Below are 50010 nucleotides of genomic sequence, written 5' to 3'. Positions count from 1 at the left end.
GCCATGCGTCCCGGCGAGGACACCGACGACCTCCTCCGGGGCGCCCTCGCGGGCGTGATCGACGATCGCGTCGCGGTGCGATTCCGAGAGTTCGATCGCCATCTCTCAGACGCCCCGTCCGCGTGCGTCGAACGGCTGGGCCATCCACGACTCCGGCACATCGAACGCCTCCGGATGCAAAAGCGCCGCGAGCGTCTCCAGGCTCTCGACGAGTCGCGGCCCGGGGCGATTCATGAGATGGTTGCCGTCGATAGCATGGACGCGACCCGCCCGAACAGCCCGGAGATCCGACCAGCCCTCGCGGTCGAGCAGGCCGTCTTGGTTCTCGGCGGTCTGTTCGAGCCCGAACCCGCAGGGTGCGGCGACTACGACCTCGGGATCGTACTCACGGATCTCGTTCCACCCCTGCGGTGCCGAGGCCTCGCCGGGGTCGGCGAGGCCGCACTCACCGCCGGCGAGTTCGACCAATTCGGGCACCCAGTGGCCGGCGACCATCGGCGGCTCGAGCCAATCGAGGACAGCGACCGTCGGGCGCTCCGGGCGCTCCGCGGCCGCCGTTGCGACCCGGTCGACGCGTTCCCGAAGGTCCGCGAGAAGCTGTGTCGCCTGCGCCTCGCGATCGAGCGCCTCGCCGATGGCCTCAACGTCCGAGAAGACGTCCTCGACGGTGTGGGGATCGGTCGTCAGGAGTTCGCAGTCGAGTCCGATCTCCTCGATCGCCGACTCGACGACGACGGTGTCGACGGCGCACACGTCACAGATGCCCTGTGAGATGACGACGTCCGGATCGGCGGCCGCGAGCGTCTCGCGGTCGATTCGGTAGACACCGCCCTCGTCGGCCGACGCGCGGACCTGGCTGTCGATCTCGGCGCTGGACGCCTCGGCGTCGATGCGCGAGTCGACGACCGAGGGGGTGTCCGCGACCACCGGCGGGTAGTCACATTCGTGAGAGGTCGCCACGGGCTGGACGCCGAGGGCGGCCACGATCTCGGTTGCGGACGGCAACAGTGAGACGACGTGGGGGGGCACAGCTGTATATAATCCTCCAACTGTTAGTTCGGTCTCCGGAGGAATGAATCTGCTGGCGCGGATCCGAGTGGTGGTATCCGTACGTCTATGCACGTGGGCACGCCGCGGTGTGTCTCCACCGAGCGTACACTCTGGGGGCCCCGACCGTCTCGCAGACGGAGCACACGGAGGCCGGCGAAAACGAAAGCGAGAACGAACGTGCGGATCCGGCCGAACAGTCTCAGACTGTTTGCAGATAGAGGAGGACAACAACTATCCCGATAGCAGCGAGGACGAACGAGAGGACGCCGTACCGGACCGTGTGACGGACCCCGACCTCCGAGACTGTTCGCAACTCCTCGCCTACCGTACCGTCGGCGTCTCCGACTCGAACTGTCTCGTCGGACCCAATGAACTCGGCGACTTCGGGCGCGTACGTGAATTCCTCTCGCGGAAAGTACAGCGAACGCTGTATCTCGGTGACAATTTGCTGTTCGAACAGAAGTCTTGTTGGTTGGCCGGCGCGGTTGTGATTGTAGTCACGGATTTTGAGCAACGTGAAGACGATGCCGCCGCTCAGCCCGATGACGACGAGGTGCCCGAAGAACGAATCGCCAGCGTTCAATAACAACGTCACGACTGTCACCACCCCGAGCAGGGCGAGAATCACCATTTCTCCGCGTTTGACGCGTTCCTGACTCAGCATAAGCCATTCTCTCACATCGGACTCCACGTCGCGCAGTTCGGTCTCGGGGTCGACATCGGCGGTTGCGGTGAGGGTGGTAACGGTTTCTCTTGTCTTCGACAGTTCCTCATTTACCTCCCGTGTCAACGGCCCGATCGCCTCCGATCCCCGTGCATAGTTCAGGTCGATGATCGCAATCATCAACCCGTCGACCGCTCCGTACGCGCGTTCAATTTCGTCTTTGGTGAGGTCTCCCTCCTCAACACGTTCGATTAGCCGCCTGATCGTGGCGTTGATCTGATTGAGCTTTTCGTTCTCCTTGCGGTTGGTCCTCCAGACCCTGTTCAGCATGAATCCGGTGAGGATAGCGAAGATTGTCCCGATGAGGTTCGTGATCGATGCGGACAGGAACTCGTTCCCGAGTCTCGATGGATCGACGTACAAAAAGAGCGTGCTGAGAAAAATCGTTATAAGTGCTCCACCGAGTGATGTCAGGTGACGGAACGTATCATTGAGCAGAACCTGTGCGACGATGATGAGAACGGCGCCGAACGCGACGGTTTCGGTGAACGGTGCATCGACGAACACGTGTAAAAAAATAGTGCTCAGGATGGGTGTCAGGTACGCCAACGAGGAAATCAAGACGTCTTCCCCGAGGTTGATCGCTTGGCTCCACGTGAAGTGTCCGAGACCGAACGTCCCGAACCCATAGAGAAAGACGAGCGGGAGCGAAGAGCGGTCGAACCGCACGGGTGCTCCCGTTGCCAGTATCGCTATTGACTCTACTACGAGTGCGACCAAGACAGCTATAAAAAAAATGAGTGGCGTCGAGTCGATGAAGTCCTGTGCCATAGAGAGCAAGTTCATGTACACGCCCGCTGAGAGGGCGGCGACGAACGCCAGCAGATACGTGATCCGCGCGTCCGCAAAAGCCGTGCTCGGAGTTCCCCCTGCGATCAGCGCGGCGCCACAGAACGCGACCGACAGGACGCCCAACTCGAACCAGCCGAACTTCGAGTCAGAACGGCGGAACACGAGTCCGCCGAGGGCGGGAAATAATAACGGCCACAGATAGTTAATCACGTTCGCGGGAATACTCGGGCCGTTCTGAATCGAAAACAGGAACGTGACGTCGTATATCAGGAGAAACACACCGAACAGGAACACTATCGCACCAAAGCGATAGATCGATCCGTCGTCACCGCTTGCGAGGTCCGCGAAGTGAGTCCGGCAGCTGTCCCGATCGTACCATAACCACGCGCCGAACACGACTGCTCCGCAACCGAAACGTACCAGCGGCAATGCGAGGTAGTTCGCTTCCTGATTGACGAATTTAGCACCTGGGGCTGAGAGGCTCCAGAGGAACACCGTCATGAGTGCCAACATCACCGACCAGTAGTACGTGTTCTGCCGAGCGGTCATATTGAATCGACGACACATGGACTCAAGCCGGCGTCATCCGCTATCCCCACTGCCGTCTCTTTGTATATCTTATATTGGGCAAATGAATAAAAACTTGCCACAACCAGAACGTATCGGTTGCTTTGAGCCCGTTCGGTGCAAATAGTGCATCATGGCACCTGGCTGCGCAAGTCGTTGGAGCCCGTGAACCGCCTCGGGGTCAAGCCCCGAGGCACTCGCCTTGTTTTCTCTGTAGATGCCATCGAAGGGATCACACCTGCCACCGTCAGTCGCTCCGGCGTATCGACCGCCCTTGCCGTCACATCGAATCGGGTGCGTCGACCCCGAGGATGTCGAGGGCGTTGGCGACCGTGTGGCGGGCGGCGACGACGAGTGCGAGCCGCGCCGCACGGGTCGTCTCCTCGTCGGCCGTGACGACCGGACACTCCCGGTAGAAGCCGTTGAATCGGTCGGCGACCTCGCGGGTGTAGGTCGCGATCCGGTGTGGTTCGTGGGCCTCGGCGGCGCTCTCGACGACGCCGGGGAAGCGCGCGATGGTCGAGAGCAACTCGCGCTCGGCGTCGCTCGACAGCGCCGAGATGTCGAGTTCGGGCTCGATCCCCTCGGCCTCGGCCTCGATGCCGCGACAGCGCGCGTGGACGTACTGGACGTACGGGGCTGACTGCGCCTCGAAGTCAAGCGCGCGCTCCCACTCGAAGGTGATCGCCTTCGCGGGCTGTTTGGAGACGATATCGTAGCGGACAGCGCCGATACCGACCTGCTCGGCGATCCGCTCGACATCAGATTCGTCGAGGTCGTCGTCGCGAAGCCGGTCGTCGAGCCGCTCTTCGACCTCCTCGCGGGCGCGATCGATCGCCTCGTCGAGCAGGTCGTCGAGCTGGACGCCGGTGCCGGCCCGCGTCGACATCTTGCCCTCGGGAAGGTTGACGTACGAGTAGATCACCGTATCAAGGGGGTCGGTGTCGTTGCCGAGATCCTCTAGGGCCGCCCGCAGTTGGCGGGCCTGCAACTTGTGATCCTCGCCGAGTACCGTTACTGCGCGGTCGTAGGTGTCTAACTTCCACTCGTGGTGGGCCAGATCCCGCGTGGTGTACAGCGAGGTGCCGTCCGAGCGGAGGAAGACGAGGTTCTTGTCGATATCCGCGAACTCGAGTTGCCAGGCGTCGTCCTCGTAGACCGCCCGGTCGTGCTCCTTGAGACGGGTGATGACATCGTCGGTCGAGCCGTCCCGCATGAACCGCGTCTCCTTGACGAACTCGTCGAACCCGGCGGGGAGCCGTCCCAGACACCGCCGCATCCCGTCCAACACGGTGTCGACGACCTCGGTGACGCGCTCGTAGGTCGCCTCGTCGCCGGCCTCGAGGCCCTGCATGATGGCTTCGATCTCGGCCTCGGCGGCCTCGACCGCATCGGGATCAGCGTTCTCTAAAAAGTCGTTGCCCTTGCGGTAGTACCGGACCATCCGGTACTCGGCGCGGTCGCGGGCGGGCTCCGGTAGCTCGGACTCCTCGAACGTCTCGTAGGCCCACGTGAAGACGGCCATCTGCCGGCCGGCGTCGTTGACGTAGTAGTGTCGATCCACGTCGTACCCGGCGTACGAAAGCAGGTTCGCAACGGCGTCGCCGACGATCGGGTTGCGCGCCCGCCCGACGTGGACGGGGCCGGTCGGGTTCGCGGAGGTGTGTTCGACGACGACGGAGGTGTCACGGACGGGCAGGGAACCGTACGCTTCGTCTTGGCCGGCCTCCAGCGTCCCTTGGAAGTACGCCTCGCTCGGGAGGAAATTGAGGTACGGTCCCTCGGCGTCGACTCCGCCCACGTAGTCGTACCCGTCAGGGTCAAGCGCCGCGTGCAGTTCGGCGGCGACCTCCGGCGGCGGGGCGCCGGCCGCCGAGGCGAGTCGGAAGGCGACGCTGGAGGCGAAGACGGCGTCGCGCTCCTCGGGTGGCTCCTCGATACCGAGGTCGTCGGCCGGGTAGCCGCAGTCGGCGAGCGCGTCCGCGAGGGCCGCTTCGACCTCCTCGCGCAGAGCGATGAACATACCTCTCTTTGCCCGCCACCGAATAAAGGGGCTTTCGAAGAGCGCCCCGTCGTCGCCCGGATCGAAACGTCGATCACCCAGCGCGACGGACCATGGGCTTTAGGCCGCTGTGCGTCAAGGGGATCGTATGCCCAAGCAGGTCGACGATCCCGACTACCACAGCGAGAACCACACCGCCGCCCAGACCTGCGGGTGGACGGCCAACGCCCTCCGCGGCGAGGGCCGCTGTTACAAAAATCACTTTTACGGCATTCAATCGCACCGCTGCATCCAGATGACGCCCGTCGTCAAGTGCAACGAGCGCTGCGTGTTCTGCTGGCGCGACCACGCCGGCCACGCCTACGAACTCGGCGACGTGGAGTGGGACGACCCTGACGCCGTCGCCGACGCCTCGATCAAACTCCAGCGAAAACTCCTCAGCGGCTTTGGCGGTAACGACGCGGTCCCCGAGACGGCCTTCGAGGAGGCGATGGAGCCCCGTCACGTCGCCATCTCTCTCGACGGCGAGCCGACGCTGTACCCTCACCTGCCGGAGCTTCTGGAGGCGTTTCACGACCGAGGGATCACGACGTTTCTCGTCTCGAACGGGACCCGTCCGGAGGTCATCGAGCGGTGTGATCCGACGCAGTTGTACGTAAGCGTCGACGCCGCCGACCGGAAGACCTTCGACGAGGTCGTGAAAGCGGTCGAAGACGACGCCTGGGACCGGCTCATTGAGACGCTCGATGTGCTCGCTGCCAAGGACGAGACGCGCACGGTACTGCGGACGACGTTACTGTCGGGAGACAACACACATCACCCCGAGTGGTACGCGGCGATGTACGACCGCGCCGACGCCGACTTCGTCGAATTGAAGGCGTACATGCACGTCGGCAACTCGCGTGACCGATTGGACCGCGATGTGATGCCCGACCACGCCGAGGTGCTCGCGTTCGCCGAGTCAGTCCAAGAGTATCTGCCAACCCACCCGGTCGTCCGTGACGTCGAGGCGTCCCGGGTCGCCCTGCTGGCGCGGGATCCGGACACGATGGTGCCGGAATTAAAAGGCGGCAGCGACTTCTGGCAGGAGGATCCTTACGCAGAGTCTTGATGCCGCGAGTGGCCGCCTCCGACACCGTTTAGACTGTTGCTCACCTAGCCAGATTGAGCAGCCTCGCCGTACCTTCTCATTTTTGTTACGCATTCCAGTTTCGTTACGGTTAAGAACGCGGGGGCCGTACGTTCGGGTATGTCACAGACGACCGAGCACGTCGGCCACGACGAGTTGGCGACGTTGAAACTCGTCGCCCTCGAGGGCGCCCTCGGGGGCCGGACGACGGTCACCTGCTCGGAGTTGGCCGCCCGGCTCGACGCGTCGAACCAGACCGCCTCCCGACGGCTCCAGCGCCTGGAGGATGCCGAGTATCTGACCCGCGAGGTGACCGGCGACGGGCAGGTCGTCTCGATCACCGATGAGGGCGAGCGCGCCCTCCAGCGCGAGTACGCCGACTACCGGCGGCTCTTCGAGGGCGACGCCAACGTGACGCTCCGGGGGACCGTCACGAGCGGCATGGGCGAGGGGCGACACTACATCTCCCTACCCGGGTATATGCGGCAGTTCCGCGAGCGCCTCGGCTACGAGCCGTTCCCCGGGACGCTGAACGTCGAATTGAGCGACGACAGCGCCCGGATGCGCGCCCGGATGGACGCCCTCGACCCGGTCGATATCGACGGATGGGCCGACGACGAACGCACCTACGGCCCCGCGTTCTGTTGGCCCGCAACGGTCGAGACGGCCGGCAGCGAGCGTTACGAAGAAGCCCACGTCATCGCCCCCGAGCGCACCCACCACGACGCCGACCAACTCGAAGTGATCGCCCCGGAGAAGCTCCGCGAAACGCTTCCGATTGACGACGACGACACACTCGAGGTCCATGTCTCGGAGCAGTGAGACCGCGGCCGCCGATCACGGCGTCGACGCCGCCGTGTCGGCGTTTTCGGCCAAACAGCCCGTTTTGATTCACGATGCGACCGACCGCGAGGGCGAGGTCGACCTCATATACCCGGCCGCGGCGGTCACCCCTGACGATGTCGCCCGCCTCCGGACTGACGCCGGCGGATTGGTCTGTGTTGCGCTCCCCGAGTCGGTCTGTGCGACCTGGGAGTTGCCGTTCGCCCAAGAACTCGTAGACCACCCCGCCGGTGCGGACCACGAGTTGGGCTACGACGAGCGGTCGTCGTTCTCGATTACGGTGAACCACCGCGGGACGTTCACCGGGATCACCGACAAAGACCGTGCACTCACCATCTCCGAACTCGGGGCCGCCGCGGGGCAGATCGACAGAGAACAGCGGGTTGCGGGCGACGGCGCGGCCGGCGCTATCGCCACCGACGCCGAGCGCTTCGCCGAGTCGTTCCGCGCCCCCGGGCACGTTCACCTGCTTCGGGCCGCACCGGGTGGCCTCGCCGACCGGGAGGGCCACACCGAACTCGGGTTGGCCCTCGCCGAGGCGGCCGGTATCGAACCCGCCGTCGTCGTCTGCGAGATGCTCGACGACGAGACGGGGGGCGCGCTCTCGCCCGCCGCCGCCCGGGCGTACGCCGACCGCAACGACTTCCCCTACGTCGAGGGGAGCGAACTGATCGCCCGGTTCGAGTGAGTCGGGCCCGGGGCGATTACTCCTAATAAATACGAGAGCGCCGTGGTCGTTGCCACGGGTGTCGAATCAGCGATCGTCAACTCGTTCTTTTCGTGATAGAGAGACGAGCGTATACCCCCGTCTGTGTTGCATCGGGCAACGTGGACGCTGGTGGTCAGCGGTTTAAATTCCCAGCCAAGGATGTGGCTGTTGGACACCCCATCGCGAGTTATGGCCCCTCCGCTTCGATCTTGTTCGTTACCTCATATTGGAATAGGTGTGGTTCAGAGCGCATGTGTGGCTCAATAGATTCTTGAAACCGCTCAAGATGGCTACTTGACTCGTGTGACTCGACGGCCGACCAATCTTTGTACTGCTCAATTATCCGGGCTACTGTCGGCCTCTCGATGTCGAATGTTACTCTGTAATCGATAACGCCGGGCTCTTTTCTAGATTCGACCGCCATCCGTTCAAGTATATCGCTGGCCTTTGGCTTCGAATCTGATCGTATGGGAACCTCCGAATGGATCACGATCATGATTGTGCTGCGACTCGAAGCTCACACAACAGATCAACTACGCTAAGATGGCTGTGACATCCGTCAGGCCCGGGTAGGGTCGTGCGAGTTTCGGACAGTATATTTGTGATTTTTGCTTTCACTCGCTTATAATCAAATGCTTCGTATATTAAATCTGCGTTCACTATAGAAATCTCTTAGCTAATACGGATATTAGCTTAGTCTCCGAAACAAACGTGATCAAGTACGCATCATCAACTCAGTTGTTTAAACAGTACGTACATGTACCAACAATCACTAACCGGTGGGATAGTGCTGAACAAGCCGTGTTATACAGACTATTTTAATAATATATGCATATATCTCGAAAACTCTTAAATAATTAGGATAAGTCCTGTTTGAATATGGGGTCTGGTTCGAAAGCTTTCGACGCAAATATTGATGATTCGCTGCCGAGAGGATTACGCTCTATTGAAGCCTTACATGACCCGTTCGCGTGGTATCACAAAAACCGCCGTGCGTCGTCAGTACAGTACGACGACCATCGCGGTGTGTACGATGTATTCAGTTACAAACAGGTAAAAGAGGGCTTACAGAACAGCGAACAGCTCATCAGACCGCCGTTGGCGGGTGATCGGACGAACAACGCATTATCGTACTTCGATACCGCGATGGTTTGGTCCGATGGATCGGAGCACAAGGGGGTGAAAGGAGAGCTGTTCAGATACTTCAGCCCGAGAATGTTGAAAGGAATTGAGGAATCTATCGTCTCTATTACCGAGGCACAACTAGATACTGCGCTAGACGACGGCGGTGAATTCGACTTCGTGGACGAGTTTGCCGTTCCGGTTCCGCTCCGTGTTATCATGAGTATCGTCGGCATTCCACAGGAAGATCATCAACAGCTTCTGGAGTGGTTGGAGACGTTTCGGTCTGTCATGACGAGCGAAGATAGCGCGGAGGGAAGCGTCAAAGGAAAGCATATGACTGCGGCTGCCGAGTACTTTGAGACGCTGGTTGACGAACGCAGTTCAAGCCCGCAAAACGATCTCATCTCCGAGTTAGCCCAGGAGACGGATCTTACCAACGAGGAGATCGGATCGAATTGTTTCGACTTCGCGCTTGCCGGCCAAGGAACGATGTCGGAATTACTGGGCAACGCGATCTATATATTAGACGAACACGACCTCGTTGGAAACGTCGACGAGTACGATTTCGAGATTTTAGTCGAAGAGGTACTCCGGTATAGGAGCCCGCTCCAAGCCCGAGCACGGAAGACAACTGAAGCAGTTACGTTGGATGGAACGACTATTCCGGCGGACGAAACCGTGATCCTATGGATCGGAGCCGCAAACCGTGATCCGGCCCGTTTCGACGAACCGGACGCGTTCTGTCCGCACAGAGACCCCAAACACTTAGCTTTCGGCAGTGGGGCACACAGCTGTATCGGTGCACCGATAGCCCGGATGGAGGCGCCGATAATACTGCGGACGTTCTTTGATACTATTCGAGACCTCAGTCTCGAACAGGATGCACTTGTTCCGAAGCCGAAGGCCTCAAAACTCGGGTTCGATCGAATGCCGATCCAGGCAGAAGTATCAATAGAGTAACCCATCGATAGAGCACGCGGCCGGCAGCCCGTCCTAGCCCGTTGATACCGGCTCTCTACACGCGTTGATGCCGGCTCTCTGCATATGTACTATACTCGCACGATCGTACAGTAGTAGTTTCATAAAAGTGACCGGTGTCGATATGTCCTCTGCATGAGGACAATGTTTAAAAAATTTATACAGTATAATCAGTGCCGGGGAGACTGATACAGTACTGGTAGACAGTAACAACCCATGTCTGAACGCACTAATCTGTTTCTTATACCTATATCAGGAAAAGACCTTAATACCTCAAGTAAAATTGGAACATACGATACGTATGAATGAAATGAAACAGGGTAGCGAAAAAGACAGACATCAGGATTCAACCGAGTCGATACGCGAGGACACGGTGGGCGAAACGGACTCGTGGCGATCAAGGCGGCAAATACTCGCAACGACAGCCGCTGGAATCGGAACGGCTGCATTGGCGGGGTGTTCCGGGGCCGGCGGCGACAGTGGGCCGGGCTCTCTGACGGTATCGGTGTTTGGTGGCGCGTTCAAAGATATTCTCGACGAGACTCTCTTTGCACCGTTTGAGGAAGAAACTGAGATTACGGTACAGTCTGAGGCACAGGGAGGGGCTGCGGAGGTCATCCCCAATCTTGAGGGTGCCGTCCGCAACGGCAATGCGCCGGTCGACCTACTGATAATGACGGTTCCTGGGGTTCTGCGCGGTATTAATTCTGATCTGTGGCACCGCTGGGCTTCAGACGAGTTCGAGAATACGCAGTTCATCGAAGATGACCTGATGACCCACGACGACGGGGATCTCATCGGCGTCGGGTCGATGGGATGGTTTATTAATCTCGTTCACAACACCGAAGAGTTTGGCGGACCGTTAACGTCATGGAATTCGCTGTGGGATTCACAGTACGAAGAGCAACTCGCGATGATGTCGCCGGCAGTTACCGGGTTTCTGCCGGATATCACCGCGGAAGTTCGACTGAGCGGGCAGGACCTACTCGACACCGAGGACGGGATCAGGGAAGTGTTCGAGGAGCTAAGCGGTATCGTTCCCCAGTCGGCGCTGTGGTACACGAACGAAGCGAATTTTCAGTCACGTCTCGCCAGTGGTGAGATTCCGGCCGGTATGCTGTACCACGATATTACACGTGTGCTTCGGGTCTCACAGGACGCTCCCGTTCAGAGCACGTTTCCTGATGAGGGTTCCGTACTCGGGTCCGGCCGGTGGGTATCGCCCCGCACGACCGAAAACACGGAAGCAGCAAAGCAGCTGATCGAGTACGCCTCGCGTCCCGAGACGCAAGATCGGATCACAAGGGAGTTGTTCACCTTCCCAGCGATCGAAGAGCAACACAGTTCTCTCAACGATGAGGAGTACGCTCGCGCCGCTGGTCCGGGTATCGAGGAGGCTATCATTCCAAGCTTCGAGTTGTACGTCGAACAGGAGCAGTTAGTCAATCAACTGTGGAACGAACTCATCGTCCAAGGACAATAGCATGTCACGTGTTGTTCTTGAAGGTATCACGAAACGATACCCCGGAGACGTTGAAGCGGTCAGCGGCGTGTCGCTTGTCGTCGATGATGGCGAGTTCGTTACGCTTGTTGGACCGAGCGGTTGTGGCAAAACGACGACACTGCGCACTATTGCTGGATTCGAGCAGCCCACAGAGGGGTTCGTCGGTATAAATAACAACCGTGTGAACACCGTCCCACCCGACAAGCGTGACATCGGGATGGTGTTTCAGGACTTTGCCCTCTTTCCGCATAAAACTGTAGCCCAAAACATCGGCTACGGACTGCAAGTTCGTGGCTACGACAGCGACCGTATCGACGACCGGGTTAATGAGATGCTTGAGTTGGTTGAGCTGCCGAAGACGAGAGACCGCATGCCCGACCAACTCTCCGGAGGACAACAACAACGAATCGCACTTGCCCGCGCTGTAGCCCCAGAGCCGGACGTGTTGTTGCTCGACGAGCCGCTTGCGAGTCTGGACAAGAAACTTCGCGAGACCATGCAGGTCGAGTTGCGGCGCATTCAGCGAAAACTGGATATTACGACGATACTTGTCACACACAATCAAAAGGAGGCGCTGACGATGTCTGACCGAATCGTCGTAATGAACGACGGGGATTTCGAGCAAATCGGAGCTCCGGAAGACGTGTACTCGAATCCGGCTACCCCTTTCGTGGCCAACTTCGTTGGAACTGCCAACATTTTTTCCGGGACCGTCTCGGCTATCGAAGACGGTCTCGCGACCGTCGACTGCGGCCAGGCTGTGATGAAATCCGGAGACACCGAAGACGTTGCGCTCGGGGACTCAGTGTCCGCCGTGTTTCGCCCGGAACACCTGTCAGTGGATACCCGAAAGACGGCTGCAGATGGCTCTGGAGACGGGAGCACGGTGTTCGACGGAACAGTCGCTGTCAAACGATACACCGGCGATCAGATCGAATACCACGTGAATACGGGTACCGGCGACTCTGTGATCGCCGTCGAGCGAGTCGATGAGACAAATGCCGGAGAGGACGACGATATTCAACTCCGGCTGTCAGCCACCGATTGTCTGTTGTTAGCTCAATGAGTACCGAAGAACCAACGCTCGGTGAGAGTATCATCGAGAACGATATCTGGCCGCGGACGAAGTACCTGATCGTCTCGTATCCAGCGGCCGTGTTAGCGCTGTTCTTTGTGCTTCCTCTGCTGCTGTTGGTAGTGGTAAGTACGTTCGAAAATATCGAGGGGGGCTTCTTTCAACCGGCGTTCACCTTTGAGAACTATGTGCGGTTTTTCGGGAGTGACTTGTTCCAAGGGCGGATGATATACACCCTCCGAGTTGCGGGGTTGACAACCGCCTCCTGTTTGGTGATCGGCTACCCCCTCGCATACTACATTGCTAGTTTGGATAGCGAGCTGTGGCGCCGAGTGTACCTCTCGATAATAATCTCATCGCTGTTTTTGACCTTCATCATCCGGGCGTTTGCGTGGCAGGTCCTCCTATCGAGTGATAGCATCGTTCCGACAGTCGCATCATCGCTCGGCATTCTTGAGGAACCTGTCGCGCTTGTCCCGAGTTACATGGCGTTGGTCGTGGGCATGGTCTACGTGTTTTTGCCGTTCATGGTACTGACGCTCTATACAAGCATCCGTGAGGTTGATGATAGTCTTCAGGAGGCTTCGCGGAGCCTCGGCGCAAGGCCGCTTACAACCTTCCGGAACGTTACACTCCCGCTGACAAAGGGCGGGATCGTCAGTGGATCGATGTTGGTTTTCGTGCTTTCGTTGGGCGTGTACGTCCTTCCACGGATCCTCGGTAACCCACCGCAATGGACCCTCGCAGTGTTGATCGGCAATCAAGTCGGGGTTGAAGGGAACATACCCTACGGAGCCACGATCAGTATCGTGTTGTTACTCGTTGTCGGCGCCATCCTCGCAGTCGGTTGGTATCTGCTCGGTGGAGAGCGGAGGGCATCGATATGAGTATCGCTGACGGCGTTGACCCAAACGTTAGGGACCGACTCACGGCAGGCATCATGCGCGTGTTCGCATGGGTCGTCCTGCTGTTCGTGCTCATGCCGCTGGTGGTTATTTGTGCGATGGCTTTCACAAGCGGCGAATTCCTCGTGTTTCCGCCGGAGGGGGTTTCGCTGCGGTGGTTCGGGGAGCTCACCAGTTGGCTAGATGCCATTCGAAACAGTGTTGTCGTTGCCATTCCGGCAGCCCTCATCGCAACTACTGTCGGAGGAACCGCGGCGTACAGTCTTGACCGTCACGATTACAGGTTCGGCCGAGCCCTGGCCGCTGCTGCAACAGTTCCGATCATGCTCCCACCGGTGATCGTCGGAGTGATGTTTATGACCTTCTTTATCGCCATCGGCATCTCCGGGAACATATGGAATCTGATCATCGCTCACTCGATCTTTTTGACGCCGTTCCCGTTTATTCTGATCAGTCAGGGGCTGGCGGACTTAGATCAAAGCTACGAGGAAGCCGCCCGGAATTTGGGGGCCTCACAGCTACGTACGGTTCGAACGATCACGTTCCCGCTCGTTAGGGCGAACGTCATCGCCGGGTTCCTGTTCGCGTTCATCTTGTCCCTGAACGAATACATTATCGCTTGGCTACTGTCGGGGTTCAGCATACAGACAGTGCCGATACAGATCTTCACGAGTCTCAGATATAGCTACTCGCCGGTGATCGCAGTGATCAGTCTGCTGTTTATTATAGTCACCTTCGTCGGCCTGACGATCGCAGACTACCTCGCCGGAGGCCTATGGGAATGAGTCGGATATCAGCCCAATTGAATACGAGACGGAAGCACCCATGACAGACACGAATCAAAACGACGTCCCGGAGTTATCGTTTGCAAACACTGGAACATTTCTCAAAGCTCCTGCAGCGGACCCATCGGAGCTCACCGCTGACACCGATGTGGCCGTATTCGGCGCTCCGTTTGACGGGGCCGTCTCTCGGCGACCGGGAACACGGTACGGGCCGCAGGAGCTCCGACAGGCGAGTGCTTGGTATGACCATTTCGCCGGAGGCGCTGACGGGGCCTACAACGCCGACACGGATCGGCACGTCGCCCACGAGGCGGTAACGCTGTGCGATTGTGGAGATGCACCGACCGTCCCCAACGACGTCGAACGGACCAGAAAACAGGTCAAGCGATACGCCGAGACGATCGCTGAGACGGCTTTCCCGATCATGCTCGGTGGCGATCATTACCTGACGTATCCAGCGTTCGATGGGTTCGCTGAGACGGTTGACGGTGACGTCGGACTCATCCACCTGGATGCGCACAGCGACACGATCGATGGCAACGAGCTGTATGGCGATCACTGGCACGGCTCGCCGATGGCTCGCATCAACGACCTGCCCGCCGGGAGCTATCGGAATCACGCTATGATCGGGATCCGTGGGTACGAGCGAGAGGGGTTCAGAGACCGCGTTGATTCGGAGGGGCTGCTCGTCAAGTACGCCCGAGACGTTCGCAAGGACGGTATCGATGCGGTGATTGCGGAGGCTATCGATCACGCGAGTCAGGATACCGAGGCGGTATATTTGACTGTCGACATCGATGCCCTTGACCCGGCGTATGCGCCAGGAACCGGGACGCCCGAGCCAGGGGGGCTGACAAGTGTCCAGTTCTTACGAGCGATGGATCTACTCGGGGCGTGCGATGACGTTGCGGCGATGGATTTAGTCGAGGTTTCACCGCCAGTAGACGATGCTAGCGATACAACAGCTATGTTGGGAGCCAATGCCGTAACCAGGTTCTTCGAGGCCAAGTTTTGTTGATGAGCGAAGTACTTGTTTTGCCGTCAAGCCTGCACACACACCCGGAGAACGACCGGATACACAGATGACAATCCCGGACACCACGGACCAGATCACAGAGGTCGTGGACGGCGTGTTCGACCTGACACTGACGAACGAACCGGCGCGTTATCGTTCGTTTCTGTTTGACTGGGAGGTCCCAACGCTGGTCGACACTGGGCCCAGCGAAGCGACCGAAGCGCTACTGAGTCGGCTACGGTCGATCGAAACCACGCCCGAACGGGTGATACTGACACACGCTCATCACGATCACGTCGGCGGATTCGACGCGGTCGTCGAAGAGTACGACGTAGAAACATGTGTCCCCGAGCAGTCGGAGCTCCAAACGGAACATCGGCCGGACGAGCGTTTCTCACACGAGGCGTCCGTCGGACCGTTCACCGCGGTCCATATCCCCGGCCACTGCGAGGACAATTACGCGCTCGTCGCTGCCGACGAACCGGTGGCCGTCATGGGCGATGCGGTAATCGGTTCGGACTGGCGGGGGCTTCCGGAAGGGTATTTTATACCAGTAGAGGGCATCTACTCCGACGACTTGGTGCGCGCGGAGTACTATCTTGAGCGGCTACAGGAGTACGCGTTCGATGTTGGCCTCGTCTTTCACGGCTCTTCGGTGTTCGACGATGCGCGGACAAAGCTGGATAGGTTCCTCGACTTCCCGAATAAGGGCAGTTGGGACGACAGACTCTAAGCGGACGTACCGGAGACCACGTCATATGCCATTCGAGACACCAAACCTCATCGCAAACGATACGCCCGTTCCAGAACAGGTCGAAACTGAACGCTTCGTTATTCGACCGCTGCGAATTACAGATGCGGAGATGGACTGTGCGGCAGTGATGGCGAGTCGTGAGCGGATCCGAGGAACGTTCGGCCCGGACCATCGGTGGCCGTCATCGGATCTCACACTCGAACAGAACCGGATCGACGTCGCCTGGCATCAAAAAGAACACCAGCGCCGTGATTCGTTTACCTATTCGGTTTGCGATCCCGGTGAGAGCGTGGAGTTGGGATGCCTCTACGTGCAGCCCACGCGGAGGGATGAGTACGAGGTGGCAATCTATTTTTGGACAGCCGAGGCCGCCGTGGAGATGGGGCTCGCCGGTGCTATCGAGAGCCGCCTCCGGAAGTGGATTTCAGACGACTGGCCATTTATGAAGACGGCATACCCCGGCCGCGACATCCCGTGGTCTGAATGGGGGCCGTCTCACGAGTAGGCGTCCAGTTCCCCCGCCACCCGTGTTCGATCAGGAGTGACACGTAGTTATCGAAAAAACTGATTGATACTGTGGCCTACAGTATGTATAGACAACACAAGTATACTTAATACCGTTCAAAATAACAGTCTATTGTAAAATGATACCCACAACTGACGATCCGATCGGTGACAATCCGGCGTTGATAGTTATTGATCCGCAACAAACCACCTCTGAAAGTGAGGAAGCGATGAGTTCGGGTGCGGCATCGATTCCTGGGGGTAGAGATGCCGTGATGGAAAACATCAACACCGTCGTCGAGCACGCTCGAAGCGCTGATATCCCGATCATTTGGGGCAAAGAGCTACACCGACCCGACTTTGCTGATTACGGCGCAGAGATCGAATCGTGTGAGCCGGAACACGGAATCGTCGGAACGCGTGCCGAGCAGTTCGATCCGATCCTTTCGATAGACGAGGATGACATGGAACCCGCGGAGTACGTGATCGTCAAGCGTAGATACAATTTCTTCCACCGCACGGATATCGAGCACATCCTTCGGACGTACGACATCGATACCGTGATTCTAGTTGGATTTATGACGAATATATGCGTGCATTATACGGCCCACGGGGCCCACGAGCATGACTACGCATTCAGGGTTGCTGAACAGGCGACAGCCGCGCCGTCACAGGATCTCCACGAGACCGGGCTCAAGTGTATGCGGTATCTCCAGCCCCGAGGCGTACAGGATATAACTGATATTACCGCTCGTCTCGAGGAGTACGATGGAAATCAGCTCGTCAAAAGAGTCAAAGAGAGCGGACAGATCACACCCAAAACCGGCCCGGTGTAGTCTGACAGAAGTTCGGCACCCTCGACATCGAATTGTAACGTTTAGTGTACTCTATCGTATATATGGTCAAAGGAAATTTAAAACGAGTCCTCCAGCCCGATATAAACATGGGACGAAAGAGATGTATCAAATAGCCTATTTAATACTCGTGGAGCGTGTCACGGGATGACGATAGAACGCTACGTTGCGAGTTCTGCCGCCGCGTCGCGGAAGAGCCCGTCGAGAATCTCGGGCGTCGTCGGGTGGTACGCCCGGTCGGGGACGTCGCTGACCTGCATCTCCCCTTCGACGGCCAACTGCATCGTCTTGGCCATCGCGTCGGCGTGATAGTGGAGACCCTGATAGCCAAGAATCGTTCCGTTGACGCCGACAACGAGCCGCGCGAGCCCTTCGGGGACGTTTTTGGCCGTGAAGACGCCATCGCTCGCGGCCTCTCGCGTAATGACGTGGTGACTGAGGCCCGCCGCGTCGGCTGACGCCGCTGAGTGCCCCACCCGGGCGAACGGCAACACGCCCAGCCCTGAGAAGACGACGTGGTGATGGATATTCCTGTACTGGGCGGGCGAGTCGCCGTTGCGGTGCCGGCGGATGTTTTCGGCTGCCGTAGCACCCTGTTCTTTCGCGACGTGGAGAATCGGCTCTTTTCCGTTGGCATCGCCGACAACAAAGACGCGGTCGTCGTTGCGAGCACGCATCGAGTCGTCGACCCACCCGCGGCCCGGATCGAGGCTCGTTGCCTCCAGCCCCAGACTATCGATGTTCGGACGACGGCCGGTGAATGCGAACGCTTGGTCGGCCTCGATTGTCTTTTTAACGCCGTCGTGGTCGACGTGAAGCCTGACCCCGCCCGCCTCCGTCGTCTCAATGCGTTGCTCCTCGGCGTGCGCAAGAACGTCGATATCGAAGGCGTCACGATAGTACTCCAGTAGTGCATCGCCAAAGGCGGCATCCGCCTCATCAAGTGGGCGTGCGTCATGTTCGATTACCGTGAGATCCATTCCCGCAGCCTCGCTGAGATACGGCACCAGCTCCATGCCGACGTACCCGAACCCCATCACGACCCCCGTTTTACCGAACGCGGTCGTGTCCAGGACATCCGCGCTCGTCAGCACCTCGGTACCGCCGATGCCCGGCAACGACGGGATATTGGCCGTCGACCCGGTTGCAATCACGACGTAGTCCGGGTCGAGTATCCGATCGCCGACGGCGAGTCGCCGATCATCGACGAACCGTGCAGTGTCGTTGAGTAGCGTGACGCCGTCGCGCTGCTCAAGTCGCTCAACCGCGGTGCGACGGTGGGCGGCGAAGTTCGACGTGTGTTCGTCTTTCGTTCTAATGACGGCCTCAAGATCGATATCCGGGAGCGATCCGTTGAGTCGGTCGTCGTGACGCGCCGCAAAGCGGTGTTCGGCGGCTGACAGGACCTCTTTTGAGGGCATACACCCGCGGAGAATACAGAGCCCGCCACCCGGGTCGCCATCGTCGATCAGCGTCAACTCGATTTTCGGGGTGTCCGCGAGCTGCTCGGCGGCAGCAACGCCTGCACTCCCGTACGCACCGACAACTGCGACGTGCACAGACATGCACTAGTTGGTGGGGTGGAACACGTATCCGTCCTGCGGACGGGGACAGGCCCGACAGAAGTGTATCCACATCCTCTCGGATATAGCACCGATTGAGATGGGGCGGGAGATACTGCTCGGTACAGGCGCTCGCGGCGATGGGGGACGGACCGCGAAGGGGTGGAACCGGGCGCCGACTACGGCACCGCAACCTGATGTTGGATGTTGTATGGGTGGGTTCCGGAGACCCATTTGAACACGTGCTCGATCGCCCGCTGGTCGCGGCGGACGCCGTCGTGATCGGTCTCGAGTTCGACGTTCGTCGCCCCTTCGAGGACGGGGCTATCCGGACAGCGCCAAAAGAGGGTGTCGTCGGTGCCCCGAAGCGTGTAGTAGTCGATATCACCGGGCGTCTCGTCGGCATTGAGACTCGCGAGCGGGTGGCCCGGGATCTCGTTGTAGTCCGAGCGCAAGAACTCGCTGCTGCCGTAGGCACCGCCCTGAAACCCCGTCTCGGCACACCACGTGCTCAGGACGGTCCCGTGGTTCGCACCGGCGAGGCCGACGAAGGTGTCGATCCACCCGAAGCGTCCACGACTCGCTAGCCAGTACCGGAGACCGGTGACACCGAGGCTGTGGCCGACGATGTCGACGGCGTCGGTTTGGGTGTGGGATGTTACATTCCGGACGAAGTCGTCGAGCTGTTCGGCCATCGACTCGTGGGTCGAGGTTCCCTCCCGGAAGGTGATCGCCCAGAGGTCGTCACCGGTGTAGCCCCGCTGGAGAAAAAATGAGGCGTGGGGGGCCCAATCGCAGGCGTCGCGTTGGTTGCCGTGGACGAAGACAACGGGCCGGCGGTCGCTGTCGGCGTCAGTGCCGTGGTACGCCCCGCCGCCCCAACCGCCGTAGGCCCCGTCGCTCGACCACGGGAGCCGGCTATCGTCGGTTCGGGCGTGATCGCACCCGATCGCACAGCCGTCACGGCTCTGTGCGTTCCGGAGTTTCCGAACGCTCCGCAGGATACCCCACGGAACCGACAGCCCTTGTGTTGGTGTACCAACTGACACAATATCGCATTGAAATACTGCGTGGTACTTAAAACCTGTTTTTTCCGGAACGAAGTTCCCACATCTACCGCTCGAAGCTACCAGTGTATAGTTAGACTCGATTAATAGCTACCAGTATTGCACTCGTCGTGGTTCCCAAACAGCCCCGAACGCGAGCACGGGTATATAAGGGCGCAGTATCTGCACACCGAGGACACGAGGGTGTTCCCCACGGGTCAGGGAATAAAAATGATGGTTCAAAGCGGCGCAGAACACAGACGGGGTCGGCTACTCGAAGACCAGCACCGTCGCCTCACCGGCTTCAAGAACGGTGACCGTCTCGCCGCCCTCGGCGCGTTGCTCTTTGACGACATCGAACATCTCCGGTTCGACGACGACGGACTCGCCGTCGACCTCGAACTCGACGTGGCCCGCGGTGTCGAGTTCGGTCTGTAACTCGACCGGGTCGGCCGATTCCAGGCGGCCGACGACCGCGCCGGCCTGATCGCGGAAGACGGGCCCGAGTTCGCTGTGGTCGATATCGACCGCCACCGGAACCAACTCGACGTTCGGCGACCCCGCCTCGATGTACACCGGGCCGTTGACCGTGTCGGCCAGATCGTACGTGTCGAGTGGGCGTTTCTCGTCGAGATACACCTCGACGCGGTCGAGATCGGCGTTTAGGGGCTTGCCCTCGTCGGACTTCCATCCGCGGATCGTCGCGGCGATCTCCGCGATCGATTCGCCGCGGGCCTCGGCGTCACGGTCCCGTTCGCCGATCTCGGGCCAGGAGGCCCCGTGGACGCTTCCTTCCGTGGGAAGATGCTCCCAGGCTTCCTCGGTGATAAACGGCGCAAAGGGCGACAACATCCGCAACGACGCGCTCAACGCGGTGTAAAGAGTGTACTCGGCGGCCCGCCGTTCGCCGGGGCGGCCCTCGTAGAGCCGACCCTTTATTAGTTCGAGATAATCGTCGGCCAAGTCGTGCCAGACGAAGTCCCGGACCCGGCGGAGCGCGCTGTCGAAGCGGTACTCGTCCATGTCCGCGGCAACCTCCTCGGCGACCCGATCGCACTTCGATCGGATCCACGCGTCGGCGTCCCGGTACGCCGGGTTTTTGATCTCCGGCGTCGATTCGTCGATGTGTTCGGCGGCGAACTTCGTGATGTTCCACAGTTTCGTCTGGAACCGGGTCGCCGAGGTCACCTCCTTCCACTGGAACTGAATGTCGCTTCCGGGCTGGCCGCCGAGCGCCATCGCCTGTCGGAAGGCGTCCGCGGAGTGTTCCTCGACGACCTCCTCGGGCTGGACGAAGTTCCCACGGGATTTTGACATCTTGTTGCCGTCGTCGCCGAACACCATCCCGTTTATGAGTGCGTCCTCCCAGGGAATCTCGCCCGTGACCGCCGTCGTCCGGAGGATAGTATAAAAAGCCCACGTCCGAATGATGTCGTGGCCCTGCTCGCGCAACTGCACGGGCTCGAAGCTCTCCTCGGGCCAGTCGGCGACGTACATCGGCGAGATCGACGAGTCCATCCAAGTGTCCATCACGTCCGTTTCGCCGGTCCACTCGTCGCTACCACACTTGGGGCACTCGCCGACGCCCGGCTCCTCGGTCGTCGGATCGACGGGGACCGCCTCGCCCGTGGCGATCTCGACGTGGCCGCACTCGGTACACTCCCAGGCGGGGATCGGCGTCGCGAAGACGCGCTGTCTGGAGATCACCCAGTCCCATTCCATCCCCTCGGTCCACTCCTCTAGGCGGGTGTACATGTGCTCCGGGAACCACTCGACCGCTTTGGCGGATTCGAGGATCTCCTCGCGGTTCACCTCGACGAACCACTGTTCCTTTGAGAGGATCTCGATCGGCGTGTCACAGCGCCAACACTGCCCGACCGACTGTTCGGTCGGCTCCGTGTCGTTGCGGTGGCCCGACTCTTCGAGCGCCGCGGCGATCTCGGTCTTGGCCTCGTCGATCGGGAGTCCCTCGAACTCGCCGGCCAGTTCGTTGAGCCGGCCGTCCTCAGTGAAGACGGCGCGGAGGTCGAGATCGTGCTCGATCCACCAGTCGACGTCCTGTTTGTCGCCGAACGTACAGATCATCACCGCGCCGGTCCCGAAGTCGCCATCGACATCGTCGTCGGCGATCAACTCGACCTCTTGGCCGAACAGCGGCACCTCGAACGTATCGCCGACCCGGTCCGCGTAGCGCTCGTCGTCGGGGTCGACGGCCATCGAGACGCAGGCCGCGAGCAGTTCCGGACGGGTCGTTGCGATCTCGATACCGTCGTTGCCGACCCCCTCAAACGTGACGTAGTACAGCGTGCCCTCGCGGTCCTCGTTTTCGACCTCCGCGTCGGCGATGGCGGTCTCACAGCGCGGACACCAGTTGACGGGGTGTTCGTCTTGATAGACGTAGCCCGAATCGGCCATCTCGACGAACGACCGCTGGGTCTCCCCCCAGTAGTCGTCGTTCATCGTTCGGAACTCGTGGTCCCAGTCCTGTGAGAACCCGAGCGTCAACATCGTCTCCTTCATCGCGCCGATCTGGGATTCGGTGTGCTCGACACACCACTCGCGGAACTGCTCGCGGGAAACATCAGTCCGATGGATGTCTCGGTTCTCCTCGACTTTCACCTCCGTCGGGAGGCCGTGGCAGTCCCACCCCTGCGGAAAGAGCACGTCGTCCCCCCGGAGCCGGTGGTACCGGGCCGCATAATCCATGTAACACCACCCCAGCGCGTTGCCGATGTGGAGGTTACCGGTCGGGTACGGCGGCGGGGTGTCGATGATGTAGTCGGGACGTTCGGGGTCGTCGTCGTACCCGTAGACGTCCGAATCGAGCCACTCGTCGCGCCATTTCCGCTCCGCCTCCTCGGGGTCGTAGCTGTCTGGAACCTCGCTCATGGTTTGTCTCGCGGAGACCGGCCGGTAGTCACGGGACACGTGCGCGCTATAAATAGGGCGCGCTCGGGGTCAACGTACTACGAACCGGGTCGCGCTCATATCTCATCGGTCGTTCGTTCCAGATAAAAAGCTTCGCTTACGCGGTGTGAGAATCCAGACGTACAGCGCCCGCTCGCCGCGTTCCCGCTGGCTCCCAACCCGTCGACCGGATGGGATCGTGCCAGGTACGCTATGACATCCTCCTCGCCGTGAACAGTAGTTGCCGAACCTCGGGTTGAGTGTCGATGACTGCCAACAGATCGTGTGGGCTCCGGTAGATGTCAGAGAGGCTGGTGGAATTCATTTATATACGTATTCATATGGGGGTCGACATCGGCGTTTATTTTAATCTATGTGTCCAGAATTAATCGCAGAGAGAATTGATTCGGCAACTACTGGTTAGGGCGAGATTCTCTCTGCTTGAATCAGGTAGTGACACACCGCACGATCCGGGTCAGCGTCGTGTCAGAATGAGAAAATCGGTACCGCGAGGGAGGTCCGCAACGCCGCCTCCAGTCGTTACCGAAACAGCTCGAGGAGTTTGTCGACCGGTCGGTTCGCCTTCTGCAGGTCAGTTCGTCGCGGGCTGTTCTTCAGTCGCAGCAGTTCGACGTCGTCGGCTTGCTTCTGTGACATCAAATGTATGTATGGGCTGGACCCGTATTAATATGTCGAATAATCTATGTTTCTTCCTGGCGAACGGCTGCTGGACCGGTACATGGGCGTCTAATATCGGTATATGCGGGTTATATGGCCGCTCCCCCGCTTATTTCGGGAGTATGAAACAACGCGGTTGGAACGCGGGGCCGCTGGCCGTTTCGCAGACGTGAACGCACCCCCAAACCGGGGATCGAACAACGCTTATCAGCGGAGCTATCGAAGTGGCAGTATGGACGACGACCGCGTCCGGGCGACCGAGACCTCGATCCGGATGCTCGAGGGGCTCATCGAACTCGGCGGGGAGGCGGGCATCACCGAGCTCGCGACGCACCTCTCGGTCGCCAAGAGCACCGTTTATAAACACCTCAATACGCTCGATTCCAACGGCCTCGTCGTCAAACACGACGACAAATACCGGATCGGACTTCGGGCCCTGGAGTTTGGCGGCTACGCACAGCGTTACGACGGCGTCTACGACACCGCCCGTCCGCAGCTGCGGACGATGGCGGACGAGACGGGCGAACTCGCGAACCTCATGTTCGAGGAGGACGGCTGGGGCGTCTACATCCACACGTCTCGGGGCGAGGACGCCGTCGACATCGACACCCAGACCGGCCGCCGCGCCAACCTCCATGCGACGGGACTCGGCAAGGCGATCCTCGCGACGCTGTCCGAGGAGCGAGTCGAGACCATCGTCGAGTCCCGTGGCCTCCCCCGCGTGACCGAGCACACGATCACCGAGCAGACGGAGCTATTCGAGGAACTCGACGAGATCCGCGCCGAGGGGATCGCCTACGACCGCGAGGAGTGCGTCGAGGGGATGGCCTGCATCGCCCGCCCGCTGTCGACGCCGAACGAGCGGCCGGCCGCGATCAGCATTACCGGCCCCGTGAGTCGGGTTTCCGGCGGCGAGACGGAGGCCGCGATCCGGACTGTCCTCGAGCAGGCGGGCAACGTCATCGAACTCGAACTGACGGGGTGACGGAGAGACGCCCGGCGCATTCCGGCGGCGTCCGCCCTCCGTTCGGAATGAGGAAACGGGCCGGTCGAACCGGTCACGCTGGGGCAACGGGAGGGCCGCTGCCGGGGAACGTCCCGAGGTGAGGGGCGCGGTCCGTATTTAACAGGCGATCGGACCCCGGAGTCTGGACCGCACCGGACAGCGTGTTTTAGGATAACCAAAAATATATTTGCTTCTTAGAAACTCTTTTTGCCACCGAACGTGAAGTCGGAGTACACGTGGAGAACATCGCCTTCGTCTTCGTCGCCGGACTGATGACGGCGCTCGCCACCGGCCTCGGCGCGATCCCGTTCTTTTTCGTCGAGGACTTTAGCGACCGGTGGAACGTCGCGCTGTGGGGTATCGCCTCGGGGATCATGGTCTCGGCGTCGCTCTTTGGCCTCATCAACGAGGGGCTGACCTACTCGTCGGCGGGGATCCCAACGCTCCTGATCGGCGGCCTCCTCGTGGGTGTTCTCCTCGTCGAGGTTGCCGACCGGGTGCTCGACTCGGTCGACGTCGGCGGGACCGACGACCCGACCCTCGGCGAGGAGGACGCCCCCCTCGAGGCTGCGGCGTTCGCCGAGGCCGACCTGAAGAAACTCGTCCTCATCCTCGGCATCCTCACGGTCCACAGTTTCCCCGAGGGCGTCGCGGTCGGGGTCTCCTTCGCCGAACTCGGCCTGGAGAGTGGCCTCCCGATTCTCGGGATCTCGGTGCCGCTGCTCGCGGTGTTTATGACCATCGCCATCTCGATTCACAACATCCCCGAGGGAACGGCCATCGCCATCCCGATGCGAGCGATGGGGCTCTCGAAGTGGCGGATGGTCGGGGCGGCCGTCTTCTCGAGTCTCCCACAGCCGATCGGCGCCGTCATCGCGTTCGTGTTCGTCACGTGGGCCCGGGAGTTCCTGCCCTTCGGGTTCGGCTTCGCCGCGGGTGCGATGGTGTATCTGGTTGTGACCGAGTTCATTCCCGAGGCGCTCGACACCGGCGCCGACCTGCCGGGCGGGGGTCGCCGCGAGTTGCTCGTCGGCGTCCTCTCCGGCGTCGCGGCGATGGTCCCACTTCTGTACGTGTAACTATTTTACGTAGAGTCAAAAGTACACGTACCGGTACATATACCTATATATGGCTCATATAACGGTCTAAATAACTGACGCCGGTTCATTCGATATCCGCCACACGGCGCACACGTTACTCATGGTACCCGAACTGACGCTCGATACGGACGTTGATGCGAGCCACCGGACACTCGACGGCGACGACTGGGACAACATCTACGTCGTCGGCGACGTTCACGGCTGCCGGGCGACGCTCGAACGGCTCCTCGACTCGCTGGCCCCCGATCAGGACGACCTCGTGGTTTTCGTCGGCGACCTGGTCCGGAAAGGCCCCGATAGCAAGGGTGTCCTCGATATCGTCAAATCGCGTTCGAACCTTCTCGCCGTCCGGGGCAACAACGAACAGAAACTCCTTGATGGTCGAAAATCGATCGACTCGCTGGCCGATGACGACCTCGCGTACCTCGACTCGCTGCCGGTCGTGATCTCGTGGGACGACGCCGTGGTCGTCCACGGCGGGATCGACCACCGAAAGCCGGTCGCCGAGCATACGCTCACCGAACTCCTGAACACCCGCTCGCTCGCCCCGGAGGGCGGGTACGAGCGCCCATTCTGGTTCGAGACGCGCCGGGAGTCGCCACGGGTCTTCTTCGGCCACACCGTTCTCGCGGACCCCTTCGAGAGTGATTATGCCGTCGGCCTCGATACGGGCTGTGTCTACGGGGGCCGGTTGACCGCCTACGACTACCGCAATTCGGAGTTCATCAGCGTCGGCCCGCCCGAGACGTACCGCCCCCGCTCGAGTGACAGCATCGTCGAACCGCGGCTCGCAACGCCCGACAGACCGTCATGAGCGATTGCCACGACATTGCACCGTACGAGCCCGACGACGTCGACCCGACCGATCCGGAGCTGTATCTAAACCGCGAATTGAGCGAACTCGCGTTCCAGCGGCGGGTCCTCCGAGAAGTTCTCGACGACCGGACCCCGCTGCTCGAACGGATCCGGTTTCTCTCCATCGTCACCCGAAACCTCGACGAGTTCGTCATGAAGCGCGTCGGCGGGCTCAAACAACAGATCGAGGCTGGGGTCACGGAGACGACCGTCGACGGCCGAACCCCCCTCGAGCAGTGGGAGGAGATCCACGGACAGCTCAAACCGATGTTGCGCGAACAGGCCGACTGTTACGAGACGGAACTCCGCCCGGCGTTGGCCCGGGCGGGCATCGAGGTCGTGGCCTACGACGACCTCGACGCGGATGCGCGCTCGGCGCTGCGCGGGCATTTCGAGCGGTCGATCAAGCCGACGCTGACGCCGCTGTCGTTCGATCCGGCCCACCCGTTCCCGTTCATTTCGAACCGATCGCTGTCGCTTGCGGTGCTCACCTGCCCGCACGGTAGCGAGGACCCGACCTTCACCCGGATCAAGATCCCGCCGAATCGGCCCCGCCTGATCGAGGCAGGCGAGGGCGCACGGTACGTCCTCGTCGAGGAACTGATCCGACACAATCTCGATCTCCTCCTGCCGAACGTCGAGATACTCGACACGGCGCTGTTCCGCCTGACGCGAAACGCCGAAGTGCGCCGGAACGAGGAGGTCGCCGAGGACCTCATCGAGATGATCGAGGACGTGCTCGAGCAACGCCGCTTCGCTAGCGCGGTCCGAATGGAGATCGAATCGGATGCCGACCCCGCCATCCGGGAGACGCTCAAGGAACAGTTAGATCTTGACGAGCGCGAAATATACGACCTCGACGGGCCGATCGACTACCGGGACTTCGCCTCGCTGACGGATCTCGACCGTCCCGACCTGAAACTCGATCCCTGGTCGCCACAGTCCCACCCGCGGCTTCGCGAGGACGGGCGCTCGGCGTTCGAAACCGACAACGAGGACGAGGAGTCCCGGAGTATCTTCTCGCACATCGACGAAGACGATATTCTGCTGCACCACCCCTATCACGACTTCGACGAGACGGTCCAGCGCTTTCTCACCGAGGCGGCCAACGATCCCGACGTGCTGGCGGTGAAGGCGGCGATCTACCGGACCGCGAGCGACTCTCAGGTCATTCAATCGCTCATTGAGGCGGCCGAAAACGGCAAGCAGGTCGCGGTGATGGTCGAACTGAAGGCCCGCTTCGACGAGCAGAACAACCTCGAGTGGGTCCGCCGCCTGGAGGAAAACGGCATCCACGTCGCCTACGGCACCATCGGGTTGAAGACCCACACGAAGACCGCCCTCGTCGTCCGTGAGGATGACGACGACGTTACCCTCTACTCGCACGTCGGCACCGGCAACTACCACTCCGAGACCGCCAAAGGCTACGTCGACCTCGGGCTGTTGACCGCCGACCGCGACATCGGCCAGGACCTCGTCACGCTTTTTAACTCCTTTACCGGGCCGGGACTGGACGAACAGTTCCGGAAACTGCTCGTCGCGCCGGTGACGATGCGCGAGGAGTTCACCTACTGTATTCGCCGCGAGGCGCGACACGCTCGAGCCGGCCGTCCAGCCCGCATCGTAGCGAAGGTCAACGGCCTCGAGGACCCCGAGATCGTGGAGGAACTGTACCGGGCGTCGATGGCGGGCGTCGACATCGACCTCATCGTCCGGGACATCTGCCGGCTCCGCCCCGGGGTGGAGGGGATCAGCGAGACCGTCTCTGTCCACTCGGTCGTGGGCCGGTTCCTCGAACACTCCCGGATCTTCTACTTCGAGAACGGCGCACGGACGGCCGACACAGACGACGGGGCGGCTTCCGACCCGTCGGCGGCCGACATCGACGGGGGACATCCGGAGTACTACATCGGGAGCGCCGACTGGATGACCCGGAACCTCGACAGCCGCGTCGAGGCGGTCACCCCGGTCGAGGACCCCGACATCCGCCGGCAGCTAAAGTTCAACCTCGAGTTGATCCTCGCGGACAACCGGCGGCGCTGGACGATGAACCCCGACGGGAGCTACGATCAACAGCGGCCCGAAGACGGCGAACGCGTCATCGACACACAAGCGATCCTGATGGAGAAGACCCGAGCGGCCGTGGCGAACGAGGAGTGCGACACCGGCCTCGACGCGGCGCCGTTCCCCGGAAGAGACATTCTCGTTGGGACGGCCGACGGGGGAGCGGAACGGTCGAGCCGGAGCGACCACGGACGGTCGCTCAGCGACTCCGAGGTAACCGCTCCGTCGAGACCGACGGACCCGACCGGGGGGACATCCAACGGAGGAGCCCCCTCCAACGGGCCGCTGGCGCGCCACCAGAAGCGGTGGTACCGCCCCGACAGCGAGACGTACCGGTTCGCGGTTCGGACGCCGGACGGCGATCGCCGGTATCTGAAGACCCGGTCGGGTGCCGAGGCGGCGCTTCGGCGGCTCTACGACGCGGATGGTGCCGACGACGTGGACGGCACTGGAGACGCGGAAGACACGGACGGCGCGGGTGCTGCGAACAGGGACGACACCGACGCCGGAGACTAACGTTCGTCCGATCCGGAGTCACCCCTCGTCGGGGGACGCCTCCGGCGGCAAATAGAAGTAGACGTCGTTGCCCTTCTCGGAGCGTTCGAACCTGACCTCGCCGCCGAGCGACTCCACGCACCACTTCATGACGAACAGGCCGATTCCGGTGCCGTGGGACGTGCTCGTCGTTATGTCCGGATCGAACAGCGCGTCGAGTTCGCCCTCGGGTATCGGCGAGTTTCCGTCGCTGATCCGGATCTCGACGCGCCCGGTGTTCGGCGAGGGGCCGACGCCGACCTGGACGGTCGGCTCCACCGACTCGGAGTGAACGACGGCGTTTTCAAGGGCGTGTGAGAGCGCATCGGCGAACGCGTCGTCGACGCAGATCCACATCCCTTCGCGTTCGGTGACGACGACCTCTGCGCCGGGGTAGTCGGCCGAGACTTCGTTTGCGACGGTTCGCACAGCGACGGTCGCGTGCTTTCGGACCCGCTGTGTGTCCGCCCCGGCGACCGCCCGCTGGATCTCCTCGACGGAGTCGGCCATCTTCCCGAGTTTCTCGGCCCGCAACCGGATCGTCTCGCCGGCCTTCCGTAACCGCTCGGCGTCGGCGCGCTCCGCGATGGGGGTCGCGTTGCCCGAGATGACCGTCGCCTCGTTCCGCAGATTGTGTCTGAGGACCCGCCAGAACAGTTCCGCGCGGTGGTACGTGTCGTAGTACTCGGTTATGTCCTGCAACTCGGCGTACACGCACTCTTGTCCGTCCAGGCGCCGACGCGAGGAGCGGACCTGCACCCAGACGAGTTCACCGTCTGCCCGCTTTGCCCGCCAGGTGAACCGCTGTGGACGCCCTCCGGTACTCGCCCGGAGTCGGGTCTTCAGATCGTCACCCGACCGCGGGTAGGTGTTCGCGGTGTACGCCTCGACCGGGAGTCCGCGCAACTCCGAGACAGTGTAGCCGAGTATCGTCTCCACCCAGTCGTTCGCGTCCAAAACGGCTCCCAAATCCGGGTCAAACAGCGCGATGCCGACGTGGAGATCAGCGTACGCCGGCGGCAACGTGACTTGCTTTTCGGTGGCCATGCGATGATCGCTTATCAACATGGCGACACCTGTGGGTTGGTAATAGTGATATATATGCCTCCGGTCGGGTATTGAGATTCACCCCGCTAGCCGGATATCGGGTGCCGCCGAGGTCCCGACTGGACGCCCGGGAGCCGGTTCAGTAATCGTTTGCCGTGGCCCGTGTTGCCGTAGTCTTGAACGACGCGACGACCTCCATGCCCGGTTCGATCCCCAGACGACGGCGGCTTTCCTGGGTTACTAACGCTACGAGGGGCGCATCAGCGCCCACCTCGACGCCAACGCGGACGATCGACTCACCCGCCTCGACGTAGGCGACGGTTCCAGAGAGGCGGTTCCGGGCGCTCGTCTCGCCATCGCTGGGTGCGTCGGGGGGGCGATACAGCGTGACTGCGTCGGCCTGGACGCTCACCTGTACTTGCGCGCCGACGTCGAGTTGCGCCGATCTGTCCTCGGGCATCCCCTCACGATCGCCACCCTCGCCGCCGTTCGCGAGCACCCGATCGACGAGTAGCGCCCGAACCACCCCCGCGTCGGTCTTCACCGATCCAAACTCGCCTTCGCGGTCGAGTATCTTCCCGGAGAGGACCGATTCGGAGACCGCCGCCGTCTCCGAGAGCGTCGCTCGCAGGCGGTCGAACCGGGCGAGAAGCGTCTCGGCGTCCGCGGTGAGTCGGCTGCCGCCGCCGTCAGCGCCGCCGCGCTGTCGCTCGACCAGCGGCCCGAAACCCTCCTCCAACGCCGCGATGCGGTTTAGTGCTCGCGCTCGCGAGCGCCCGAGCACCTCGGCTGCGCCCCGGACCGACTCGCGCGCCTCGACCGAGCGAAGCAACTCGGCGTCGGCCGCCCCGAACGTCACGTCGTCGGCCCGCAAGTGTGCTTCGACACCGACATCCATATACTGTCTCGACCAACGGGGGATAAAAGCTGTTCTGTTCGTTGTGGCGGTCGCCGAGGGCGATCGGCCCGACATCTTGAGGACGCGATGGCGTCGGTTCGGCTCCCCGGATCAATACACCAACTCGCCGGAGATGAACTTCCGCGTCCGGTCGTCAGCCGGGTCCTCGAACACTCTCTCCGTAGGACCGATCTCGGTGAAGCCGTCGCCGAGGAGCACCCCCACCCGGTCCGCGACCCGCTCGGCCTGGTGCATATCGTGGGTCGCGACCGCGACGCCGATGCCGCGCTCGCGAGCCTCGCCGATCGCCGCCTCGATCAGCCCCGTATTCCGGGGGTCGAGATCAGACGTCGGCTCGTCGAGCATGAGATACTTTGGCTCGTACGCCAGCGCCCGCGCGAACGAGACCCGCTGTGCTTCCCCTCCGGAGAGCGAGCCGGCCTCCTGTTCGAGTCTGTCGTCGAGACCGACGATTTCGAGGGCCTCCCTGACTGCCTCGGACGTCCCGTTCGACCCGAGCACCGACCACAACTGGCTCCAGAGCCGATCGGGCCACGACTCCCGGACCCGCAGGCCGTACTCAACGTTCCGGGCGACGGAGGCGTCGAAGAGGCTCGCCTCCTGAAACACCATGCCGATGCGGCGGCGAAGCGCCAGTCGCTCGCTCTCGCCGACCGACCACACCGCTTGCCCGTCCAACTCGGTCGTTCCCGAACTCGGCTGGATGAACAGCGCGAGGATCCGCAACAGCGTCGTCTTCCCGACGCCCGAGGGGCCGATGATCGCGACCACCTCCCCGGGGTCGACGGACATCGAGAGGTCATTGAGCACGGGGTCGTCCCCGTAGGCGTGCGACACGTTCGAGAGGCGTATCATCGGCCCACCCCACCAGTATCGCCGAGCCGAACGACGACGGCGTTGACGAGCAGCACGATCGCGACCAGCACCGCCCCGAGCACCATTGCGGTCTCGTATCGTCCCTGGCGTGCCTCGAGTTGGACCGCGGTCGTCAGGGTACGCGTCTTCGATATCCCGTCCGAGCTGGTGATGTTTCCGCCGACGATGAGCACGGAGCCGACCTCGCTGATCGCGCGCCCGAACCCCGCAAGCACTGCCGTTGCGATCCCGTACCGTGCCTCCTTGATGACGACCAACGCCGCGTCAAGGCGGGTGCCACCGAGAACCCGGGCCGCATCGCGAACGTTTCCCTCCACGCCGGTGACGGCCGCGAGGCTGATCGCCGTGATCGGTGGCGTCGCGAGCACGAACTGCGACATGATCATCGCCTTCTTGGTGAAGATCAACTCGAGAGAGCCGAGCGGGCCCTGATTCGAGACGGCGAACAGGACGAGCAGGCCGACGACCACGCTCGGAAACCCCATCCCGGTGTTGATCACCGACTTCACGAACTGCTTTCCGCGGAAGTCGACGAACCCCATCACGATGGCGACCGGAACGCTGACCAGCGTGCTCAACGAGACCGCGATGATGCTTACGTACAGCGAGACATAGATAATGCTCGTGACATACCCTTCCCTGAACGGGAACTCGAGCAGTGCGGGCAGCAGTTCGACGGCTGGCTCGAGCGGCACGTCGTTTTATTCGCCGCTGCTCCAGCCGTCCGGAACGTACTGCTGGAAGTCGGGGTTCTCCGAGACCGCCTCGGGGAAGAACAACTGCTCCCCGTTGGATTCGTAATCCGAGATCATCTCTTGGACTCCCGGGCTGGTGATCCAGCCGATGTAGGCCATCGCGAGGTCGTAGTTGGCGTTGTCGTGGACGCCCGGGTTGACGGCCATGACGCCGTAGGGGTTTGCGAGGATCTCCGGCCCGTCCCCGATCGGGCCCTGCACCAGGATGGTGAGATCGATCTCCGAGCGCTGGGAGATGAACGTCCCGCGGTCCGAGAGCGTGTACGCGCCCTGCTGGTTGGCGATGTTTAGTGCCTCGCCCATCCCCGAGCCGGTCTCTTGATACCAGTCACCGCCCGGATCGGTGCCGGCGGCATCCCACAGATTGAGCTCTTTGGTGTGCGTCCCGGAGTTGTCCCCCCGCGAGACGAACGCCGCCTCTGCGTCCGCGATTGCGGTGAGCGCCTCGGTTGCCGACCCCATCCCCTCGATGCCCGCCGGATCGTCAGTCGGGCCGACGATGACAAAGTCGTTGAACATCAGGTCGCGGCGGTTGATACCGTAGCCGTTGCGCATGAACTCGTCCTCGAGGCCGCGGGCGTGGACCATCACGATATCCGAGTCCCCGTTGCGGGCCGTTTCGAGGGCCGCACCGGTTCCCTGTGCGACCGCGTCGACCGAGACGCCGTACATCTCTTCGAAGTCGGGATGGATCGCGTCGAGCAGCCCCGTATCGTAGGTACTCGTCGTCGTGGTGAGCGTCAGCGTCTCGCCGGCGACGCCGGGTCCGTCGTCGCTACCGCCGTTGCTTGACGAGTCCGATCCGTCCATCTCACCGGAGTCGTCTGAGCCGTCGGATTCGTCGCCGCCGCCGGACTGCTGTGAGCACCCGGCCACGCCAGCAAGTGCTCCCGTCCCGATTGCCGCAATGAACCGTCGTCGTTGTATCGTCATGGACACACCATCGACTCGACATCTTTTATACCTTTTGTTGCGCGAGTAACCGGTATCGCTAACCACCCAGGCGGGTCGCGATCCGCATTACCGAACGCTTGTGCCCGTCGTTTCGTTTCGAGTGTAGTCGTAGGCCGCGTACGTCGGCGCGTCTCGGGAGCCTCGTATCCGGGATGTGCAGTTCTGTGTTAATTAAAACCGTCTAGCCCGGTCGCGCCCGATCGCGCTGTCGTATCGCCGATCGTGCTCCACATCGAATGACTAACACCACACCGGCCACATCGATCCCATATGAGTCGACGACAGGACGGTGACCGAACGGAGCTCGATGGACTATCGCTGGAGGCAGCTGTCGACGAGATTGACGACTCGGCTGACCGCGAAACGATCCGCGAGACGCTCGCCATCGTCTCCGACGAGGGAACCGTTCGCCGGGCGGCTGTCGACGACGCGCTCTCGAACGCGTCAAAGGTGGTGACGACCGCCGAAACACGGGCCGAATTGGCGGCCGGGAGACTGAACGATGCCCGGGAGACGGCTGCTCCCGTCTCCGATTTGGACCACGTCGCGGCCCGGCTGGATCGCTTCGGAGCCCGGCTCGAATCCATCCAAGAACGAACGACCACTCTCGGCGAGCACCTCCAAGGGATCGTCGACGACAGAGACGAGAGCGGTCTCTACGAACTCGCCGTGGAGATCCGACGGCTTACGGCCACAGCGAAGGAGGTCCAACGCGACGCAGACGATCTTCAGTTCGAGCTGGACCCCGTAGAAGCGTGGCTCGAAACCTCCGACCGTCGCGTCGAAGCGCTCACCGAAGACATCGACGCGATCGAGGAGTCGCTCGGGAGAATCGAAGCCACCGTCGAGACGCTATCGACGGACGGCACCGGCGCGGGGGCCGACCCGGCGGTCGCGTGGGCCGCGGCGTCGATCCAACATCGCGTCGCCGCGCTGCTGGTCGCGGATCTGCGAACGGAACTGGCGGCACTTCGAGAGTGGGCCGATCGGGAGGGCACCGAGCAGCCGCCGAACGTCGAACCGAAACTCGACGAGTTGGCAACGCGCCGTGACCGCGTCGGCCAGCGACTCGCCGAGGTCGCCGACCCCGCGTGGCGGGAGCGGTTCGGGGATCGGATCGGGTCGTTCGAGGACGAACTCGAAGGCGTAGAGCCGCCCATCGAGTGGGCCGAACTCGAGGAAACGATACAGCGGTATCAGCCGGATCCCAACGGAGAATAAGCGTTCGACGACAGCCGGGAACCGACGACCGGCATCCCGTGATTTGACACCGGCACGACGCGGGAGACCGGTGCGGAGACGACTCCTCGCGGTGATCTTTACCCGAACTTGCCGCTGATGTAGTCCGCGACCCGCTGGCTCTCGGGGTTCTCAAAGATCCGCTCCGTGTCGTCGTATTCGACGAGCTCACCGCCGGTGAGGAAGACTGCGGTCTGATCGGAGACGCGGGCGGCCTGTTGCATGCTGTGCGTGACTATCACGACCGTGTACTCCTCGGAGAGTTCCGCAATGAGGTCCTCGATCTTCGAGGTGGCGATCGGGTCGAGTGCCGACGCCGGCTCGTCCATCAGGATGACCTCCGGGTCGACCGCCAGGCATCGTGCGATACACAGCCGCTGTTGTTGGCCGCCGGACAGTCCGAGGGCATTGTCGGACAGTCGATCTCTGACCTCGCTCCAGAGTGCGGCTTGCTTCAACGACCGCTCGACGAGCTCCGCTTCGCGTTCGGACCCGTCACGCCCCGTCAACCGCGAGAGCACCCCCGTCTCGATATCGCCGTGTTTTCGCGGGCCGTAGGAGACGTTGTCGCGAATCGACTTCGGAAACGGGTTGGGACTCTGGAACACCATACCCACGCGCTTGCGCAACTCGACGAGGTCGACACCGCCGTCGTAGATGTCCGTCCCGTCAAGCTCGACGGTTCCATCGACGGTGGCGCTCCGGATACGATCGTTCATGCGGTTTAGACACCGCAAAAACGTCGATTTACCGCAGCCTGACGGGCCGATGAGCGCAGTTACGCTCCGTTCGGGGATGTCCATCGAGACGTTATTCAGTGCGCGGTCGTCGTTGTAGTAAACGTCCAACCCCTCGACAGCGAGTTTCGTTTCGGCGTCGGTGTCGTGCTCTGTCCACTCCGGGCGCGTTTCCTCGACCGTCTCGCCGTCGGTCGTCGAGACCGACTGGTCGTTGGCTCGGTTCTCCTGCTCGGCAGCGTTTTCCGGATCTATCTGACTCATTGGTGGAGCTTCTTCCTGAAGTAGTACCGCGTCGCGATGCCGCCCGCGTAGAACAGCAACACGACGAGCAGCAAGGTCAGTGCCAGCCCCCACGCGAACTGCTGGGGATCCTCGATGTTCCCGCTCAGCCCGGCCGTGATGAGCGCGTATAGCTGATACGGGAGCGCGCTGGTGGCCTCGAGCAGCGCGGGGTTCGTGACGAACGGCGGAGACGCGCTCAGTTGAAATCCGCCGAGCACGTTCGGAGCAGCCGATCTCCCCGGAAGGACGCCCCCTCCAGTCGTCAACAGGATCGGTGCCGTTTCGCCGGCGATCCGACCGACACCGAGGATGATGCCGGTCGTGATCCCAGGGATCGCAGCCGGCAGAACGACGCTTCGGATCGTTTCCCACTTGGAGACGCCGAGTGCCGCACTTGCGTCACGGTACTCGTCCGGGACTGCCAAAATGGCTTCCCGGCTCGTGATGAGTACCAGCGGTAACAGCATGAACCCGAGCGTCAACATCCCCGCGATCAGTGACTTCTGATTGCCGAACCGGGGGATGAGGAACGCGGCCCCGAACAGCCCGAAGACGATACTGGGCGTGCTCCAGAGGCCGTTGGTTGCGACTTCGACGACTCCGGTGAATCGCCCCTGTTCTGCGAACTCGCTAAGAAACACCGCCGCACCGACGCCGGTCGGCACCGCAAAGAGGACGGCACCGATAACCAGCCAGACCGTCCCGATCAATGCGGGGAACACGCCGGGGACCTCCGCCAGCAGCGAGGCCCCGTTCGTCAGGAACGGCCACCTGAGGAGCTGATCGCCACCGACAGCTACCCCGTTCAAGAGCCCGGGAAGTCCCCTGATGATGACGAACGCGAGGAGACCGACGAGAACCGCCAGAATCGAGAGGACGATCAGATAGATCAGCACGTATGCACCGATGTTGCGTCCCCGGGCACCGAAGCCACCGTAGGACTTCGCGGCCGCCCATCCGGTCAGCAGCGACGCGACCATCGTGACAACCGGGATGACCGTGTCCCCGAATAGCGTCGCGTTGTACCCGACGAGAACGCGCTCCCACCCCGGTCCCGCGAATCCGGTCACGAGCGCCACTCCAAAGAGGACGGCGACGCTCCCGGCCGGGAGCGTCGATCCGACGTCCTCCCGCCGGAGCGCCGTCAGCAAGAACGCGGCAGCACCCGAGACGAATCCGATCGCCAGCCACCCCGGCGTTCCAAGGCCCGCTTCCTGTGCGGCGAATGCGCCGATAACGAACCAGACGCCGGCGAACGCGGTCGCAGCGACGACACCCGCACTCGGCTGAGGGCTGGCATCGACGTAGCCGAGCCGCGATGCGAGGCCCAACCCGCTGGTTCCCAGACCGAGTCCCAGAAGTGCCGCACCGAGAGCCACAGACAGCGTGCCGTTTCCGACGGGAGTCGTGATCGAGACGATATCGACGAGCGTGGCCAAACCGACGGCGAAAACCACCCCGGAGAGCCCGACCGCGGACGCGGCGACTGCCTCGTACCCGCCGCGGTCCTCGCGGACGAGCGCGTTCTGGGTCGCGCGACTCACGTTCGCTCACCTCCGAGACGCTGGCGCATGCGCGCCTCAATGTACTGCGAGGCGACGCTGAGAGACAGCACAGTCACGAACAGGACGACGCCAGCCGCGAACAGCGCGCTCTCTTGGGTGCCGCTCGCGTTCCCGTAATTGGCGGCGATCAGGGACGTGAGCGTCTCGTAGCCATAGAACACGTTAGTTATTGGTTCAGGGATCTTTTGCACGCCAGCCAACATGACGGTCGCGGCCATCGTCTCGCCGATGGCCCGGCCGACGCCGAGCAACACGGCCGCCGAAACACCGGAGAAGGCCGCAGGCAGCGTGATTGACGTCATCGATTGCCACTCCGTCGCCCCAAGAGCGAGCGACCCGTCCTTCATGGAATCCGGAACGCTCGTGAGCGCGTCCTCCGCGACCGAGACGACCGTCGGCAGTGCCATGAGCCCCACGACGATCCCGACGAACAGGTATGTCGAGCCGCCGTTCAGGGCGAATTCCTCGCCTGCCCACGGGTTGATGATGGTGAATCCGATGAAGCCGTACACGATCGAAGGGATTCCCGCCAAAACCTCGATCCCGGGCTTGACGGCCTCGCGAACGGCCGGCGGGGCGATCTCGGAAATGAAGAGCGCGGCGGCGACACCGAGCGGTGCCGCGACCAGCGTCGCGATGGCGGTCACCATCGCCGTGCCGTGGATCATCGGCACCAACGAATATCGAACCGGATCCGAAACCGCGTCCCACCGCGTCTGAACGAACATCCCCAGCCCCGGAACTGAGACGCCGAAGACGGTCACGCTCTCGTACCGGAAGGCGGCGGCCGATTCGACGAAAATGAAGGCGATGATCAATCCGAGTGTGACGAGTGTCACCGTCGTCATGGCGAAGGTGACTGCGCGAGCGATGAGTGCCTGGTGCCGCACCCACCCGTACCCGGTCGAGAGGACGAACACGCCGAACGGCACCGCAGCCAGGGGTGACGCCGACAGGAATCCGGCGAAAGCGAGCAATAACGACCCCATAGATAGAGCGACGACGGCCAGCGCACCCGGATCCGTCTCGGTGATGAACGTCCGAACGCGGCCCGAGTATCGTTCCGCACGGGCCTCCCAACCGCCGACCTCTGTATCAGTGAATGAATCCATTGTGTATCATCCGTCGAAAACAGGTGAGTTGCGTTCGATCGGCCTACATCTGCTCGGGGAGTTTCTGCTTTTCGGCGTCCAGATCGGAGGTCGGCAGCGTGATGTAGTTGACATCCTCGACGAACACCTGCTGGCCGAAGTCGGTCAGGAACATGTTGAGGAAGGCGGCCTCCCGCATGTCCGTCCCGTCGGGCGTCTCCTCGTTGATCCGGGTGTACATGTGGAGGTCCCGATTCAACGGGTACTCGGCGTCGAAGATGGTGTTCTCCGCGTCGGGGTCGGGCTGGAATACTGTCCCGTCGAAGTCGATCGCGACCGCCTGGATCCCCGGCCCGGAGAACGCGAGCGCCATGTACCCAATGGCATTGTCGTTGTTCTGGAGGACCTGTTGGACCTGCTGGTTCTGCCCGAGGCGGGTGTCGACATCCATCGGTGCCTCGGCGTCACCGAGCATGTTCAGCCGGAACGTGGTATCCGTTCCGGAACCTTCTGCGCGCCCGACGACGTAGATTTCTTGATCCGGACCGCCGACCTCGCTCCAGTTGGCGATGTCGCCCTGGTAGATACCGCGGATCTGCTCGCCGGTGAGCTGTTCGACGCCGGCGTCGTAGACTGCCTGACTGACGAAGACGGGCTGCCCGTCACGGCCGACGACGTGATCGACGTAGTTATCATCGCGCTGTTGCTCGCTAATGCCGAGTTCCGCCGTGATCGGCCCGGAGGAGTTGCCGATATCGACGAGCCCGTCGCGGACGGCCTCACACCCCGTCCCGGAGTGACTCAGCGCCACCCGCGTCCCGAAGGGGGGGTTCGACCGTTCGCCGGTCGCTTCGAACCCGTACAGTCCCGCAAAGTAGTCCGCGATGTTTTCATCGGTCTGTATCTGGTCCCAGCCCGGAACCGACCCCTCGTCGTTGGATCCCCAGTACTCCCCGTCGCTCGGGGGCGAGTTCGAGTTCCAATAGGAACTGCCTTTATTCGAAATCGGATACACGGTCGACGAGCCTTCGGCGGTCACCGTCGACGGCCCCGACGATCCGGAATCCGAACTGGTGCTGCTATCGGCATCACCGTTTCCGCCCTCGCCGCTGTTGGTGTTACTGGTGTCGCTGCTGCTACACCCAGCGAGGCCGACGCCGCCGACGGCAGCGGCTGACGTCAACAGATATTTTCGCCGTGATACTCCCGCACTCTGGTGCTCCGCGTCGCTTGACATCACGAGAAATCAAATACGAAATGCTAAAAGAAATTTATATGAGGGGTATGGAACGCACCTGGGAGATATGTCTGGTATAGGATGTTACTGAGCGGTATAGTTCGGTATAGAATAGCTTCGGTCGGTATGTTTGGTATTGAGTATCGCCAGGCGATATATATTCTATAGGGTGATCTCGACCGCTATGTTACAGTGCATTCGGGGCCTCTCGGATATATACATAAATATACATTATGTGCTCATGTATTAAAAACGAACATATAAGCAGAAATTTACGACCGCCGACGCAGTCCGGGGCGTCCATCTTTGCGTCGGAATTCAGTACAGAAGCCGTGAGAATGGGATCTTACAAAAGAGGAGCGACGTAGGGCACCAAGCCACCCCTCTCGTTTGTATCGCTGGCTGTTGGTCGTGGCTACTGACCAACAAGACTGAATTTATGTTTATACTACATAATTTCTTTGTTACCGGTTCAGTAACGTTCAGCCGGGGGCTCCGGCCTCAATTCGTGAGGGATCGGAGATCCTTCTGACTGTCCGAACAGGCCCGGCCCGTGGGGAGAGGGCGAGGGCTTCCGACAGAGGGTCAAACGCACGAGGCGAGTCGGCCCGAGAGGAAGCCGAGGTAGTGAGACCTAGCCGCTGGTGCTGTCGCTGGGAGACTCGCCGATCGATGCGGGTTTTTCTGGGGACACCACGCCGGTAGGTAGTGATACCGTCGCACACGTCGCCGGTATCACCGCTTGAATCCCTCCTCACCGCAATCTTCTGACTACAGATCAAGTTCGAAAGCGTCTAAAACGTCACTTTGGGACTCGGGGAACGTATCGGTAAGAGACAGGCCTGAAGCCGTGGGAGGATAGCAAAGATGTGTCGCACGCCAACGCTACCATCGGGGGAGCGCTCCACGAGGCGATTCGGTGCTATCTCGGGAGATCGTACATTCCGCCCCGGAAAAGGCGTGGGTTCTTACCGGTGAAGCGAGAACAGTCGGTGGTGGCGGTGACGACAGTTACCCCCTCTGAGCCCCTTGTGATGAGGGCTTCTCCCGAGCCACCGTTTCAGGCCGGCAAGCGACGGGCTTGAGCGGATTGCTGCTCGTATCGCCGGTATAACTGATTGGGCTGAACAATTCGAGCGTGGCAAGTACCTCGGCGGTCTGGACCCCTCGAACACGGTGCGGTAGTGCGTCGAGTCCACAGCGATTCCGATGGCCCGGTGGCGCTCGGACGGAACAGTCAGGTCCACCGCACGAGTGCGTGCGCGAAACACAGTCGGCACCGGACGGGCCGTACCCGTCGCTGTCGTGGGTGTCGTTCGGAGTGAATGGCGAATGACGGGGTACCGTTTAGTCGTCGGAGGCGGCCGCCTCGCCGGCGCCGTCGACGGCTGCCTTGCCGGTGTCAGTCAGTTCGTAAAGATTTTGACGGGCGTCAGCGAAGTATACGTCCTCCGAGACGATCTCGATGTCCTCGAGCCGTTCGAGCGCATAGCGGACCGTTCGAGCAGACAACATCGATTCCTCGACGATGCTCTTTTGAGTCATCGCGCCATTGTACTCGAGAACTTTGTAGACGAGTTTCGCGCTGGGTGGAAGATCTGTGAGTGTTTCCCCGTCTGAATCAGGCATCTCTACGATATAAAAGGTCCCCCGCGGGTATAAACGTTAATCCAAACATGTCAGGTATGGTCCGAGGCTGAGCCGAAGCCGGTCACTCCATCGGCGTCGCTGGAACGAACCGCTTTTGACGACGGATGGCACAACAGTACGTATGGCAACTGATACGGCCGAACGCCGGACCGCACACGTCCGTGGCATCACCGTCACGGCGATCGCGTGTCTGGCCGGCGTCGCCGCCGCCCTCGTCTCGTCGGCCGTCGCCGACGGGGCCGGGGATACGCTCGGCGTCTACATCCTCGCGAGCGCCGTCGTCGTGCAGTTCCCCATCCACCAGCTCCTCGAAAAAGCCGGAATCGAGCTCGACACCGACGACTTCGGGGCGAAGGATTACCTCTACGTCGTCTTCATGACGTTTTCGCTCTGGTTCGTTTGCTGGGGAATCCTGCTCACAACCGGGGCTGGCCTCTGATGGCCGACGACAGCATCGCCGTCGTGGACTTAGATCGCTGCCAGCCCGACCGGTGTAACTACGAGTGTGCGAACTTCTGCCCGCCAAACCGGACCGGCGAGGAGTGTATCGTCACCCGCGAAGAACGCCACGACGAGGGCGAGCACTACGCCGGCGGCTCCGATCAGATCTCGATCTCCGAGGAGCTGTGTCTCGGCGAGACCTGTGGCATCTGCGTCGAAAAGTGTCCCTTCGATGCGATCGAGATCATCAACCTCCCGCAGGAACTCGACGACGACCCGACCCACCGCTACGGCGAGAACAGCTTCGCGCTGTATGGGCTACCAGCGCCTGAAGACGGCCGCGTCACCGGGATTCTCGGCCCCAACGGGATCGGGAAGACGACCGCCGTCCACATCCTCGCCGACGAGATCACGCCGAACCTCGGCGACTTCGAGGCCGACCCGGACTGGGACCGGGTGCTCGAAGCCTACCGGGGCACGGCGCTGCAGGGATACCTCAAAGATCTCCAAGAAAACGAGGTGACAGTCGCCCGAAAGCCACAATACGTTGATAAGATTCCGGACACGTTCGACGGAAAGACGAGCGAGTTGCTCGCGAGCGTCGACGAGCGCGGCGTCGCCGACGACCTCACCGAGCGTCTCGGGATCGCCTCCGTCGTCGATCAGCCGATCGATACGCTCTCAGGCGGCGAACTCCAGCGCGTCGCCCTCGCGGCGACGCTGGTGCGTGACGCCGACTTCTATTTCCTTGACGAGATCACGCCGTATCTCGACATTGGCCAACGTGTGACTGCGGCGCGGCTTATCCAGGAACTGTCGGCCGACGATCGCTCGATGCTCGTGGTCGAACACGACCTCGCGGTGTTGGACCTGCTCGCCGACGCGCTCCACGTCGCCTACGGCGAACCCGGTGTCTTCGGCGTCGTCACGCCGCCGAAATCGACGAAGGGCGGTATAAATCAGTACCTCGGAGGCTACCTCGAGAACGAGAATATGCGGATCCGCCCGGAGGCCATCGAGTTCGAGGAACACGCCCCCCGCGTCGAGGGCTACGGCGAGACGCTCGTCGAGTACCCCGAAATGCGGAAATCCTACGGCGAGGGCGAGTTCGCCCTCGAGATCGATGCCGGCGAGATCAGACACAACGAGGTGCTCGGCATCGTCGGTCCCAACGGGATCGGCAAGTCGACGTTCGCAAAACTGCTCGCCGGACGCTTAGACCCCGACGAAGGGAGCTTCGACGCCGCCCTCGACATCTCGTACAAACCGCAGTACGTCGAGATCGACCAGCCGATGCGGGTCGACGCCTTCCTAGCCTCGATCACCGACGACTTCGGGACCTCCTACTGGAACACCGAGATCGCGGGGCCGCTCCAACTCGATCGGATCATGGAGCAACAGCTCACGGACCTCTCTGGTGGCGAGCGCCAGCGCGTCGCCATCGCCGCGTGTCTCTCCGAGGAGGCCGACCTCTACCTGCTTGACGAGCCCTCCGCCCACCTCGACGTCGAACAGCGCGTCCTCGCGACGCGGGCTATCCGTCGTTACACTGAGACCCACGACAAGACGGCGATGGTAATCGACCACGACATCTACATGATCGATCTGCTTTCGGATCGCCTGCAGGTCTTCGAGGGAACGCCCGCCGAGCGCGGCCACGCCGGCCGGCCGGTCGGGATGCGCGAAGGAATGAACACGTTCCTCTCGAATCTCGACGTGACCTTCCGCCGCGACGAGCGGACGGGTCGACCGCGGATCAACAAGCCCGGCTCCCAGAAGGACCGCGAGCAAAAAAGGGCCGGCGAGTACTACTACGCGCCGACGGACGCGAACTGAGCGTCGCTTCAACGCGTGGGTTCTGAGCCTCACGATCGGGCAATAAAACACGTAGCCCGGAGTCGCCTCACTTATTTGGGTGAAAATATAAACGAGACTCATGGCACAGGAGGATCGTCTCGAAGCCGAGGAGCAAGGGGTGTTGGCCCACATGCAACAGATGCCCTCAGCGGCGGTGCTGGATTCGCTGATTGAGGACGGGCTACACGAGATGAGGCGGGAACGATCCGGATTGTTGCTTTCGGGGGTTTCAGCCGGACTCGATATCGGCTTCGGGCCGCTCCTCATGGCGGTCCTGTTGACGCTGTCGGGCGGAACCTTCGGAGACCTCTCGACAGAGCTTCTTCTGGCGAGCGCGTACGCCGTCGGATTCATACTCGTCATCCTCGGCCGATCGGAACTGTTCACCGAACACACTACCCTCGCAGTGATTCCGGTGCTCGATCGGCAGGCGTCTCTCGGACAGTTGGGACGACTGTGGGGGCTCGTCTACGCGGGCAACCTCATCGGCGGGGCCGTCTTCACCTTTCTGGCGGTGTTGCTCATGCCCGGGCTCGGGGTGGTCTCGCCGGAGGCGTTCGGAACGATCGCGAACAAACTCGTCAGCCATGAGCCCTCCTGGCTGCTCGTCGCCGGCATCTTCGCCGGCTGGCTGATGGGACTGATGGCCTGGCTGATCACCGCCGCCCAGGAGACGATAAGCCGAATAGTCATCATTTGGCTCGTGGCCGCGACGATCGGGATCCTCCATCTTCCCCACTCTATCGCCGGAAACGTCGAGGTCCTTTTTGGCCTCTTTACCTCCTCGGCTGTGACGCTGAACGATTATATCGTGTTCCAGGTGCTGGCCACAGCCGGTAACGCCGTCGGCGGGGCGATATTCGTGGCGGTGCTGAAGTACGGCCACGTCGTTCGCGGCGCGAAATAACACCTGTACCCGTCTTCGTACCCAGTATTTTCAACGCCCCTGACACTCCTCTTCGCATACTACGCCGTGTTCTGCGAGCGATACCGTGGAAGCTACCAGCCGTACGCCTCGTGGACCGCCCGCCCCTCCGCGTTCAGCACGGGTCCGACGACCTCCGTGACCCCATCGAGGATCTCGGCCGATCGGACCGACGGTCCCCGGCCGGTGAATTCGGCTATCTCGTCGCCGCCAACGCTGTAGACGACCCGCCCGAAGCCGGCCCGGGCCATCCCACCGGCGCACATCGGGCACGGCTCGGTGCTCGTGTACATGACCGTCGCGGCGCGTTCGGCCGGCGAGTTCTCCCGACAGGCCCGGTAGGTGAGGTGAAGTTCCGGGTGACGGCGGACGTCGTCTTCGGTGACGATGCGGTTCGAATCGGCCATGGCGACCGAGTCGCCGCGAACGAGGACGCTGCCGAACGGTTCGTCGCCGCGATCGGCGGCCTCGCGGGCGAGATCGAACGCCCGCCGCATGTGAGCCTCGTGATCGAACGCGTCGAATCCGGGGTCGGACATATCCCTCGTACGGGCCGGCGGAATAATAAATATCGCAGCCGCCGGCGACCGCCCTTTTTAAATTACTCCATCCCCCAGAGCCGTCAATGGCGAACTCGAACGCGAAGGGCGACCGCCGCGAGCGCGAACTCGTCACGGCGCTCGACGAGGCCGGTTTCGCGGTGATGCGCGCGCCGGCCTCCGGCAGCGCAACCGAGCGCGAACTCCCGGACGTGCTCGCCGGCGACGGCGGGACGTTCTACGCGATCGAGGCGAAATCCTCCGCCGGCGACCCGATTTACCTTTCCGGCGAAGAGATCGAGGCGCTCGTCTACTTCGCGCGGAACTTCGGTGCGAAACCCCGCGTCGGCGTCCGCTTCGATCGCGAGGACTGGTACTTTTTTCACCCTGGCGATCTGTATGAAACCCCTGGCGGCAACTACCGGGTTAAAAAGGGAACCGCCCTCGCCGACGGGACCGACTTCGCGGAGTTCACCGGCGACTCGGAGAAGGTGACCTTGGACGAGATCGCCGCCGATGACGACGAGGACGATGGGGACGAGGACACCCGCGAGATACTCGGCGCGCTCAAACGTGGCGACATCTCCGTCGACGACGCCGTCGAGATGTTGTGAGTTCGGGCCACAGGCTCGCTCTCGGCGGGAGACACGCCGCTTATACGTGACGGCGCACAAACGGGGGTATGCACTTCGAACATCTTCCGACGACGCCCCGGTCGGAGGAGTTGGTCGACAAGGCGTTCTCTCGGGCGGCGCGCGCGGGGCGGGCGAAGTCGGGCAAGGAGGCCCAAGAGTCGATGCTGCAGACGGCCGCGAACATCCTCTCGGACAACCTCGGCAACGTCGTCACCTCGTGGCCGGACTTCGATCTCGTCGACCGCTTTTATTATGAACTCGCCGACGCGACGCTCGCCGACACCGACGTTGAGGGCGTCGACCGGCTCAGACAGCACCTCTCGGAGGTAATGTGGGCCTCCCGGCGGACGGACGAAATAAAACGAGAGTACCACGGTCGGATCAGAAACTCCGACACCGACACCGCGCGCAAATTCCGCAAGCAAGCGTTCGCCCGCCTCGCCGACATCACCGAGCAGGTCGAGGAGGACCTCCTCGCGATCGGTGCGGCCCGCGACGCACTGAAAACGCTGCCCGACATCCGCGCCGACGACCCCGCGATCGTCGTCGCCGGCTACCCAAACGTCGGCAAGTCCTCGTTCGTCAACCGCGTGACGAACGCGAAAAACGAGACGGCCGCCTACCCCTACACCACCACGAATCTCAACGTCGGCCACTTCGAACGCGACCACATCCGGTATCAACTGGTCGACACGCCCGGCCTGCTCGATCGGCCCGCGGAGGACCGAAACGCGATCGAGTCCCAGGCCGTTTCAGCGCTGACACATCTGGCCGACGCCGTTCTCTTCATGCTCGACGCCAGTGGCGAATGCGGCTATCCGCTCGACGACCAACTCGAGTTGCTCGACGATGTCGAGTCGACGTTCGAGGTGCCGGTCCTCGTCGTCTGTAACAAGGCCGACCGTTCGACCGATGCCGACGCCGACCACTACATGAGCGTCGAAACCGGCGAGGGCGTCGAGGCGACCCTCGACGCGGCTGTCGAGGCCGTCGGCTACGAACTAGAGCTGCCGTTCGACGAGTGACGGTCGATTGCGGCCGCGCAGGCAGACCCACCGCGTCGTCGCCTCCAGATCAGCCCGCCGTCGCATTGTACGTCACTTCGACCGCGTACTCCACGGAGACGTCGCCGGTTTCGACGCTCGTTTGGGCCGGTTCGGGCGCTGGCGTCGCCATCGCCTCCGCCTCGTAGCGCACCGGGCTGAAGTTTCGTTGCGTCGCGTCGACGCTTGCGACGCTCGTCACGTGGAGGTCACCGTTGCTTGCGATAGCGTCGGCCTGCGCGCGTGCGTCACTCATCGCGTTTGCGATCGCTTCCTCGCGGAGGTCGGTCCGGACGACATCTGAGAGCGTGAACTCGATGCTCTCAACCTCGACGTTGGCGTCGGCGGCCGCGTCGACGACCTCGCCCACGCTGTCGGGGTCCTCAAGCGTCACCTCGAAGCTGTGCACACCCCGGAACGCCGGTACAGTCTCCTCCTCCCGCGGGTGGACCCGTGGCGAGCGAACCCGGTACTCGCTCGTCTCGTAGTCCTCGGCCGAGAGACCGATCCCCTCGAAGTTTGACCGGAGCGCCTCGGCTTCGGCCGCGAGTTCGTCTCGAACCGCGCCCGGATCGTCGCCCTCAGCGACGGCTCGGACCCGAACGATAGCCCGGTCCGGCGGCGCCGATGCGCCCCCAGTCGCGTCGATCGAAACGGTCCGGTCGGCGGCGGCCTCGGGTGTCTGTGCGCCGATCGGCGAGACGACCGCAACGCCAACGAGCGTCATCGCCAACAGGGAAACGAGGATTATCACTACTGCGAGTCCTTCACGTCGCATACTCGGCCCGACGCCGGGCGCGTTACTATACTCGCCGGAATATCAAAGAGCCGTTTGACCTATCATCGTTGGGCCGACAGTAGGGATCAATCGCCGCTTCGTTCGATCTCGACGTAGAGTATCCGGACGTCCACTTCGATCCCGTGCTCCGCGGCGAGCCGCGTTTGGATCCCCTCGGCCAGCCCGCCACGCGTCGCGTCGGGCGGGGCCCCGACCGTGCCGACGACCGTCGTGGGCCGATGAAAGAGGAGACGCTCGGTCTCCGTCTCGATTTCGAGGTCGACGAGTTCGTACCCCGAGTACGCCGGGTCCTCGAGTTCCGTCGTCACGCCCTCTCTGATATCCTGTTCGGTTTCCGCCGCCTGGTAGGAATCGTACGTGACACCACCGAGAAACACCGAGAGCAACGCGATGGCTGCGACGAGGGTGGCGGCGCGTTTCAGCGTCGCGATACGCGCCTGATCGTGATGGAAAAACTGCTCGGGACGGTAGCCGCTGTACCACAGGACGACGAGCGCCGCGAGGTTGATCGAGAGGACGTTGACCGCGACGAGGACCGCCGAACCGACCGCCAGGGCCGGTTCCCCGTATGCGATCCCGATCCCGACCGTCGCGGCCGGTGGGATCAACGCAACGGCGATCATGACGCCGACGAGTGCGGTCGACACGCCCGTCGTCAGGCTCACCGCTCCGGCAACCCCGGCGCCGAGGGCGACGGCCAACGAGAGAACACTGGGGGCGAGTCGCTCTTCGACCTCCGACAGCGAGATCGGGTCGAGTCCCGGTGGAACGAGGTTCGCCACCTGGACGAACGCCGCAAACAGCGTCGCCGAGGCGACAGCGAGGCCAACGCCGAGTAACTGAAGGCTTACGCCTCGCCGGAACAACTCGGCATCGTCGATGACGCTGCCGACGGCCGCCGCCATTGCGGGGCCGATGAGCGGCGCGATGACCATCGACCCGACAACGGTTGCGGGCGAATCGAGGAGGAGGCCGGCAGTCGCGATCACCGCCGAGACGACCGTCATGGTCACGTACGTCGGCAATGCGGAGGCGAGTTCCCCCGCTCGCGCTTCGAGTTCCTGTCTGGCGATGCGCTCCTCGCTCTGTTCCGTCTCGGCGTAGCGTTCGGTGAGCGCTTCGAAGCGCTCCGATTCGACCGTCTCGGTTTTCAGGACGACGGTGTAGGCCTCCCGTTCGAGTCCGGCCTCCCGCAACGTCTCCAAGATTGGCTCGACGGCGTTCGTCGGCAGCGGAAAGTACGCGACCGCGGTGTACTCCCGGCCGCTTGACTCGTCGGTGACGACGTAGTCGATCCCCTCCTCGTCGAGGATCGAGAGTACGGTCTCGCGTTTCCCGGTCGGGATCGTTACCTGAACGAGTCGCACGCCGGGAGCCTCGCCATCCGTGTTTATAAACCCCACTATCGGGGGGCGACCGCCCGATACAACGGTTACGCTCCCGGGCGCTCGCTCCCCGGCCCTCTCAATCACACTCGAGGATGCGCGGTTCAAGCGCCTTCTCGATGCTTCGAGACGGGGCCCAAGTCGCTCGTACGCCTCGGGGAGCGCCGTCCCGCCGACCGGGCGGCTTATACCTGACACCGGCCAATCGCTCCCATGTTCGAGACGCGTCCGAACCGCGACGCGGAGGTCGTCCTCGTCGGGCGATCAAACGTCGGGAAGTCGACGCTGATGCGCGAGATTACGGGCCACAGCTTCGACACCGGCGGCAGCCCCGGCGTCACGACGCAGCCGAACCACTACGACTGGGCCGCTGAGGACTTCGTGATCACCGATCTCCCGGGGTTCGGATTTATGTCCGGCGTCCCCGATGATGTCCGCGAGCGGATCAAAACCGATGTGGTCCGCTACGTCGAAACCAACGCCGAAAAGATCCTCGTCGGCGTTCTAGTCGTCGACGGGAAGGCTGCCGTCGACATCATCGACCGCCACTCGGGACCCGACGAAATCCCGCACGACGTGGAGTTGTTTGGCTTCTTCCAGGAACTCGGCGTCCCCGTCGTCGTCGCGGTCAACAAGATGGACAAGGTCGACGACCGCGACGAGCGCCTGGACGCGCTGGCCGAACGGCTCGGCCTCTACCCGCCCTGGAAGCAGTTCGACGAGATTCTCGCGCCGATCTCGGCGAAACGGGGATCGATCGAACCGTTCAACCAGGCCGTCAGACACCATCTCCACGAGGCCGGCCGCGACGACCTGTTCAAGTTCTTTTGAGCCCCCTCGAGCGTTCCCGCTCCGCTAATCGTCGAGGCGGTCCTTCGAGACGAAAAGCCCCAACACGTCGCGTCGATCCGCGACCTCGCGGTAAAGCCGCTCGCGAAGCCGCCGATAGTCGTCGAACTGCCGG

The 50010-nt window shown here is 62.1% G+C and carries 43 protein-coding genes; 23 read left to right on the top strand and 20 right to left on the bottom strand.

Going from position 1 to position 50010, the window contains the following annotated elements; genetic code table 11:
* Positions 1–105: 105 nt before the first annotated feature.
* The 3 genes from ACI944_RS00215 to argS all read right to left on the bottom strand — a co-directional run bounded on the left by ACI944_RS00215 (position 106) and on the right by argS (position 5156).
* On the bottom strand, positions 106–1029 hold the full coding sequence (locus ACI944_RS00215) for an ABC transporter substrate-binding protein (protein ID WP_411717045.1): 924 nt from the start codon (positions 1027–1029) through the stop codon (positions 106–108).
* A gap of 220 nt (positions 1030–1249) precedes the next feature.
* Entirely contained in the window at positions 1250–3115 is a 1866-nt protein-coding gene (locus ACI944_RS00210) for a DMT family transporter (protein WP_411717044.1), read from the bottom strand.
* 298 nt (positions 3116–3413) lie between these two features.
* Positions 3414–5156: an arginine--tRNA ligase gene (gene argS, locus ACI944_RS00205; protein ID WP_411717043.1), complete on the bottom strand. Its 1743-nt coding sequence runs from the start codon at positions 5154–5156 to the stop codon at positions 3414–3416.
* Positions 5157–5283: 127 nt separating this feature from the next.
* On the opposite strand from argS, the gene twy1 reads away from it, so the two are divergent.
* From twy1 to ribB, 3 genes are all read left to right on the top strand, one after another.
* Positions 5284–6246: a 4-demethylwyosine synthase TYW1 gene (gene twy1 / locus ACI944_RS00200; RefSeq protein ID WP_411717042.1), complete on the top strand. Its 963-nt coding sequence runs from the start codon at positions 5284–5286 to the stop codon at positions 6244–6246.
* Between the two features lie 138 nt (positions 6247–6384).
* Positions 6385–7086 (top strand): DUF120 domain-containing protein, encoded by a 702-nt coding sequence (locus tag ACI944_RS00195; protein ID WP_411717041.1) that lies wholly within the window; start codon positions 6385–6387, stop codon positions 7084–7086.
* Complete coding sequence (gene ribB / locus ACI944_RS00190) at positions 7070–7795, top strand: 3,4-dihydroxy-2-butanone-4-phosphate synthase (protein WP_411717040.1); 726 nt, start codon at positions 7070–7072, stop codon at positions 7793–7795. Before ACI944_RS00195 ends, ribB begins: the two co-directional genes overlap by 17 nt.
* 208 nt (positions 7796–8003) lie before the next feature.
* Here ribB and ACI944_RS00185 read toward each other — a convergent pair whose 3' ends face one another.
* Positions 8004–8312 carry a putative quinol monooxygenase gene (locus ACI944_RS00185; RefSeq protein WP_411717039.1) on the bottom strand — a complete coding sequence of 103 codons (309 nt, stop codon included), beginning with the start codon at positions 8310–8312 and terminating at the stop codon, positions 8004–8006.
* Positions 8313–8695: 383 nt separating this feature from the next.
* On the opposite strand from ACI944_RS00185, the gene ACI944_RS00180 reads away from it, so the two are divergent.
* The 9 genes from ACI944_RS00180 (at position 8696) to ACI944_RS00140 (ending at position 17297) form a co-directional block, all read left to right on the top strand.
* Positions 8696–9901, top strand: a complete 1206-nt coding sequence (locus ACI944_RS00180; RefSeq protein ID WP_411717038.1) for a cytochrome P450 — start codon at positions 8696–8698, stop codon at positions 9899–9901.
* Between the two features lie 319 nt (positions 9902–10220).
* Positions 10221–11402: an ABC transporter substrate-binding protein gene (locus ACI944_RS00175; protein WP_411717037.1), complete on the top strand. Its 1182-nt coding sequence runs from the start codon at positions 10221–10223 to the stop codon at positions 11400–11402.
* Between the two features lies 1 nt (position 11403).
* Entirely contained in the window at positions 11404–12489 is a 1086-nt protein-coding gene (locus ACI944_RS00170; protein ID WP_411717036.1) for an ABC transporter ATP-binding protein, read from the top strand.
* Positions 12486–13385: an ABC transporter permease gene (locus ACI944_RS00165; protein ID WP_411717035.1), complete on the top strand. Its 900-nt coding sequence runs from the start codon at positions 12486–12488 to the stop codon at positions 13383–13385. The genes ACI944_RS00170 and ACI944_RS00165 overlap by 4 nt, the downstream gene beginning before the upstream one ends.
* Positions 13382–14188 carry an ABC transporter permease gene (locus ACI944_RS00160; RefSeq protein WP_411717034.1) on the top strand — a complete coding sequence of 269 codons (807 nt, stop codon included), beginning with the start codon at positions 13382–13384 and terminating at the stop codon, positions 14186–14188. The genes ACI944_RS00165 and ACI944_RS00160 overlap by 4 nt, the downstream gene beginning before the upstream one ends.
* A 40-nt stretch (positions 14189–14228) precedes the next feature.
* Positions 14229–15206, top strand: coding sequence for an agmatinase family protein (locus tag ACI944_RS00155; RefSeq protein ID WP_411717033.1), 978 nt, complete (start codon positions 14229–14231; stop codon positions 15204–15206).
* Positions 15207–15270: 64 nt separating this feature from the next.
* Positions 15271–15936 (top strand): MBL fold metallo-hydrolase, encoded by a 666-nt coding sequence (locus tag ACI944_RS00150; RefSeq protein ID WP_411717032.1) that lies wholly within the window; start codon positions 15271–15273, stop codon positions 15934–15936.
* Between the two features lie 25 nt (positions 15937–15961).
* Positions 15962–16462: a GNAT family N-acetyltransferase gene (locus ACI944_RS00145; RefSeq protein ID WP_411717031.1), complete on the top strand. Its 501-nt coding sequence runs from the start codon at positions 15962–15964 to the stop codon at positions 16460–16462.
* A 181-nt stretch (positions 16463–16643) separates the two neighbouring features.
* A complete protein-coding gene (locus ACI944_RS00140) occupies positions 16644–17297 on the top strand; it encodes a cysteine hydrolase family protein (protein WP_411717030.1) in 654 nt (217 codons plus the stop codon).
* Positions 17298–17476: 179 nt separating this feature from the next.
* Here the strand turns inward: ACI944_RS00140 and ACI944_RS00135 are convergent, their stop codons facing one another.
* The 3 genes from ACI944_RS00135 to ACI944_RS00125 all read right to left on the bottom strand — a co-directional run bounded on the left by ACI944_RS00135 (position 17477) and on the right by ACI944_RS00125 (position 22812).
* Positions 17477–18880: a dihydrolipoyl dehydrogenase family protein gene (locus tag ACI944_RS00135; protein ID WP_411717029.1), complete on the bottom strand. Its 1404-nt coding sequence runs from the start codon at positions 18878–18880 to the stop codon at positions 17477–17479.
* A 176-nt stretch (positions 18881–19056) separates the two neighbouring features.
* Positions 19057–19926: an esterase/lipase family protein gene (locus ACI944_RS00130; protein WP_411717028.1), complete on the bottom strand. Its 870-nt coding sequence runs from the start codon at positions 19924–19926 to the stop codon at positions 19057–19059.
* A gap of 267 nt (positions 19927–20193) precedes the next feature.
* The gene (locus tag ACI944_RS00125) at positions 20194–22812 is read right to left on the bottom strand and encodes a valine--tRNA ligase (RefSeq protein WP_411717027.1); all 2619 of its coding nucleotides are present in this window, start codon (positions 22810–22812) and stop codon (positions 20194–20196) included.
* A 928-nt stretch (positions 22813–23740) separates the two neighbouring features.
* Between ACI944_RS00125 and ACI944_RS00120 the strand changes: the two genes are divergently transcribed.
* The 4 genes from ACI944_RS00120 (at position 23741) to ppk1 (ending at position 29049) form a co-directional block, all read left to right on the top strand.
* Positions 23741–24493, top strand: coding sequence for an IclR family transcriptional regulator (locus tag ACI944_RS00120; protein WP_411717026.1), 753 nt, complete (start codon positions 23741–23743; stop codon positions 24491–24493).
* 293 nt (positions 24494–24786) lie between these two features.
* Positions 24787–25593 carry a ZIP family metal transporter gene (locus tag ACI944_RS00115; RefSeq protein WP_411717047.1) on the top strand — a complete coding sequence of 269 codons (807 nt, stop codon included), beginning with the start codon at positions 24787–24789 and terminating at the stop codon, positions 25591–25593.
* Between the two features lie 121 nt (positions 25594–25714).
* Positions 25715–26428, top strand: a complete 714-nt coding sequence (locus tag ACI944_RS00110) for a metallophosphoesterase family protein (RefSeq protein WP_411717025.1) — start codon at positions 25715–25717, stop codon at positions 26426–26428.
* On the top strand, positions 26425–29049 hold the full coding sequence (gene ppk1 / locus ACI944_RS00105; protein ID WP_411717024.1) for a polyphosphate kinase 1: 2625 nt from the start codon (positions 26425–26427) through the stop codon (positions 29047–29049). Before ACI944_RS00110 ends, ppk1 begins: the two co-directional genes overlap by 4 nt.
* 18 nt (positions 29050–29067) lie before the next feature.
* Here the strand turns inward: ppk1 and ACI944_RS00100 are convergent, their stop codons facing one another.
* The 5 genes from ACI944_RS00100 to ACI944_RS00080 all read right to left on the bottom strand — a co-directional run bounded on the left by ACI944_RS00100 (position 29068) and on the right by ACI944_RS00080 (position 33597).
* On the bottom strand, positions 29068–30114 hold the full coding sequence (locus ACI944_RS00100; RefSeq protein ID WP_411717023.1) for an ATP-binding protein: 1047 nt from the start codon (positions 30112–30114) through the stop codon (positions 29068–29070).
* 139 nt (positions 30115–30253) lie between these two features.
* A complete protein-coding gene (locus ACI944_RS00095; protein ID WP_411717022.1) occupies positions 30254–31012 on the bottom strand; it encodes a TOBE domain-containing protein in 759 nt (252 codons plus the stop codon).
* A 111-nt stretch (positions 31013–31123) separates the two neighbouring features.
* A complete protein-coding gene (locus ACI944_RS00090) occupies positions 31124–31888 on the bottom strand; it encodes an amino acid ABC transporter ATP-binding protein (protein ID WP_411717021.1) in 765 nt (254 codons plus the stop codon).
* Positions 31885–32604, bottom strand: a complete 720-nt coding sequence (locus tag ACI944_RS00085) for an ABC transporter permease (protein WP_411717020.1) — start codon at positions 32602–32604, stop codon at positions 31885–31887. Before ACI944_RS00085 ends, ACI944_RS00090 begins: the two co-directional genes overlap by 4 nt.
* Before the next feature lie 6 nt (positions 32605–32610).
* Complete coding sequence (locus ACI944_RS00080) at positions 32611–33597, bottom strand: substrate-binding domain-containing protein (protein ID WP_411717019.1); 987 nt, start codon at positions 33595–33597, stop codon at positions 32611–32613.
* A 291-nt stretch (positions 33598–33888) separates the two neighbouring features.
* Here ACI944_RS00080 and ACI944_RS00075 point away from each other — a divergent pair, with 291 nt between their 5' ends.
* Positions 33889–34839: a halo transducer protein gene (locus tag ACI944_RS00075; RefSeq protein WP_411717018.1), complete on the top strand. Its 951-nt coding sequence runs from the start codon at positions 33889–33891 to the stop codon at positions 34837–34839.
* A 98-nt stretch (positions 34840–34937) separates the two neighbouring features.
* Here the strand turns inward: ACI944_RS00075 and pstB are convergent, their stop codons facing one another.
* The 5 genes from pstB to ACI944_RS00050 form a co-directional block, all read right to left on the bottom strand.
* The gene (gene pstB / locus ACI944_RS00070) at positions 34938–35858 is read right to left on the bottom strand and encodes a phosphate ABC transporter ATP-binding protein PstB (protein WP_411717017.1); all 921 of its coding nucleotides are present in this window, start codon (positions 35856–35858) and stop codon (positions 34938–34940) included.
* Positions 35855–37423, bottom strand: coding sequence for a phosphate ABC transporter permease PstA (gene pstA / locus ACI944_RS00065; protein WP_411717016.1), 1569 nt, complete (start codon positions 37421–37423; stop codon positions 35855–35857). Before pstA ends, pstB begins: the two co-directional genes overlap by 4 nt.
* The gene (gene pstC, locus ACI944_RS00060) at positions 37420–38556 is read right to left on the bottom strand and encodes a phosphate ABC transporter permease subunit PstC (RefSeq protein WP_411717015.1); all 1137 of its coding nucleotides are present in this window, start codon (positions 38554–38556) and stop codon (positions 37420–37422) included. Before pstC ends, pstA begins: the two co-directional genes overlap by 4 nt.
* A 43-nt stretch (positions 38557–38599) precedes the next feature.
* Positions 38600–39772 carry a substrate-binding domain-containing protein gene (locus tag ACI944_RS00055; protein WP_411717014.1) on the bottom strand — a complete coding sequence of 391 codons (1173 nt, stop codon included), beginning with the start codon at positions 39770–39772 and terminating at the stop codon, positions 38600–38602.
* A gap of 1347 nt (positions 39773–41119) precedes the next feature.
* On the bottom strand, positions 41120–41401 hold the full coding sequence (locus tag ACI944_RS00050) for a helix-turn-helix transcriptional regulator (RefSeq protein ID WP_411717013.1): 282 nt from the start codon (positions 41399–41401) through the stop codon (positions 41120–41122).
* Between the two features lie 142 nt (positions 41402–41543).
* On the opposite strand from ACI944_RS00050, the gene ACI944_RS00045 reads away from it, so the two are divergent.
* The 3 genes from ACI944_RS00045 (at position 41544) to ACI944_RS00035 (ending at position 44627) form a co-directional block, all read left to right on the top strand.
* The gene (locus ACI944_RS00045; protein ID WP_411717012.1) at positions 41544–41861 is read left to right on the top strand and encodes a hypothetical protein; all 318 of its coding nucleotides are present in this window, start codon (positions 41544–41546) and stop codon (positions 41859–41861) included.
* The gene (locus ACI944_RS00040) at positions 41861–43699 is read left to right on the top strand and encodes a ribosome biogenesis/translation initiation ATPase RLI (RefSeq protein ID WP_411717011.1); all 1839 of its coding nucleotides are present in this window, start codon (positions 41861–41863) and stop codon (positions 43697–43699) included. Before ACI944_RS00045 ends, ACI944_RS00040 begins: the two co-directional genes overlap by 1 nt.
* Before the next feature lie 151 nt (positions 43700–43850).
* Positions 43851–44627 (top strand): formate/nitrite transporter family protein, encoded by a 777-nt coding sequence (locus tag ACI944_RS00035; RefSeq protein WP_411717046.1) that lies wholly within the window; start codon positions 43851–43853, stop codon positions 44625–44627.
* Between the two features lie 92 nt (positions 44628–44719).
* Here the strand turns inward: ACI944_RS00035 and ACI944_RS00030 are convergent, their stop codons facing one another.
* Positions 44720–45184 (bottom strand): nucleoside deaminase, encoded by a 465-nt coding sequence (locus ACI944_RS00030; protein WP_411717010.1) that lies wholly within the window; start codon positions 45182–45184, stop codon positions 44720–44722.
* 86 nt (positions 45185–45270) lie between these two features.
* On the opposite strand from ACI944_RS00030, the gene hjc reads away from it, so the two are divergent.
* Positions 45271–45798, top strand: coding sequence for a Holliday junction resolvase Hjc (hjc, locus tag ACI944_RS00025; protein WP_411717009.1), 528 nt, complete (start codon positions 45271–45273; stop codon positions 45796–45798).
* 68 nt (positions 45799–45866) lie between these two features.
* On the top strand, positions 45867–46844 hold the full coding sequence (locus tag ACI944_RS00020; protein ID WP_411717008.1) for an NOG1 family protein: 978 nt from the start codon (positions 45867–45869) through the stop codon (positions 46842–46844).
* 49 nt (positions 46845–46893) lie between these two features.
* Here ACI944_RS00020 and ACI944_RS00015 read toward each other — a convergent pair whose 3' ends face one another.
* The gene (locus tag ACI944_RS00015; protein WP_411717007.1) at positions 46894–47640 is read right to left on the bottom strand and encodes an SIMPL domain-containing protein; all 747 of its coding nucleotides are present in this window, start codon (positions 47638–47640) and stop codon (positions 46894–46896) included.
* A gap of 86 nt (positions 47641–47726) precedes the next feature.
* Complete coding sequence (locus tag ACI944_RS00010) at positions 47727–49028, bottom strand: TIGR00341 family protein (protein ID WP_411717006.1); 1302 nt, start codon at positions 49026–49028, stop codon at positions 47727–47729.
* Positions 49029–49259: 231 nt separating this feature from the next.
* Here ACI944_RS00010 and engB point away from each other — a divergent pair, with 231 nt between their 5' ends.
* Complete coding sequence (gene engB, locus ACI944_RS00005) at positions 49260–49877, top strand: GTP-binding protein EngB (protein WP_411717005.1); 618 nt, start codon at positions 49260–49262, stop codon at positions 49875–49877.
* The last annotated feature ends 133 nt before the right edge of the window (positions 49878–50010 follow it).

The organism is Natronomonas sp. (genome assembly GCF_046710025.1).
Classification (GTDB): domain Archaea; phylum Halobacteriota; class Halobacteria; order Halobacteriales; family Haloarculaceae; genus Natronomonas.
Note: the sequence above shows the minus strand (reverse complement) of the source record. Positions and strands in the feature narration are given on the sequence as shown.

Excerpts from the sequence above, each read along its gene's own strand:
- ACI944_RS00210 (WP_411717044.1), bottom strand. The coding sequence starts at position 3,115 with ATGACCGCTCGGCAGAACACGTACTACTGGTCGGTGATGTTGGCACTC.
- argS (WP_411717043.1), bottom strand. The coding sequence starts at position 5,156 with ATGTTCATCGCTCTGCGCGAGGAGGTCGAAGCGGCCCTCGCGGACGCG.
- twy1 (WP_411717042.1), top strand. The coding sequence starts at position 5,284 with ATGCCCAAGCAGGTCGACGATCCCGACTACCACAGCGAGAACCACACC.
- ACI944_RS00195 (WP_411717041.1), top strand. The coding sequence starts at position 6,385 with ATGTCACAGACGACCGAGCACGTCGGCCACGACGAGTTGGCGACGTTG.
- ribB (WP_411717040.1), top strand. The coding sequence starts at position 7,070 with ATGTCTCGGAGCAGTGAGACCGCGGCCGCCGATCACGGCGTCGACGCC.
- ACI944_RS00185 (WP_411717039.1), bottom strand. The coding sequence starts at position 8,312 with ATGATCGTGATCCATTCGGAGGTTCCCATACGATCAGATTCGAAGCCA.
- ACI944_RS00180 (WP_411717038.1), top strand. The coding sequence starts at position 8,696 with ATGGGGTCTGGTTCGAAAGCTTTCGACGCAAATATTGATGATTCGCTG.
- ACI944_RS00175 (WP_411717037.1), top strand. The coding sequence starts at position 10,221 with ATGAATGAAATGAAACAGGGTAGCGAAAAAGACAGACATCAGGATTCA.
- ACI944_RS00170 (WP_411717036.1), top strand. The coding sequence starts at position 11,404 with ATGTCACGTGTTGTTCTTGAAGGTATCACGAAACGATACCCCGGAGAC.
- ACI944_RS00165 (WP_411717035.1), top strand. The coding sequence starts at position 12,486 with ATGAGTACCGAAGAACCAACGCTCGGTGAGAGTATCATCGAGAACGAT.
- ACI944_RS00160 (WP_411717034.1), top strand. The coding sequence starts at position 13,382 with ATGAGTATCGCTGACGGCGTTGACCCAAACGTTAGGGACCGACTCACG.
- ACI944_RS00155 (WP_411717033.1), top strand. The coding sequence starts at position 14,229 with ATGACAGACACGAATCAAAACGACGTCCCGGAGTTATCGTTTGCAAAC.
- ACI944_RS00150 (WP_411717032.1), top strand. The coding sequence starts at position 15,271 with ATGACAATCCCGGACACCACGGACCAGATCACAGAGGTCGTGGACGGC.
- ACI944_RS00145 (WP_411717031.1), top strand. The coding sequence starts at position 15,962 with ATGCCATTCGAGACACCAAACCTCATCGCAAACGATACGCCCGTTCCA.
- ACI944_RS00135 (WP_411717029.1), bottom strand. The coding sequence starts at position 18,880 with ATGTCTGTGCACGTCGCAGTTGTCGGTGCGTACGGGAGTGCAGGCGTT.
- ACI944_RS00125 (WP_411717027.1), bottom strand. The coding sequence starts at position 22,812 with ATGAGCGAGGTTCCAGACAGCTACGACCCCGAGGAGGCGGAGCGGAAA.
- ACI944_RS00120 (WP_411717026.1), top strand. The coding sequence starts at position 23,741 with ATGGACGACGACCGCGTCCGGGCGACCGAGACCTCGATCCGGATGCTC.
- ACI944_RS00115 (WP_411717047.1), top strand. The coding sequence starts at position 24,787 with ATGACGGCGCTCGCCACCGGCCTCGGCGCGATCCCGTTCTTTTTCGTC.
- ACI944_RS00110 (WP_411717025.1), top strand. The coding sequence starts at position 25,715 with ATGGTACCCGAACTGACGCTCGATACGGACGTTGATGCGAGCCACCGG.
- ppk1 (WP_411717024.1), top strand. The coding sequence starts at position 26,425 with ATGAGCGATTGCCACGACATTGCACCGTACGAGCCCGACGACGTCGAC.
- ACI944_RS00100 (WP_411717023.1), bottom strand. The coding sequence starts at position 30,114 with ATGGCCACCGAAAAGCAAGTCACGTTGCCGCCGGCGTACGCTGATCTC.
- ACI944_RS00095 (WP_411717022.1), bottom strand. The coding sequence starts at position 31,012 with ATGGATGTCGGTGTCGAAGCACACTTGCGGGCCGACGACGTGACGTTC.
- ACI944_RS00090 (WP_411717021.1), bottom strand. The coding sequence starts at position 31,888 with ATGATACGCCTCTCGAACGTGTCGCACGCCTACGGGGACGACCCCGTG.
- ACI944_RS00080 (WP_411717019.1), bottom strand. The coding sequence starts at position 33,597 with ATGACGATACAACGACGACGGTTCATTGCGGCAATCGGGACGGGAGCA.
- ACI944_RS00075 (WP_411717018.1), top strand. The coding sequence starts at position 33,889 with ATGAGTCGACGACAGGACGGTGACCGAACGGAGCTCGATGGACTATCG.
- pstB (WP_411717017.1), bottom strand. The coding sequence starts at position 35,858 with ATGAGTCAGATAGATCCGGAAAACGCTGCCGAGCAGGAGAACCGAGCC.
- pstC (WP_411717015.1), bottom strand. The coding sequence starts at position 38,556 with ATGGATTCATTCACTGATACAGAGGTCGGCGGTTGGGAGGCCCGTGCG.
- ACI944_RS00055 (WP_411717014.1), bottom strand. The coding sequence starts at position 39,772 with ATGTCAAGCGACGCGGAGCACCAGAGTGCGGGAGTATCACGGCGAAAA.
- ACI944_RS00050 (WP_411717013.1), bottom strand. The coding sequence starts at position 41,401 with ATGCCTGATTCAGACGGGGAAACACTCACAGATCTTCCACCCAGCGCG.
- ACI944_RS00045 (WP_411717012.1), top strand. The coding sequence starts at position 41,544 with ATGGCAACTGATACGGCCGAACGCCGGACCGCACACGTCCGTGGCATC.
- ACI944_RS00040 (WP_411717011.1), top strand. The coding sequence starts at position 41,861 with ATGGCCGACGACAGCATCGCCGTCGTGGACTTAGATCGCTGCCAGCCC.
- ACI944_RS00035 (WP_411717046.1), top strand. The coding sequence starts at position 43,851 with ATGCAACAGATGCCCTCAGCGGCGGTGCTGGATTCGCTGATTGAGGAC.
- ACI944_RS00030 (WP_411717010.1), bottom strand. The coding sequence starts at position 45,184 with ATGTCCGACCCCGGATTCGACGCGTTCGATCACGAGGCTCACATGCGG.
- hjc (WP_411717009.1), top strand. The coding sequence starts at position 45,271 with ATGGCGAACTCGAACGCGAAGGGCGACCGCCGCGAGCGCGAACTCGTC.
- ACI944_RS00020 (WP_411717008.1), top strand. The coding sequence starts at position 45,867 with ATGCACTTCGAACATCTTCCGACGACGCCCCGGTCGGAGGAGTTGGTC.
- ACI944_RS00015 (WP_411717007.1), bottom strand. The coding sequence starts at position 47,640 with ATGCGACGTGAAGGACTCGCAGTAGTGATAATCCTCGTTTCCCTGTTG.
- engB (WP_411717005.1), top strand. The coding sequence starts at position 49,260 with ATGTTCGAGACGCGTCCGAACCGCGACGCGGAGGTCGTCCTCGTCGGG.